The organism is Streptomyces parvus, from assembly GCF_032121415.1.
Classification (GTDB): Bacteria; Actinomycetota; Actinomycetes; order Streptomycetales; family Streptomycetaceae; genus Streptomyces; species Streptomyces globisporus_A.
On the sequence record NZ_CP135079.1, the window covers coordinates 4151140 to 4207908 of the forward strand.

Genomic DNA, 56769 nt, shown 5'->3' on the forward strand with positions numbered 1-56769 from the left:
AGAATGCCGGGTCACGGCCTGTTGGAGCTCGTATGGACCAGAAGCCCGCCCGCGTCCGGATCGTCGACGCGGCGTACGAGCTGATGCTGTCCATCGGCCTCGCCCGGACCACCACCAAGGAGATCGCCAAGGCGGCCGGCTGCTCGGAGGCGGCGCTCTACAAGTACTTCTCCGGGAAGGAAGAGCTGTTCGTCACCGTCCTCGCGGAGCGGCTGCCCCGGCTCGGGGGCCTGCTCACCGAACTCACCGCCGGTGAGGGCAGCGTCGAGGACAACCTCACCGACATCGCCCGGCAGGCCGCCCTGTTCTACGAGCAGACCTTCCCCATGGCCGCGTCCCTGTACGCCGAACCCCAGCTCAAGCGCCGCCACGAGCAGGGCGTGGGAGGGTTGGAGGCCGGGCCCCACCTGCCGATCCAGCAGCTCGACGCCTATCTGCGCGCCGAGCAGGGCGCGGGCCGCGTCCGGGCCGGCGCGGACACCTACGCCGCCGCCTCCCTGCTGCTGGGCGCCTGCGCCCAGCGGGCCTTCGCCTACTCCACGCTCCCCGGCGGCGAACCCCCGCCGCCCCTGGACGACTTCGCCGCCTCCCTCGCCCGTACGCTCCTGGCCGGGATCAGTTAGCCAGCCAGTCGTCGATACCGGACAGCAGCTTCGCCTGTACCCCCACGGGGGCCGCCGATCCGCGCACCGACTGGCGGGCCAGCTCGGCCAGCTCCTCGTCGGTGAAGCCGTGGTGGCGGCGCACCAGCTCGTACTGGGCGGCCAGCCGCGAACCGAACAGCAGGGGATCGTCCGCTCCCAGCGCCATCGGCACGCCCGCGTCGAACAGCGTGCGCAAGGGGACATCGGCGGGCTTCTCGTAGACACCGAGGGCCACATTGGACGACGGGCACACCTCGCAGGTGATCTGCCGCTCGGCGAGCCTGCGCAGCAGCCGGGGGTCCTCGGCGGCCCGCACACCGTGGCCGATCCGCGAGGCGTCCAGGTCGTCGAGGCAGTCGCGCACGCTGGAGGGCCCCGAAAGCTCCCCGCCGTGCGGAGCCGCCAGCAGCCCGCCGTCCCGGGCGATGGCGAAGGCCCGGTCGAAGTCACGGGCCATCCCGCGCCGCTCGTCGTTGGAGAGCCCGAAGCCGACGACGCCCCGGTCGGCGTACCGCACGGCGAGCCGGGCCAGCGTGCGGGCGTCCAGCGGGTGCTTCATCCGGTTGGCGGCGATCACCACGCGCATGTCCAGGCCGGTGTCCCGGGAGGCGCTGTCCACGGCGTCCAGGATGATCTCGATGGCCGGGATCAGCCCGCCGAGCAGCGGGGCGTACGAGGTGGGGTCGACCTGGATCTCCAGCCAGCCGGAGCCGTCCGCGACATCCTCCTGGGCGCTCTCGCGCACCAGGCGCTGGATGTCCTCGGGGGACCGCAGGCAGGACCGGGCGATGTCGTAGAGCCGCTGGAAACGGAACCAGCCGCGCTCGTCGGTCGCCCGCAGTTTCGGCGGCTCGCCGCCGGTCAGGGCGTCGGGGAGATGGACCCCGTACTTGTCGGCGAGTTCCAGCAGGGTGGTGGGCCGCATCGACCCGGTGAAGTGCAGGTGCAGGTGGGCCTTGGGCAACAGACGTACATCACGCTCCATCGGAAGATCCTGCCGCACGGGCGGGCCGGAGCGGTAGCCGCTTTCCCCTTCCGGGGGCTGCTCGAACAAAAAAGTGCCCCCGGCCGGAGGGAATTCCGGCGGCCGGGGGCACTGACGCGCGGGCTTCTCAGGCCTTGGCCTCGCCCAGCAGCTTCTGGATCCGCGAGACGCCCTCGACCAGGTCGTTGTCGCCCAGCGCGTAGGAAAGGCGCAGGTAGCCGGGGGTGCCGAAGGCCTCTCCGGGCACGACGGCGACCTCCGCCTCGTCCAGGATCAGGGCGGCCAGCTCGACCGTGGTGGCCGGGCGCTTGCCGCGGATCTCCTTGCCGAGGAGGTCCTTCACCGCCGGGTAGGCGTAGAACGCGCCCTCGGGCTCCGGGCAGAACACGCCGTCGATCTCGTTGAGCATCCGCACGATGAGGTTGCGGCGGCGGTCGAAGGCGGTACGCATCTCGGCGACCGCGTCCAGCGAGCCGGAGACGGCCGCGAGCGCGGCGACCTGGGCGACGTTGGAGACGTTGGAGGTGGCGTGCGACTGGAGGTTGGTCGCGGCCTTGACGACGTCCTTGGGGCCGATGATCCAGCCCACCCGCCAGCCGGTCATGGCGTACGTCTTGGCTACGCCGTTGACGACGATGCACTTGTCGCGCAGCTCCGGGACGATCGCCGGGAGCGAGGTGAAGGTCGCGTCGCCGTAGACGAGGTGCTCGTAGATCTCGTCGGTCAGGACCCACAGGCCGTGCTCGACGGCCCAGCGGCCGATCGCCTCGGCGTCGGCCTCGCTGTAGACCGCGCCGGTCGGGTTGGAGGGCGAGACGAACAGGACGACCTTGGTCTTCTCGGTGCGCGCGGCCTCCAACTGCTCGACGGAGACCCGGTAGCCGGTGGTCTCGTCGGCGACGACCTCGACCGGGACACCGCCGGCGAGCCGGATCGACTCGGGGTAGGTGGTCCAGTACGGGGCGGGGACGATGACCTCGTCGCCCGGGTCGAGGATCGCGGCGAAGGCCTCGTAGATGGCCTGCTTGCCGCCGTTGGTCACCAGGATCTGGCCGGGGTCGACCTCGTAGCCGGAGTCGCGCAGCGTCTTCTCGGCGATGGCGGCCTTGAGCTCGGGGAGCCCGCCTGCGGGGGTGTAGCGGTGGTACTTCGGGTTGCGGCAGGCCTCGACCGCGGCGTCGACGATGTAGTCGGGCGTCGGGAAGTCGGGTTCGCCGGCCCCGAAGCCGATCACCGGACGCCCGGCGGCCTTGAGGGCCTTGGCCTTGGCGTCGACGGCGAGGGTCGCGGACTCGGAGATCGCACCGATGCGGGCGGAAACCCGGCGCTCGGACGGTGAAGTTGCAGCGCTCATGGCCCCATGCTCGCAGACGGCGAAAGCCGTCGGCGCAGGGGTTTCAGGGACCGGACAGGACCTGGACAGCATCCGGACACGACCGGTCGGTAGTTGTCTGTTCGACGCGGCGGCCCTGAGCACGTACACTCACCTGTCGTTGGCCTTCACCAGCCGCACCGTTCCTGCACCCGGTCACCGGGGAAGATGCGGTAGGTTGGTGGAAACCACCAAGGGTCGTAGCTCAATTGGTAGAGCACTGGTCTCCAAAACCAGCGGTTGGGGGTTCAAGTCCCTCCGGCCCTGCTACACACTCCTTCGCCAGGATGTGTGCGCATGTACGTACTTCATTGCACAGCCGTGCGGCTCCACCGGGCGCGGCACGGCCACGACCCGGAATCAGGTGAGTAGCGTGACGGACGCCGTGGGCTCCATCGACATGCCTGATGCCGATGATGAAGCTCCCGAGTCGAAGAAGAAGACTCGGAAGGGCGGCAAGCGCGGCAAGAAGGGCCCTCTGGGTCGGCTCGCGCTGTTCTACCGCCAGATCGTCGCTGAACTCCGTAAGGTTGTCTGGCCGACGCGTAGCCAGCTCACGACGTACACCTCCGTGGTGATCGTGTTCGTCGTCGTCATGATCGGTCTTGTTACCGTTCTCGACATGGGCTTCGCCCGGGTCGTCAAGTACGTCTTCGGCTGATCACGCGGAAGGCGTCGGACCCGGCGTCCCTTTCGCACGTTCCACCCTTTGTATCCAGGAAGAAGCAGCCATCGTGTCTGACCCGAACCTGAACGACGCCGTCGAGCCCGAGGCTGGCGCCTTCGAGTCCGCCGAGGACGAGCTCGACATCGTTGAGGCTGCTGACTCCGTGGACCCGGACCAGGCCGAAGCCGCCGAGGGCGAGGACGACGCGGCAGCCGATGAGGTCGCCGAGGCCGCCGAGACCGTCGAGGAAGAGGCCGCCGAGGCCGCCGACGAGGAGGAGGCCGAGCCGGCCGCCCCCGTCGACCCCGTCGCCGCCCTGCGTGACGAGCTCCGCACCCTCCCCGGCGAGTGGTACGTCATCCACACGTACGCCGGTTACGAGAAGCGCGTGAAGGCCAACCTGGAGCAGCGCGCCGTCTCGCTGAACGTGGAGGAGTTCATCTATCAGGCCGAGGTGCCTGAAGAGGAAATCGTCCAGATCAAGAACGGCGAGCGCAAGAACGTCCGGCAGAACAAGCTCCCCGGCTACGTGCTGGTGCGCATGGACCTGACGAACGAGTCCTGGGGCGTCGTGCGGAACACGCCGGGCGTCACCGGCTTCGTGGGCAACGCCTACGACCCGTACCCGCTGACCCTGGACGAGATCGTCAAGATGCTGGCCCCGGAGGCCGAGGAGAAGGCCGCCCGTGAGGCCGCCGAGGCCGAGGGCAAGCCGGCTCCGGCCCGCAAGGTCGAGGTCCAGGTGCTGGACTTCGAGGTCGGCGACTCGGTCACCGTCACCGACGGCCCGTTCGCCACGCTGCAGGCCACGATCAACGAGATCAACGCCGACTCGAAGAAGGTCAAGGGCCTCGTCGAGATCTTCGGCCGCGAGACCCCGGTCGAGCTCAGCTTCGACCAGATCCAGAAGAACTAGGCGCTTCCCGCCGCTTTCTGGACACATGCCTACCCAGCAGGTCAGAGGGGCTTCACAGCCGCTCTGACCTGCTGGGTTTTTGGTCGCACAGCTATACCCGTTATCGTTGTGCGGTATGCCTCCATCCGGATGACCGGAATGGCGGCGAAACACTCTCACTAGGACCCGGAGAGAGCAATGCCTCCCAAGAAGAAGAAGGTCACGGGGCTTATCAAGCTCCAGATCAACGCCGGTGCGGCGAACCCGGCCCCGCCGGTCGGCCCCGCGCTCGGTCAGCACGGCGTCAACATCATGGAGTTCTGCAAGGCCTACAACGCCGCGACCGAGTCGCAGCGTGGCATGGTCGTGCCGGTGGAGATCACGGTCTACGAGGACCGCTCGTTCACCTTCATCACCAAGACTCCGCCGGCCGCCAAGCTGATCCTCAAGGCCGCGGGTGTGAGCAAGGGCTCCAGCGAGCCGCACAAGACCAAGGTCGGCAAGCTCACCGCCGCCCAGGTCCGCGAGATCGCCACGACGAAGCTTCCCGACCTGAACGCCGACGACCTCGACTCCGCGTCGAAGATCGTCGCCGGCACCGCCCGTTCCATGGGCATCACGGTCGAAGGCTGATTCAGCCCCGTAGCCCTCAGTGGTAGGACCAAGCGCTGGTCCGCACCACGACTCCACACTCTGAATCCACAGGAGTAGAAGTGAAGCGCAGCAAGAACCTCCGCGCTGCGGACGCCAAGATCGACCGGGAGCGCGTGTACGCCCCGCTCGAGGCCGTCCGTCTCGCCAAGGACACCGCCACCACGAAGTTCGACGGCACCGTCGAGGTCGCCTTCCGCCTGGGTGTCGACCCGCGCAAGGCCGACCAGATGGTCCGCGGCACCGTGAACCTCCCGCACGGCACCGGCAAGACCGCCCGGGTCCTGGTCTTCGCGACCGGTGACCGTGCTGCGGCCGCGGAAGCCGCCGGAGCCGACATCGTCGGCGCCGACGAGCTGATCGACGAGGTGGCGAAGGGCCGTCTGGACTTCGACGCCGTCGTCGCCACCCCGGACCTCATGGGCAAGGTCGGCCGCCTGGGCCGCGTGCTCGGTCCGCGTGGTCTGATGCCGAACCCGAAGACCGGCACCGTCACCCCCGATGTCGTCAAGGCTGTCAACGACATCAAGGGCGGAAAGATCGAGTTCCGCGTCGACAAGCACTCCAACCTGCACTTCATCATCGGCAAGGTCTCGTTCGACGAGACCAAGCTGGTGGAGAACTACGCAGCGGCGCTGGAGGAAGTCCTCCGTCTGAAGCCGTCCGCCGCCAAGGGCCGCTACATCAAGAAGGCCGCCCTGACGACCACGATGGGCCCCGGCATCCCGCTGGACTCCAACCGCACCCGCAACCTCCTCGTCGAGGAGGACCCGGCCGCCGTCTGAGCCCTCGTGCTCACCCGGTAGCCGCGTCGTACGCGTGCACTGTGTGAACGGGCCCCGCAACCTTTAGAGGTGCGGGGCCCGTCCTCGTTTCCGTAAGCCCCCACGCCTGTCGGTGCCCTGTGCCACTGTGGGCTGCTGGGGACGACGGACGACACGAGGGGTGGACCGACACCATGAGGACGAGCACGGCACGACGCATGGGTACGGCTCTCGCCGCCGCGGCGGCACTGACGTCGATGGCGGCCTGCAGTGGCTCCGACAGCGCCGGCGGCTCCGGGGAGGGCAAGGCGGACGCCGTCGCCAAGGCGAGGCCCGTGGCCGCGCTGAAGCAGGTGCAGCAGAAGACCGGCGGCTCCCGGTCCGCGAAGGTCGAGGGCTCCACCGAGATGGGCGGCACGATGTCCATGAAGCAGTCCGGGACCATCGGCTGGGCCGACGGACTCTCGGGCGCGCTCACCATCACGTACACCGGCGGCACCATGGGCGAAGCCCTGAAGAAGGCCGGTGGCGACGGATCGGTCGAGGCGCGCTACTTCAAGGACGAGTACTACGCCAACATGGGCGCCGGTATGGCGGCCAACGCCGGCGGCAAGAACTGGATCCGGTACTCCTACAAGGACCTCGCGGAGCTGGGCGGGGCCGCCGGCGACGTCATGAAGGACCAGATCCAGAACAGCACGCCCGAGCAGGGTGTGAAGGCGCTCCTGGCCTCCGGCGATGTGAAGAAGGTCGGCCAGGAGGACGTCCGCGGTGTCCCCGCGACGCACTACTCCGGCACGATCGACGTGGCCGGGCTGACCGCCGAGAACAGCGACCTGGACGCGAGGCAGCTGACCGCGTTCAAGGAGCAGCTGGCGCTGGCCGGGGTGACCACCCAGACCGTCGACATCTGGGTCGACGAGAACGACCTGCTGGTGAAGAAGACCGAGCGCGGCGAGATGAAGACCGGCACGTTCAACTCGACGCTCTTCTACAGCGACTACGGCACCGAGGTCCCCGCCAACAGGCCGGAGGCCTCGGACACCGTGGACTTCAAGGAGCTGCTGAAGCAGGGCGCTACCCCGAGCGGCGCCTCCTGACACCCTTTCCCCGGGACGAACAGGGACGGATTTGCCCGTCGCCCGTCCGGTCGCGTACTCTCACCAGGAAGCCAAAGACCGCTGGTCGTCGCTGTGCCTCGAAAGGGGGACGGCGACCGAAGGTTCCGCTAGATCGGACGACCCGCGCAGGTGACTGTGGAACGCTCCCGGACTCTGTTCGGTCGAGCTGCGCCCTGGCACTTGTGCTGGGGCGTTTCGTCTTTCCCGGCCCCTTGCGAGCGGTCCTCATCACCCGGAAGGAGGCCGACGCTCATGCCCAGGCCCGACAAAGCTGGCGCGGTAGCCGAGCTCACGGACCAGTTCCGTAACTCGAACGCCGCCATGCTGACCGAGTACCGGGGTCTCACCGTGGCTCAGCTCAAGCAGCTGCGCCGTTCGCTCGGTGAGAACGCCCAGTACGCCGTGGTGAAGAACACGCTGACCAAGATTGCGGCCAACGAGGCCGGGATCGACGCGCTGGACGACCTGTTCTCGGGTCCGACGGCGGTTGCCTTCATCACCGGTGACCCGGTGGAGTCGGCGAAGGGTCTTCGTGACTTCGCCAAGGACAACCCGAACCTCATCATCAAGGGCGGTGTCCTTGACGGTAAGGCGCTGTCCGCCGATGAGATCAAGAAGCTTGCGGACCTCGAGTCCCGCGAGGTTCTGCTCTCCAAGCTGGCCGGTGCTTTCAAGGGCAAGCAGACGCAGGCGGCGCAGGTCTTCCAGGCCCTGCCCTCCAAGTTCGTCCGCACCGCGGAAGCTCTTCGCGCCAAGAAGGAAGAGCAGGGCGGTGCCGGTACTCCGGCTCCCGCCGAGGCCGCCGAGTAATCACGCTCAGCGGTCCAGCGGGCTCCACGTACGCCCGCCGACATATTCATCCGGCACCTGCCGAATAGTGGAAGGACGCCTGTCATGGCGAAGCTGTCCCAGGACGACCTGCTCGCGCAGTTCGAAGAGATGACCCTCATCGAGCTCTCCGAGTTCGTGAAGGCCTTCGAGGAGAAGTTCGACGTCACCGCCGCCGCGGCCGTCGCCGTCGCCGGCCCCGCCGCGGGCGGCGCCCCGGCCGAGGCCGCTGTCGAGCAGGACGAGTTCGACGTCATCCTCACCGGCGCCGGCGAGAAGAAGATCCAGGTCATCAAGGTCGTGCGTGAGCTGACCTCGCTGGGTCTGAAGGAGGCCAAGGACCTCGTCGACGGCACCCCGAAGCCGGTCCTCGAGAAGGTCGCCAAGGAGGCCGCCGACAAGGCTGCCGAGTCCCTCAAGGCCGCCGGCGCTTCCGTCGAGGTCAAGTAACACCTCGGGAGTCCTCGGGACTCCCTGGGCACGTCAGGTGCCCGCGCCAAGGGCGATCACCCATCCGGGTGGTCGCCCTTCGGCGTGCCCGGGGCGGGTGCCTTGCTCTTCCGCCGACGACGAGTAGGGTGATCTTCGCCGTGCGCCTCCCGCAGGCCCCTCCAGGGCGTCCCGCGGGTTCCCGGGGGCGGCCGGTGAAGGCTCCTGGCCGGTCCGATCGGACCGGCGGGCCTTGACGAACCGGACGCGGCGCGCAATTCTCAGGACGCGTCCTCACTTCGATCCGTATCCGAGGCATGGATCGAGAGTGAAGAGGGAAGTAAAGAAGCGCGCACCCCGCGCGAGGGCTAGACATAGGTGTTGAGAACAGCTGTTGAGAGCAACGTGGGTCTCTGAGAACCCCGACTGGACATCAGTGTGCCGCTTGGCTACACTGACCCTTTGCGCTGCCTGTTAGCTGCCTCCTGCCCGTCACCAGGGGCATGCCCACGCTGAAGCACCGATGACCGACCCCCTCCGACCTGGTCGCTTGCGACCGATTCGGAACGGCCTGTCTTTGTGTCCAGGGTGGGACCGGTACGCGCGTAGTGAGTCCGAGCCCTCGGAAGGACCCCCTCTTGGCCGCCTCGCGCAACGCCTCGACCGCGAATACGAACAACGGTGCCAGCACCGCCCCGCTGCGCATCTCTTTTGCAAAGATCAAGGAGCCCCTCGAGGTTCCGAACCTCCTCGCGCTGCAGACCGAGAGCTTTGACTGGCTCCTCGGCAACGCCGCCTGGAAGGCTCGCGTCGAGGCTGCTCTGGACAGTGGACAAGACGTCCCCACCAAGTCCGGCCTCGAGGAGATCTTCGAGGAGATCTCTCCGATCGAGGACTTCTCCGGGTCGATGTCGCTTACGTTCCGCGACCACCGATTCGAGCCCCCGAAGAACTCGATCGACGAGTGCAAGGAGCGCGACTTCACGTTCGCCGCGCCGCTCTTCGTCACGGCCGAGTTCACCAACAACGAGACCGGCGAGATCAAGTCCCAGACGGTCTTCATGGGCGACTTCCCGCTCATGACCAACAAGGGCACCTTCGTCATCAACGGCACCGAGCGTGTCGTCGTGTCGCAGCTGGTCCGCTCGCCGGGTGTCTACTTCGACTCCTCCATCGACAAGACGTCCGACAAGGACATCTTCTCCGCCAAGATCATCCCCTCCCGGGGTGCCTGGCTGGAGATGGAGATCGACAAGCGCGACATGGTCGGTGTCCGCATCGACCGCAAGCGCAAGCAGTCCGTCACCGTCCTCCTGAAGGCTCTCGGCTGGACCACCGAGCAGATCCTCGAGGAGTTCGGCGAGTACGAGTCCATGCGCGCCACCCTGGAGAAGGACCACACCCAGGGCCAGGACGACGCACTGCTCGACATCTACCGCAAGCTGCGTCCGGGCGAGCCGCCGACCCGCGAGGCCGCTCAGACGCTGCTCGAGAACCTCTACTTCAACCCGAAGCGCTACGACCTCGCGAAGGTCGGCCGCTACAAGGTGAACAAGAAGCTCGGCGCCGATGAGCCGCTGGACGCCGGGGTGCTCACCACCGACGACGTCATCGCGACCATCAAGTACCTGGTCAAGCTGCACGCCGGTGAGACCGAGACGATCGGCGAGTCCGGCCGGGAGATCGTCGTCGAGACCGACGACATCGACCACTTCGGCAACCGTCGTCTGCGCAACGTCGGCGAGCTCATCCAGAACCAGGTCCGTACGGGCCTGGCGCGGATGGAACGCGTCGTGCGCGAGCGCATGACCACCCAGGACGTCGAGGCGATCACGCCGCAGACCCTGATCAACATCCGGCCGGTCGTCGCCTCCATCAAGGAGTTCTTCGGCACCAGCCAGCTGTCGCAGTTCATGGACCAGAACAACCCGCTGTCGGGTCTCACCCACAAGCGCCGTCTGTCGGCTCTTGGCCCGGGTGGCCTCTCCCGTGAGCGGGCCGGCTTCGAGGTCCGAGACGTGCACCCGTCCCACTACGGACGCATGTGCCCGATCGAGACCCCCGAAGGCCCGAACATCGGTCTGATCGGTTCGCTCGCCTCGTACGGCCGGGTCAACGCGTTCGGCTTCATCGAGACGCCGTACCGCAAGGTCGTCGACGGCCAGGTCACCGACGACGTCGACTACATCACCGCTGACGAAGAGGACCGCTTCGTCATCGCCCAGGCGAACGCGACCCTCAACGACGAGCTGCGCTTCACCGAGCCGCGCGTCCTGGTCCGCCGTCGTGGCGGAGAGGTCGACTACGTGCCCGGCACGGACGTCGACTACATGGACGTCTCGCCGCGCCAGATGGTGTCCGTCGCCACCGCGATGATCCCCTTCCTGGAGCACGACGACGCCAACCGTGCCCTCATGGGCGCGAACATGATGCGTCAGGCGGTGCCGCTGATTAAGTCGGAGGCCCCGCTGGTCGGCACCGGCATGGAGTACCGCTGCGCCACCGACGCCGGCGACGTCCTCAAGGCCGAGAAGGACGGTGTGGTCCAGGAGGTCTCCGCGGACTACATCACCGTCACGAATGACGACGGCACGTACACCACGTACCGCATCGCCAAGTTCATGCGCTCCAACCAGGGCACCTCGGTCAACCAGAAGGTCGTCGTCTCCGAAGGCGACCGGATCGTGGCCGACCAGGTGCTCGCCGACGGACCGGCCACCGAGAACGGTGAGATGGCCCTCGGCAAGAACCTGCTCGTGGCGTTCATGCCGTGGGAGGGTCACAACTACGAGGACGCGATCATCCTGTCGCAGCGCCTCGTGCAGGACGACGTCCTCTCCTCGATCCACATCGAGGAGCACGAGGTCGACGCCCGTGACACCAAGCTCGGCCCGGAGGAGATCACCCGGGACATCCCGAACGTCTCCGAAGAGGTCCTCGCCGACCTCGACGAGCGCGGCATCATCCGGATCGGTGCCGAGGTCGTCGCCGGCGACATCCTCGTCGGCAAGGTCACGCCCAAGGGTGAGACCGAGCTGACCCCCGAGGAGCGCCTGCTCCGCGCGATCTTCGGTGAGAAGGCGCGCGAGGTGCGCGACACCTCGCTGAAGGTGCCGCACGGTGAGATCGGCAAGGTCATCGGCGTCCGCGTCTTCGACCGCGAAGAGGGCGACGAGCTGCCGCCGGGCGTGAACCAGCTGGTCCGCGTCTACGTCGCGCAGAAGCGCAAGATCACCGATGGTGACAAGCTCGCCGGCCGTCACGGCAACAAGGGCGTCATCTCCAAGATCCTGCCGATCGAGGACATGCCGTTCCTGGAGGACGGCACCCCGGTCGACATCATCCTCAACCCGCTGGGTGTCCCGTCCCGAATGAACCCGGGACAGGTCCTGGAGATCCACCTCGGCTGGCTCGCCAGCCGCGGCTGGGACGTCTCCGGCCTCGGTGACGAGTGGGCCAAGCGCCTGCAGGCCATCGGCGCCGACCAGGTCGCCCCCGGCACCAACGTCGCCACGCCCGTCTTCGACGGTGCGCGCGAGGACGAGATCTCCGGTCTCTTCGAGGCCACGATCCCCAACCGCGACGGCGACCGCCTGGTCCAGCCCTCCGGCAAGGCCCAGCTGTTCGACGGCCGCTCCGGCGAGCCGTTCCCGGACCCGGTCTCGGTCGGGTTCATGTACATCCTCAAGCTGCACCACCTGGTCGACGACAAGCTCCACGCGCGTTCGACCGGTCCGTACTCCATGATCACGCAGCAGCCGCTGGGTGGTAAGGCACAGTTCGGTGGTCAGCGCTTCGGTGAGATGGAGGTGTGGGCCCTTGAGGCTTACGGCGCCGCGTACGCCCTCCAGGAGCTCCTGACGATCAAGTCCGACGACGTGACCGGCCGCGTGAAGGTCTACGAGGCCATCGTCAAGGGCGAGAACATCCCCGAGCCCGGCATTCCCGAGTCCTTCAAGGTGCTCATCAAGGAAATGCAGTCGCTCTGCCTCAACGTGGAGGTGCTGTCCTCGGACGGCATGTCCATCGAGATGCGCGATACGGACGAGGACGTCTTCCGCGCGGCCGAGGAACTCGGTATCGACCTGTCCCGGCGCGAGCCGAGCAGCGTCGAAGAGGTCTGACGGGCCGGCCGGCCGCCTCGTCCCGAGGCGGCCGGCCCTCCCCGGACCCGTTCAGACCATTGATTGAGACGAGACCCCGAAAGAGGGATTGACGACAAGTGCTCGACGTCAACTTCTTCGACGAGCTGCGGATCGGCCTTGCCACCGCGGACGACATCCGGACCTGGTCGCACGGCGAAGTCAAGAAGCCGGAGACCATCAACTACCGCACGCTCAAGCCCGAAAAGGACGGACTCTTCTGCGAGAAGATCTTCGGTCCGACCCGGGACTGGGAGTGCTACTGCGGCAAGTACAAGCGTGTCCGCTTCAAGGGCATCATCTGCGAGCGCTGCGGCGTCGAGGTCACTCGCGCCAAGGTGCGTCGTGAGCGGATGGGCCACATCGAGCTTGCCGCTCCCGTCACCCACATCTGGTACTTCAAGGGCGTTCCCTCGCGCCTCGGGTACCTGCTGGACCTCGCGCCGAAGGACCTGGAAAAGGTCATCTACTTCGCCGCGTACATGATCACGTTCGTGGACGAGGAGCGTCGTACCCGCGACCTGCCGTCGCTGGAGGCCCACGTCTCCGTCGAGCGTCAGCAGACCGAGAACCGCCGCGACGCCGACCTCGAGGCCCGGGCCAAGAAGCTCGAGACCGACCTGGCCGAGCTGGAGGCCGAGGGCGCCAAGGCCGACGTGCGCCGGAAGGTGCGCGAGGGCGCCGAGCGTGAGATGAAGCAGCTGCGCGACCGTGCGCAGCGCGAGATCGACCGCCTCGACGAGGTGTGGAGCCGCTTCAAGAACCTCAAGGTCCAGGACCTGGAGGGCGACGAGCTGCTCTACCGCGAGCTGCGTGACCGCTTCGGCACGTACTTCGACGGCTGCATGGGCGCCGCCGCGCTGCAGAAGCGTCTGGAGTCCTTCGACCTGGAGGAGGAGGCCGAGCGCCTCCGCGAGATCATCCGTACCGGCAAGGGCCAGAAGAAGACCCGTGCGCTCAAGCGCCTCAAGGTCGTCTCCGCGTTCCTGCAGACCAGCAACAAGCCCAAGGGCATGGTGCTCGACTGCGTGCCGGTCATCCCGCCGGACCTGCGTCCGATGGTGCAGCTGGACGGTGGCCGCTTCGCGACCTCCGACCTGAACGACCTGTACCGCCGTGTGATCAACCGCAACAACCGCCTCAAGCGTCTCCTCGACCTCGGCGCCCCCGAGATCATCGTGAACAACGAGAAGCGGATGCTGCAGGAGGCCGTCGACGCGCTGTTCGACAACGGCCGCCGCGGTCGCCCGGTCACCGGTCCCGGCAACCGCCCGCTGAAGTCCCTGAGCGACATGCTCAAGGGCAAGCAGGGCCGTTTCCGTCAGAACCTCCTCGGCAAGCGTGTGGACTACTCCGCGCGTTCCGTGATCGTCGTCGGTCCGCAGCTCAAACTGCACCAGTGCGGTCTGCCGAAGGCGATGGCGCTGGAGCTCTTCAAGCCGTTCGTGATGAAGCGCCTGGTGGACCTGAACCACGCGCAGAACATCAAGTCGGCCAAGCGCATGGTCGAGCGTGGCCGCACCGTCGTGTACGACGTCCTCGAAGAGGTCATCGCCGAGCACCCGGTGCTGCTGAACCGTGCGCCCACCCTGCACCGCCTCGGCATCCAGGCCTTCGAGCCCCAGCTGGTCGAGGGCAAGGCCATCCAGATCCACCCGCTCGTCTGCACCGCGTTCAACGCGGACTTCGACGGTGACCAGATGGCCGTGCACCTGCCGCTCTCCGCGGAGGCGCAGGCCGAGGCCCGCATCCTGATGCTGTCCTCGAACAACATCCTGAAGCCGGCCGACGGCCGTCCCGTCACCATGCCGACCCAGGACATGGTGCTGGGCCTCTTCTTCCTCACCACGGACGACGAGGGCCGCGACGTCAAGGGCACGGACCGCGCGTTCGGCTCCACGGCCGAGGCCACCATGGCCTTCGACGCCCGCGAGCTGTCGCTCCAGGCGAAGGTCGACATCCGCTTCCCGGTCGGCACCATGCCGCCGCGTGGCTGGGTGCCGCCGGTCGCCGAGGAGGGTGAGCCGGAGTACCAGCCCGGCGACACCTTCCGGCTGCGGACCACCCTGGGCCGTGCGCTCTTCAACGAGCTGCTGCCCGAGGACTACCCGTTCGTCGACTACTCGGTGGGCAAGAAGCAGCTCTCCGAGATCGTCAACGACCTGGCCGAGCGCTACCCCAAGGTCATCGTGGCGGCGACGCTCGACAACCTGAAGGCGGCGGGCTTCCACTGGGCGACCCGTTCGGGCGTCACCGTGGCCATCTCCGACGTCGTCGTGCCCGAGGCCAAGAAGGCCATCGTCAAGGGCTACGAGGAGCAGGACGAGAAGGTCCAGAAGCAGTACGAGCGCGGTCTGATCACCAAGGACGAGCGCACGCAGGAGCTCATCGCGATCTGGACCAAGGCGACCAACGAGGTTGCCGAGGCGATGAACGCGAACTTCCCGAAGACGAACCCCATCTTCATGATGGTCGACTCGGGTGCCCGAGGAAACATGATGCAGATGCGTCAGATCGCGGGTATGCGTGGTCTGGTGTCGAACGCCAAGAACGAGACGATTCCCCGTCCCATCAAGGCGTCCTTCCGCGAGGGCCTCACCGTTCTGGAGTACTTCATCTCCACGCACGGTGCCCGTAAGGGTCTGGCGGACACCGCCCTGCGTACCGCCGACTCGGGTTACCTGACCCGTCGTCTGGTGGACGTCTCGCAGGACGTGATCATTCGCGAGGAGGACTGCGGCACCGACCGCGGCCTCAAGCTGAAGATCGCGGTCAAGGGCGCCGACGGCGTGCTCCGCAAGACGGACGACGTCGAGACCTCGGTCTACGCCCGCATGCTCGCCGAGGACGTCGTGGTGGACGGCAAGGTCATCGCGCCTGCCAACGTCGACCTCGGTGACGTCCTGATCGACGCCCTGGTGGGCGCCGGCGTCGAGGAGGTCAAGACCCGCTCGGTCCTGACCTGTGAGTCCGCGGTCGGCACCTGTGCCTTCTGCTACGGACGCTCGCTCGCCACCGGCAAGCTGGTCGACATCGGTGAGGCGGTCGGCATCATCGCCGCCCAGTCCATCGGTGAGCCCGGTACCCAGCTGACGATGCGTACCTTCCACACCGGTGGTGTGGCCGGTGACGACATCACCCAGGGTCTGCCCCGTGTCGTCGAGCTCTTCGAGGCCCGTACGCCGAAGGGCGTCGCCCCGATCTCCGAGGCCAAGGGCCGCGTGCGGATCGAGGAGACCGAGAAGACCAAGAAGCTCGTCGTCACCCCGGACGACGGCAGCGACGAGACGGCGTTCCCGATCTCGAAGCGTGCCCGTCTCCTGGTGGGCGAGGGCGACGCGGTCGAGGTGGGCCAGAAGCTCACCGTCGGTGCGACCAACCCGCACGACGTGCTGCGCATCCTCGGCCAGCGTGCGGTCCAGGTCCACCTGGTCGGCGAAGTCCAGAAGGTCTACAACTCGCAGGGCGTGTCGATCCACGACAAGCACATCGAGATCATCATCCGGCAGATGCTCCGCCGCGTGACGATCATCGAGTCCGGCGACGCGGAGCTGCTTCCGGGCGAGCTGGTCGAGCGGTCGAAGTTCGAGACCGAGAACCGTCGTGTGGTCACCGAGGGCGGTCACCCCGCCTCCGGCCGTCCGCAGCTGATGGGTATCACCAAGGCCTCGCTCGCCACCGAGTCGTGGCTGTCGGCGGCGTCCTTCCAGGAGACGACCAGGGTCCTCACCGACGCGGCGATCAACGCCAAGTCGGACTCCCTGATCGGCCTCAAGGAGAACGTCATCATCGGTAAGCTCATCCCGGCCGGTACGGGCCTGTCCCGCTACCGCAACATCCGGGTCGAGCCGACCGAGGAGGCCAAGGCCGCGATGTACTCGGCCGTCGGCTACGACGACATCGACTACTCGCCGTTCGGCACGGGCTCCGGCCAGGCCGTTCCGCTGGAGGACTACGACTACGGTCCGTACAACCAGTAAGCGAGTCGCTTGAACGCCTGAGGGCGGTCACCCCTGTACGCCAGGGGGTGGCCGCCCTCCGGCGTGTGCTGGGAGGGGTCTTCCGGGGGCCTGGGAGCCCGGCTGACGGCCGGGCGGGGGGCGGTGCGCCTCCCAGGGCGCTGAGCTGCACGGAAAGGGCCTACGGCGGTGTCGTCGTCATCGGGGGCAGGGGGCGCGGCACCCGCTCCGCGGGCGTGGACAGCATTTGTTTTGACCCAGCTCCGTGAGGTAGGTACGCTCAAGCCTTGTGCCTGGGGTGTGCCTGGGCTCGTGTGCGTGTCCTCAACCGCAGCGCGAGTCCGTCAGTGGCCACCGCAATCTGCGCCCCTCCTGCCCCCAGGGCGGGAGTCCGCAGTATTCGACACACCCGACCGCGTGGGTCGGCGATGTTCCAGGTTAGTTTCACGAACGGCACACAGAAACCGGAGAAGTAGTGCCTACGATCCAGCAGCTGGTCCGGAAGGGCCGGCAGGACAAGGTCGAGAAGAACAAGACGCCCGCGCTCGAGGGTTCGCCCCAGCGTCGCGGTGTCTGCACGCGTGTGTTCACGACCACCCCGAAGAAGCCGAACTCGGCCCTCCGTAAGGTCGCGCGTGTGCGTCTGACCTCCGGCATCGAGGTCACGGCCTACATCCCGGGTGAGGGACACAACCTGCAGGAGCACTCCATCGTGCTCGTGCGTGGTGGCCGTGTGAAGGACCTGCCGGGTGTTCGTTACAAGATCATCCGCGGCTCGCTTGACACCCAGGGTGTCAAGAACCGCAAGCAGGCCCGCAGCCGCTACGGCGCCAAGAAGGAGAAGTAAGAATGCCTCGTAAGGGCCCCGCCCCGAAGCGCCCGGTCATCATCGACCCGGTCTACAGCTCTCCTCTTGTCACCTCGCTGATCAACAAGATCCTGCTCGACGGCAAGCGTTCCACCGCCGAGCGGATCGTGTACGGCGCCATGGAAGGCCTCCGCGAGAAGACCGGCAACGACCCGGTCATCACGCTGAAGCGCGCGCTTGAGAACGTCAAGCCCTCGCTCGAGGTCAAGTCCCGCCGTGTCGGTGGCGCCACCTACCAGGTGCCGATCGAGGTCAAGCCCGGTCGCGCCTCCACCCTCGCTCTGCGCTGGCTCGTCGGCTACTCCCGCGCCCGCCGCGAGAAGACCATGACCGAGCGCCTCATGAACGAACTGCTCGACGCCTCCAACGGCCTCGGCGCTTCGGTCAAGAAGCGTGAGGACACCCACAAGATGGCCGAGTCCAACAAGGCCTTCGCGCACTACCGCTGGTAGTCGCTACCCCCATCGAGACCGAGAGAAGACTGAGCCTTATGGCCACCACTTCGCTTGACCTGGCCAAGGTCCGCAACATTGGGATCATGGCCCACATCGACGCGGGCAAGACGACCACCACTGAGCGGATCCTCTTCTACACCGGTGTGAGCTACAAGATCGGTGAAGTCCACGACGGCGCTGCCACGATGGACTGGATGGAGCAGGAGCAGGAGCGCGGCATCACGATCACGTCCGCCGCGACGACCTGCCACTGGCCGCTCAACAATGTTGACCACACCATCAACATCATCGACACCCCGGGTCACGTCGACTTCACCGTCGAGGTGGAGCGTTCGCTCCGCGTCCTCGACGGCGCCGTCACCGTGTTCGACGGTGTCGCGGGCGTCGAGCCGCAGTCCGAGACCGTTTGGCGTCAGGCGGACCGCTACGGCGTGCCGCGTATCTGCTTCGTCAACAAGCTCGACCGCACCGGTGCGGACTTCTTCCGCTGCGTCGACATGATCGTGGACCGCCTCGGCGCGACCCCGATCGTCATGCAGCTTCCCATCGGCGCCGAAGCGGACTTCACGGGCGTTGTCGACCTCGTGTCGATGAAGGCCTTCGTGTACCCCGAAGAGGCCGCCAAGGGCGAGATGTACAACATCGTCGAGATCCCGGACAACCTCAAGGAGTCGGCCGCCGAGTGGCGCGGCAAGCTCATCGAGGCCGTGGCCGAGAACGACGACGCCATGATGGAGCTGTACCTGGAGGGCAACGAGCCCAGCCAGGAGCAGCTGCACGAGGCGATCCGCCGCATCACCCTGGCGTCGAAGGGCAGTGCCGACTCCGTCACCGTCACCCCGGTGTTCTGTGGTACCGCGTTCAAGAACAAGGGCGTCCAGCCCCTGCTCGACGCGGTCGTGCGCTACCTGCCTTCCCCCCTGGACGTCGAGGCCATCGAGGGCCACGACGTGAAGGACCCGGAGAAGGTCATCGCGCGCAAGCCCTCGGACGACGAGCCGTTCTCCGGCCTGGCGTTCAAGATCGCGAGCGACCCGCACCTCGGCAAGCTCACCTTCGTCCGGATCTACTCCGGTCGCCTGGAGGCCGGCACCGCGGTGCTGAACTCCGTCAAGGGCAAGAAGGAGCGCATCGGCAAGATCTACCGCATGCACGCGAACAAGCGTGAGGAGATCGCGTCGGTGGGCGCCGGCGACATCATCGCCGTCATGGGTCTCAAGCAGACCACCACCGGTGAGACGCTGTGTGACGACAAGAACCCGGTCATCCTGGAGTCCATGGACTTCCCGGCGCCGGTCATCCAGGTCGCCATCGAGCCCAAGTCCAAGGGTGACCAGGAGAAGCTGGGTGTCGCCATCCAGCGCCTCTCGGAGGAGGACCCCTCCTTCCAGGTGCACTCCGACGAGGAGACCGGCCAGACCATCATCGGTGGTATGGGCGAGCTCCACCTCGAGGTGCTCGTCGACCGCATGAAGCGCGAGTTCCGCGTCGAGGCGAACGTCGGCAAGCCCCAGGTGGCGTACCGCGAGACGATCCGCAAGACCGTCGAGCGCATCGACTACACGCACAAGAAGCAGACTGGTGGTACCGGCCAGTTCGCGAAGGTGCAGATCGCCATCGAGCCCATCGAGGGCGGCGACGCCTCGTATGAGTTCGTCAACAAGGTCACCGGTGGCCGCATCCCCCGGGAGTACATCCCCTCGGTGGACGCGGGTGCCCAGGAAGCCATGCAGTTCGGCATCCTGGCCGGTTACGAGATGGTCGGCGTCCGCGTCACCCTGATCGACGGTGGTTACCACGAGGTCGACTCCTCGGAGCTCGCCTTCAAGATCGCCGGTTCGCAGGCGTTCAAGGAGGGTGCCCGCAAGGCCTCTCCCGTGCTCCTCGAGCCGATGATGGCCGTCGAGGTCACCACGCCCGAGGACTACATGGGCGAAGTGGTCGGCGACCTCAACTCCCGCCGTGGCCAGATCCAGGCCATGGAGGAGCGCAGCGGCGCTCGCGTCGTGAAGGGCCTCGTGCCCCTCTCGGAGATGTTCGGCTATGTCGGAGACCTCCGCAGCAAGACCTCGGGTCGCGCAAGCTACTCGATGCAGTTCGACTCCTACGCCGAGGTTCCGCGGAACGTCGCCGAGGAGATCATCGCGAAGGCCAAGGGCGAGTAACTCTCCCGAGCTCACGCTTTAGGCTTGTCACCGGAGCCCGGTGGGCATGCGGCACAGCGCATCAGCACTGTGCCGTATGCCCCTGGCCCCGGCACCCCAGCAAAGATCACCTGGCGCCGATGAAGCAAGGCGTACAGAACCACTCAGGAGGACCCCAGTGGCGAAGGCAAAGTTCGAGCGGACTAAGCCCCACGTCAACATCGGCACCATCGGTCACATCGACCACGGTAAGACGACCCTCACGGCCGCCATTACCAAGGTGCTGCACGACGCGTACCCGGACCTGAACGAGGCCTCGGCCTTCGACCAGATCGACAAGGCTCCCGAAGAGCGCCAGCGCGGTATCACCATCTCCATCGCGCACGTCGAGTACCAGACGGAGTCGCGTCACTACGCGCACGTCGACTGCCCGGGTCACGCGGACTACATCAAGAACATGATCACGGGTGCCGCGCAGATGGACGGCGCCATCCTCGTGGTCGCCGCCACCGACGGCCCGATGCCGCAGACCAAGGAGCACGTGCTCCTGGCCCGCCAGGTCGGCGTTCCCTACATCGTCGTCGCCCTGAACAAGGCCGACATGGTGGACGACGAGGAGATCCTGGAGCTCGTCGAGCTCGAGGTCCGTGAGCTCCTCTCCGAGTACGAGTTCCCGGGCGACGACGTTCCGGTCGTCAAGGTCTCGGCGCTCAAGGCGCTCGAGGGCGACAAGGAGTGGGGCGAGTCCGTCCTCAACCTGATGAAGGCTGTCGACGAGGCCATCCCGCAGCCCGAGCGTGACGTCGAGAAGCCGTTCCTCATGCCGATCGAGGACGTCTTCACGATCACCGGTCGCGGTACGGTCGTCACCGGCCGCATCGAGCGTGGTGTCCTGAAGGTCAACGAGACCGTCGACATCGTCGGTATCAAGACCGAGAAGACCACCACCACGGTCACCGGCATCGAGATGTTCCGCAAGCTGCTCGACGAGGGCCAGGCCGGTGAGAACGTCGGTCTGCTCCTCCGTGGCATCAAGCGCGAGGACGTCGAGCGCGGCCAGGTCATCATCAAGCCCGGCTCGGTCACCCCGCACACGGAGTTCGAGGCGCAGTCCTACATCCTGTCGAAGGACGAGGGTGGCCGTCACACCCCGTTCTTCAACAACTACCGCCCGCAGTTCTACTTCCGTACCACGGACGTGACCGGCGTTGTGACCCTCCCCGAGGGCACCGAGATGGTCATGCCGGGCGACAACACCCTCATGAGCGTCCAGCTGATCCAGCCGGTCGCCATGGAAGAGGGCCTGAAGTTCGCCATCCGTGAGGGTGGCCGGACCGTGGGCGCCGGCCAGGTCACCAAGATCATCAAGTAGTTCCGGCTGCTTGAGGATCGGGTTGCCCCGGTCGCGCTGAACTGAGCGCACAGCACCAAGCAGGGCCCGTACGGCATCGTGCCGTACGGGCCCTGTGCTGTGGTGCGTGAGTCGTTACGGCGCCTCTTCGAAGGCGCGGCCGACGCCGGCGAACGAGTCGATCACGCTGACGCCCTCCGCGATGGCCTCGACCGCGAAGACGCTGGTGGACGTCGGCGGGTAGCCGATGATGTCGATGGCCCGGCTGACCGACAGCGGGTTCTGCATGTCGACGCCGTCCCAGAGGTACACCGCCCCCCAGTAGCCCTTCTCGGCGTCCGCGAACCAGGTCTTCATCCGCATCCCCCTGAGCGTGGAGAACGCGTCCACCGCGTAGTCACGCAGGTACTCGCGGAGCTCTTCCACCGTGGCCTTGGAGTCCTTCAGGTTCCACAGGACGATACTGACGTACAACGCTCACACCTCCCAGGAGGGCGAGGCCCAGCGCCGCAGACGGTAGGGCGCCCACCAGACGCCGTCGCCGATCCGGACGACCAGGTGGTGCTTCTCGAAGACCTTCATCGCCGTGGCCGGCACCAAGTCGCCTCCCCGGTCGGCCGCCAGTGCCTCGACCGCGGAGACATAGGCTTCGTCGGAGACGGTGAGCCTGCGCAGACCGGCGTTGCGGCGGTCGCGGATCTGCAGGTATCCGGGGCCGCGACGGTAGAAGCACCGGCCGATGTGGTAGCGCGCCCGCCAGATGCGCAGCGCCTCGGAGCCGCGCGGGCCCTCCACGGCCGACGGGGGGAAGAGGTGGCTGTACACCCACCACTCGGGGCCGTCCGGCGTGGTGAGCTGCGCCCTCCAGTCCACTTCCACGCCGTAGCTGGTGAGGTCGCGGATGAAGGAGAGCATGGGGATGACATGCTCGGTCCCCACGCGTCCCCCGAGGTCGACGGTGGGCTCGATCGACACGAACCGTACGCCCGACTGGTAGATCCGGCGGGCCTCGTCCGCGATGTCCGGGCCGAGCACGCCGTCGCCGAGGTGCATCCCCGGCAGGACGCGTACCGAACGGGCCCCGTGGCGCCACATGCTGAACCGCACGTCGGACGCGTTCCCCGGGGGCGCTGTCTCGTTCATCGTCGTCATGACAGCTTCACCTCTCACACTGCTGCGGACTGGGCGGACGCGGCGGGCTGCAGGGCGGGCGCTTCGGCCTCCGGCCGCGCCGCCAGGGACTGGCCCACGCGGATCTGCATGAACCTCTGGTTGCGGTCCCGGGTGACGACGTGGATCAGGCGGCCGTCGTCCGTGAAGAGCAGGCCCAGCTCCATCCACCGGTCGATCACGGAGCTGATGTCGGTGGTCCCGAACCGCTTCGCGCACTCGCGCTGGAGGTAGTCGAGCTTCCTCGGCTGGTCGAGCATCTGGAAGAGCGCGATCTCGACCTCGGTGGTGAGCTGGACCACGTCCCAGTCGAAGCCCGGCCGGGTGTTGGTGAGCGTGATGCCCTCATCGGTCTCGAAGTACGACAGCTGGCTGTACCAGTGCGCGTCGCGCCACTCGTTCATGCGGCTGCGCAGCGTCCACGCCAGGTCGTTCCCGATGCCCTTGTGCGTCGCCTTGAAGATGTAGGCGAGGTCGAACAGTTCCTTCTCGGGAAGGTCGTACGTGAGTCCGTACTGCGGAGCCGCCCACCGCTCGTGGAAGCCGAGCGAGGGGTTCTCGAAGTACGGGGCGAAGCGCTGGACGGCGAGCCGGTCGTCGCCGCCGGCGGGCTCCAGGTGGTGCAGTACGGGGAACTGCTCGATGATCTTCGTGTAGTCCTCGTCGGTCTCGCCGGGGAAGCCGTAGAGGTACGCCCAGGCGACGGTCAGGCCCAGCGACTCGGCGTCCCGGAGCACGCGTACGTTCAGGCAGCCGGAGACGCCCTTGTCCATGAGCTTCAGCACCTTGCTGCTGAGGCTCTCGATGCCGGGCTGGACGCAGACCACCCCGCCGTTCGCGATGATCTCCAGCTGCTCGTACTTCATGTTCGCCTTCATCTCGTACATCAGGCGAAGGTCGAGGTCCGCCTCGGCGAGCCGGGGGAGGAGCGAGTCCAGGTAGGACATGTCCAGGATGTTGTCGACGATCATCACGTCGAGGATCTTGTGGCGTTCGGTGAGCGTCACCAGGTCGTTGAAGAACTGCTCGGGCCGCTTGCTGCGGAACATCATGCTGGCGCCGTTGAGACCGCAGAAGGTGCAGTGGTGCTTCTCGCCCCACCAACAGCCGCGGGAGCTCTCCAGGACCAGGCGCGGCTCCAGCCAGAACCGGGCGTGCGACTTCGCGAACTGCGCGACGTACTCGTCGTAGTGGGGCATGACCATCGCGGCCGGCGGCAGCGGCTTCTTGCTCACGGGGTTGTACTGCGAGGTGGCGCTCTCGTCCCGCCAGCACAGCCCGGGTACGGTCGTGAAGGACGCCTCGTCCTCGTAGAGCGCGCGCAGCAGGCCGGGCCAGGCCAGCTCGCCCTCGCCGCGGACCACGTAGTCGACGAAGTCGAAGTTGCGGTGCAGCGCCTCGCCCATCGACCCTTCGCAGTTGGCGCCGCCGAACACGGTCAGCGTCTGCGGTGCGAGCTCCTTGACGCGCCGGGCCACCGCCATCGACGCGGTCAGCGTCTGGAAGGTGGTCGTGAAGCCGACGACCTCGGGGTTGCCCGCGACGATCCGGCGGGCCAATTCGTCGGTGAATTCCTCGACGTGCTCGTGCAGCCAGAGCGTCGTCTGCATCCGGCGTTCCTCGTTCGTGCCGTGCGCCAGATTCTGCCCGTCGGCATCCGACTGGGGGCCGAACTCCTTCAGGAACTCCGGGACCTTCCACTGCGGGTCGTGATAAAGGGCCGAGGAGAACACCCAGTCCCCGGTTCCGATGTAGCAGCTTTCGAGGTCGTAGTAGCGGTAGTCCTCGTAATTGAATTCAGGGACGCGTTTGGTGATCCAGTCCACGAAGTCGAGGTTTCCGTAGACAACATCGACATCGGCTTCGGGAAACTCTTTGAGAGTGAGGCTCTTGAGGAGTCCGAGAGCGACTGAAGGAAACCCGATCGGGCTCCACGGAACGTTGACGAGCGTGATGCGCATGATTCGCCCCCGCAATTTCTGTCTCTGCTTGACGGTTGCTTCAACGGATTTATGGTGCCTGCATGAGGCGATGGGTGGTGGCACCCTGCTGGGCTGCCATTTCCTGGGCGACGGCGTCGAGTCCCTGCGCCAGCTCTTCGGTAGTTCTTCCTGCTACCTCCTCGTTGGCGCGCGCGAGGATGTAGCAGAAGAGGTATCGTTCGGCCAGCCCGAATCCCATCGTGTGGAGGCAGCTGTACAGAAGACTCGCCTGGATTCGGTACGCCAGGAAGTCCGGGCTCCGGTGCAGCAGGTCCGACATCTCCGCGGACAGTTTCTGCGCGTGGAAGCTGCTGGGCGACATGCCGTCGTCGTGGTTCTCGTTGAAGTCGTCGAGAGTGGGGCCCGAGTGGGTGATGCGGCCCGCCCGGCTCTCCTCGCGCAACGCGGCGAAATGTTTGTGCACGACAGCCGACCAGGACTGTGCCGGCTCCCCGCCGGTCGCGGCGTCCGGGGACGCGGCGCAGCCGCTGATGAGGTCCCGGGCGTGCGGTCCGAGCTTGTCGTAGTAGGCGGCGCAGCGGCGTTCGAAGGCGTCGGGGTCCTTGGCCATCGCGTTCTTCGCACCCTCGTAGTGCGAGCGATAGCTGAGCATCCGCAGGCTGAGCAGTTCGCCGAAGCCGAGGGAGGACACCTGCCGCTGTTCGGACTCCCGCACGGTGGCCGCCGCGTTCGCCACCATCAGCTCCAGTGCCAGCGTGTACGCCCTGGCGGTGTCGTCGCCGATCGCCGACACGCTCCGGACGAGAACGGGCGTCACCGAGCGGTACAGGGCCTTGGCGGCGGCGTCGAACCCGTCCCCGCCGATACCGGAGTTCCACAGCGGTGAAGGGATCGCCTCGAAGGGGACCTCCGTCACGGTGGACGGCAGGCCGCGGGCGTCCGTGACGCGCCGGACACGGTCCCGTGCCGCGTCGGCGCCGGCCGTGTCGGACTGCAGGCTGACCTGGAGGCAGTCGGCGCCGCCGGCGCGGTCCCAGGTGCGCACGGCGTAGTGGTCGCCGGGCCAGGGCGGTCGCCGCGGTCCGAAGAGGTCGGTGAGGAGGCCGCGGATGTTCCGTGACAGCGCCGCGTCACCTCTGTCGAGGGGGATCGTCACGAAGACATGCATGCGTACCTCCATGGATCACGACGCACCTGTCCGGGGGCAGGGACCACTGGGTGTGTCGCTGCCGGCGGGGGCGTACTGCGCGGCCCCCGCCGGCAGCGGTCTCGTCTCCGGGTCAGGAGGACGAGGACGTCGAGCTGCACGCGCAGGCGGTGCCCACGCACGATGCCGCCATGACCTGCGACAGCGTTTCGTTGTCGCGGCCCAGCTCGTCGATCAGATCCGAGATTTCCAGAGCGTTCAGGTCGAGCTCTTCTGAAGAATTCATAGGAGACACTTCCTTCGGTTTTCCAGCTCTCGGATTTTCACGGCCGACGGGTGCATTCAATGAATGAAACCCGTCGGCCGCGATGCAGCCGTTGTCCGGTCAGGACGACGAGGACGAGCACGAGCTGGTCGTACAACCCGTGGTCGTGGTCGACGCCGCCATGGCCTGAGACAGCGTTTCGTCGCTGTAGTTCGAGTCCTCGATGAGGTCCGAGATCTCCAGCGCGTTCAGGTCGAGCGATTCCACTGCGTCCACTTGAAACACCTCCTTTGTGGTTTCTGTTTCAGGTACCCGAGTATCGTACCGAGGAAAATCGAGCTGGGTAGGGGGAAAAAGCAAACGGATCGAAAATTTACGAGTGGAGCCCTACGCTCCGTTCGTGTTCGACGGGTCGCCGGACTGGAGTTCGGAGAGCGCGCGACGGATGACATACGCCAGGAACGCCTCCGCGACCGGCAGAATCCCCAGGCGGTTGTTGGTGGTGTGTATGTAGTTGGCCAGGCAGTGGGCGTACGGAGTTCCTTCCAGCACAAGCTCCGCGACATCGCCGTCCGCGGCTCCGGATTGTGCCTTCCTGGCGGATCTCCACGCCTGTGTATAGATGTCGTAAAAAACGTCGGTGGAGCCGTCGATCCACACGGCCCGGCACAACTCCACCACTTTCATGCGCGTCCTGCCGTAAATCTTCGGCCAGTTCTCGTCGTACCCGGGCGGTACCCATCTGCGCCAGTCCTCTTCGTAATGACCGAGGAAGTCCTGGCTCTGCACCACGTCCAGCCCGGACCCCTTGAGGGACATGGCCATGACGCGCAGGGCCTGCCCCGTCGGCGAGGACGCGAGCTGGCGGTCCGACAGGCCGGCGAGGAGGTCGAGGACCGCGTTCGACGTCGAGCGGAAGAGCTCCTCGGCGATGCGCAGTCCCGTCTCCCCGCCGTACTTCGCCGACTCGGGTGTGTAGACGGCCGGTTCGACGGTGCCCGCCGCCCGGACCTCCTCGGGTTCTGCCCCTTCGAGTTCGGCCAGACCGGGCTGGTGCGAGGACTGCTGCGCGTACTCGGCGCGCTGCTCGGCGTCGAAGGCCGGCATCGCCGCCGCCAGCCTGTCGCGTACCGACTCCACCATCTGCTCCGACGCGTCATGGAGCCGGAACCTGATGTGCGGGCCGCCCTGCCAGTACCGCAGGTACCAGAAGTGGTCCTGCACCCCGGCCTCGTGGACGACCGGACGGATCACGTCCCGCAGGAAGCCGGGCTGCAGCGACATCGGCAGGTAGATGTGGAGCGGCGACCACTCACCGGCTCGGGTGCGTTCAGTCCCTGTAGAGCTCAACGAAAAACTCCTCTGCTGCCGCCGGTCCGGGACCGCCGTACTCGTCGGGTGCCGGGATGCACTCCCGGATGGACACGTAGACGTCGTCCCGGGTCAGCGCGGACTTGGCGAAGCTGCGCACCAGGTACGGGTTGCGGAAGTCGACGTACATGGGCTTGTGGACACTCGCCCGGTGCAGGTGGCTGAAGTCGGCCCAGTCGCGCGGGATCTCCTCGACCAGTCCGGACAGCAGGTTGTACTCGTCCAGGCGCTGTGTCAGCACGAAAACGTGCCGGGGCAGGCCCTGCGCGCGGCGCCACCGGTCGAAGCGGAGCAGTGCCGGGTAGGAGTCCTTGCTCAGCTCGGACAGCTCCGGTATGTCGCGGGCGGGCACCGTCCAGGTGCGCCGGCTCGCGACCACGTCGCCGACCATCAGCCGCGGCGACGAGCCCGGATAGCCCTGGTGTCCCATCGCCCGGCCGATGTCGTCCATCGGCGCGTAGTTGTACCGGATCGTCGGGCTCAGCACCTCGACCAGGTTGTAGAGGACCGGAACCACCACGGGGAGCAGGAAGTTCATCGGCGCCAGGTGGACGCGCTCGTCCCGCTCGGGGTCCCACAGGAGCAGATTGCGGTTCGCGTGGTCGATCCGGATCGCGAGCGTGTCGAGGCTGTAGGCCTTCTGCTCCGGCGCCGTGGGCCAGGTGCCGGGGTAGTTCAGCACCCGGTCGGTGAGGGGCGGGTGCAGATTGAAGTTGAGCCCGGCGACCATGTTGAGGTCCACCTGGCCGGGGAAGGCCTTGCGCAGGTGATCCCGTACGGCGTTCCGCAGCGTCCAGTCCTCGGCGGGGGAGCCCTCGACGAACGACGCGAAGCGGGAGAAGTACACGCCGAATCCGGTCAGGACGCCGTTCACCACGACCTCGGGTGACGGGCCGCCCCCGGCGAACTGCACGCGGAAGGTGATCGAGTCCGGGTCGAGGCAGTCCTCCACACCCGCACACGCCGCCGCTACCGCCTCCGGAGACAGCCGGACCACGCCGTCCTCGGCGACGCACTGCCGGCCCAGCTCGGTCAGGGCGCGGGTGCGCTGTGCCACGAAGTTCGTCGCCTCGGGGGAGCCGTGCCCCCAGAACACCGCGTCCTGCTCGGGTTCCGACAGCTTCACCAGCTGTTCGCAGAAGGCGACGAAGGGAACCGTCTCGCGCTCACCGAACACGGTGGACGCGAAGTGGTACACCCCCAGGCGCTTGGTGTGGCCGTAGTCGAGCAGCGACGACAGCTTCCACAGGCTCTCCAGCGCCGGGACGGCGTCCGTCACGGCCGGCCGGCTCCAGGTGGCGGGCCGGTCCGGGGTCCACAGGTCCTCGTACACCGGCGCCCGGGAGATGTCCGCGGGCGGCGGGTCCATCTCGCAGACCTCCGAGATGTCGGTGAGGGCCTCCCCCGCGGCGCTCAGCAGCAGTCCGCGCTGCTGCACGGGGGCGTCGGACAGCTGCGTCTCCAGCTTCCTGAGGGTGTCGAGATGACCGCTCAGGACGGACACGGGCTCGGTCGTCCCGGCCCGCAGGACCTCGGCGAACCGCTCGGAGTAGTCCGGCGCCTGCTCGTCGAAGCCCGGGCTGACGTACAGCAGCTCGATCCGCATCATGGCCCGCAGGGCCTTCCGGCTGGTCGCGTCGCTGCCGGTCAGCCGGGTCAGCGCGGCCAGCACCTCCGGCACCGTCGCCGTGCCCGAGGACAGCACGTTCAGCAGGCAGTCGACGACCTTGTCGCGCTTGAGCCGCACGATCGACTCCGAGAGGCCGTGCTCGGAGGAATCGGGGATGAGGCCGATGAACTCGATCCTGTTCTCGTCCACGCGCAGCGACGAGTTCAGCAGCACCTTGCACAGGTCGATGCCGCCCTCGACCCGCCGCACCCCGGCGGCCAGCCAGTTCACCAGCACCCGGTTCAGCGTTGCGGTCGAGTGCGTACGGGACTCGGCCACGGCGCCCGCGGCCTGCGGCAGGTCGGGCGGGAAGGCCCCCACCTCGGTGAACCGGCCGAACGGAGACGGTTTCAGCGCGGCGCGGTAGGCGAAGTTGACCAGCGACGATTCGAGGACCCGGGCCCGGCTCGGCTTGACCTGGCCCATCTCGCCGGAGGTGTACCGGCGCAGGCTCTCGTACAGCTGGTCACCGGAGAGCTGGATGCTCCGGGCCATCGAGTCGTGGTCGAGGACCCGGGCGAAACCGTCGCGGGCGACGCGCATCCTGTCCTCGAACGCGGCCTGCGCCTCTTCCTCGCTCCGCCGCACCCGCCCTACGAGGTCGAGCCACTCCTGTACCGCGGCGAGCGTGTCCGCGTCGAGGTGCGGCTTGGCGAGGTCGAGCCGCCGGGCCGCCGGCTCCGCGCGCCGGTTGAAGACGTCACGGCGCAGCCGCACCAGCTCGGCCCGCGCGGACGCGTCCACCCGCGGGACGAGTGCGGCCAGCAGCTCGGATACCTCGCCCGCCCGCCGCGCGCACTCCTCCTCCAGCAGGCGGCTCTCCTCGATACGGGCCCAGGGCCCGTCGAATCGCAGGTCCTCCAGCTCGGCCACGGGCAACCGGCTTCGCCGGAACACCACATAGGGACTGACCCGCGCGGTGGGGTTCAGTGCAGACTCATCCGATCGCACGAAAGGTACTCCTCGTCTCACCAGCGGGCTAGGCAAAGGGGTGGGGCGGAACGCTCGCCGGAGTCATGTCGTCGGGCAGGAGAGAGGCACAGGGCAGCGACCCGTCGTGGAGCCGCGGCAGCCCTTCGAGCCGACGGGTGCCGTGCCCGAACGTCATGGGTACGCAGCCGGGCACGAAGCTCCGCGTGCAGACCAGACCGCGCCAGCGCAGCTCGGGCGTGGTGACGTCGGCCGCGTACGCATGCGCGCCGGTGGCCTCGATCCGCGCCCGCACATGGTCGAGGTCCTTGTCGAGGGTGCCGAACGCCGGTGCCGAGGCGGCCAGTTCCGTCAGGGAGAGCTCGGGCCTGTCGGGCGTGTCCAGGAACGCGTACCACTCCCGTGACGAGGGCAGCGCGCCCAGCAGGCTGTGGTCGTCCATCTCGACCAGCGTGTCGAAGTCCTCCGCGAGCCGCTCCCGGTGCGCCGGGTCCTTGTCGAACACATGCCGCAGGGACGCCACGCGGGCGGACACTTCGAAGATCGCCGACTCGGCCGCGGCCCGCGGGTACAGGCTGGTCGCGGTCGACACGAGGGTGCAGGGGCCCGTCTCCGCGTCGCGCTGGGCGAGCGCCAGCACCACGGGCACGTCGATGTCCTGGGTGGCCCAGAAGAGACGCACCCTGAACCCCGTCACCACCTCGACGCGGTCCATCAGGCTCTTCAGGTGGCTGTCGCCCGGCCCCAGGACCAGCTCGGGCAGCAGCAGCTTGCGGTACCAGGTGAGCAGGAACGCGTCCCGCTCCACGATCTCGAACAGCCCGTGCAGCGTGGCTTCCTCGTGGCTCTGGCCCAGCGCGAAACCGTTCGACGTGTCGTAGAAGAACGGCTGTCGGGCCCCGATGCGGCGCACCCACGACAGCGCGACCTCGGGGAGGTACCGGGCGGGCCCGTCGCCGAGCGGCGTGAGCGGGACCCACTCCACCCTCTCGTCCGGTTCCAGGGGGGCCCAGAGGAAGCCCTCGCGCGCGTACTGCTCGGGCGAGTGCTGTCCCAGGGTGCGCGGATCGAGGCCCTGTTCGCCCAGTTCCGCGAGCGTGGCCTCCACGGTGCCCTGGACCCGCTGGTGACAGAACCCGGCGTGCCGCTCCAGCCCTTCGAGCACCGCGGTCGTCCGGCTCTTGTTGAAGCTCAGGCTGCGTCCGATGCCGGGTTCCAGCATGCCGTTGCCCAGCGGGAGGCCCACCTGGGCCTGGGGCAGTGGGCCGTCCAGGTCGAAGAGCGGCTCCCGGAACATGGAGTGCGGTCCCAGGTAGTCGGCCGTGAGGGTCGTCGGCAGCGGACGCCGGGCCCGCAGCGACCCTTCGGACTTCTCCAGCAGCTCGGGCACGGCCCCGAAGTCGATCGTCGTCGTCGCCGTGGCGGTGCGCACCGGGCAGCCCGTCCGCGGGGGTACGTTTCCCCGCCGCACCGCGCCGCTCGCCCGGTCGATCGTGGCGAGCGCGCCACCGGGGGAGGGCGCCCGCAGGAGCAGTACGGCGAGCCGGGTGACGGCGGCGCGCAGCGCCGGGCCGAGCTGTTGCCAGAACGCGTCGCCGTGTGCGGCTCCGGGTCCCCCGCCGGCCGCGGACATCGCCTCGTACGGCAGCTGGGCGGAGTCCACGCTCCTGCTGAGGAACCACGCCAGGCACTGCGGGCAGCCGCCGTCGCCCGCGTGTGCCAGGTCGTGGACCAGGACGTGCACGCTTCCGCACCACTGCAGTACGGCCAGGCCGCGTCCCGAACCGTTCCCTGCCGTGTGCACCCGGACGGGGGCCGTCAGCGGGCCGAGGAGCACTTCCGCCGGCGGCGGGGTGCCGGGGGCGGCGGAGAGGGCGGAGACGAAGTCGGCCGCACGGGGGCCCATCAGCCCGGTGGCCGGCGGGGCGGTCTGCGGTCGGGCGCTCATCGGACCTCCACCAGTCGGGCCTTGCCTTGTGCGAACGGAACGGTGTGCGCCGTGACCTCGGTGTACGTGGGCCGGTCGAGGTGCTGCCACACCTGCGGCCAGGTGCGGAAGTGCGGGTTGAGCAAAACCGCGGCGTCCTCGTCGTTGACCAGCCCGAGCAGCGCCATGGAGACCGCTTCGGCGTAGCAGGCTCCCGCGCCCCGCACCTCCGGGCGGCCGCCGGTACGGCCGGTGACCCGGTGGACGCCGTCCTCCAGCCGGGCGCCGGTCCACTCCCACACCTCTGTGCCGAGGGTGACGGCCCGCCGGATGTACCGGCCGTATCCGGCGCACTCGTCGTGGCCGAGGTCGTCCTCGGTCAGGGGCGTCCACGTGATCGTGTCCGCGGGCCGGGCCAGCGAACGCTTCAGCAGGGCGCGGTAGAGCGCTTCGTTCAGCGACCAGCCGGCGGCTGCCCCGGGGGGCGCGTACCCCTCCAGCGTGTTCAGCGCCGCCTGGTAGATCGCCTCGCGGGACGACAGCGTGGCGGTGGTCAGTTCGTGGACCCGGCAGGCACCGGCGAGCCCGACGAGGGAGGTGCTCCGGGCCCGCCCGAAGGGGACCTGGGGGAGGTCGCCACCGTCCAGATACCGGAAGGGGCCGATGAACTCGTCGGTCCACCCGCGCAGCGTGTCGATGATCCGCTCATGCACGTCGTCCAGGCGGCTGTCGTCCTCGGGGCTGACGATGTTCCTGCGGACCAGTACCTCGCCCGGGTCGTCGCCGACGGCGTCGGTGTCCGGCGGCGGCACCGCGCGTCGGCAGCGGCATCCCGCGGCGGCCCATGCCGGATGCGTCTGTACCGTCGGTACGTCCGTGGTCAGCGGCATGGACACGGCGGCGGCCGCCTCCGGGCGTCCGCCGAGTCCGGCGCCGCGCAGGTGGACCGCGTGGATCAGCGCAGCGGCGGCGGCGTCGTCCACCGCGAGGGAGGCGGGGCCGGCGGGCGCGGCAGCGGCCGGGGACGACGGGCCGGGGGACGGCGCCTGCGTACGGCCGTACCCGCACAGGCACTCCCAGCAGCCCGTCGTGCTCGCGTCGGACCACAGGATCCAGCGGCGTCCGTGCACTTCGCCCACGATGCCGTGCGGAACCCCGCGTTCGAGCAGTGCGTCCTGCAGGCGCAGAGTGTGCTCGTACGGGAGCCCGTCCGCGTCGATGACCACCAGTCCGGCGTTCTCCCACCGGGGCGCCGCCCCTGTCCCCTCGGCCGAGACCGGGTGGAACTCGGTCTCCAGGCCGCAGAGCGGCACCTCCTCCAGCAGGCGGCGCAGCCGGTCGAGCCACGCGGGGCGGCCGTGGAGGTGCAGGGAGGTGGCACGGAGGCGGTCCAGCGCGCGCACCGGTTGGTCCGTCAACTGCGAGAGGTACGGGATCAGCCACTGCGACGCGGCTCCCCTGGCGTCGGTCTGCTGTGACAGCGGTGCGTCCAGCACGGTCACGCACCGGCGCGCCACGAGGGCGTCCAGGATGCGCGCGACCGCCGGCCGTGACCGGGCCGGGAACTCCTCCAGCAGTTCGTGGTCGGTACGGCTGCCGTCCGACCGGCTCAGCAGCGCCGAGACGACCTGGTGGGCGGACCCGCCCTTCACGGTGAACGAGGACGTGGCGACGCCGACCCACGCGCCGTGCTTGGTCCGCAGCGTCGAGACGTCGGGCCGGGTGAGAAGGATCCGCCCGGCCGGCGTGAGACCCCCAGAGGACATCGATTCACTCACTTTCGAAACCCGGCGCTCAGGAAGCGGGGTGGGCGTAGGTCGCGGACAGCAGGGGCTGTCTCGTCACACCGTCGCTCTGGATCAGGTTCCGGACGGCCGCGCCGATGAAGCCGCCGAAGACGGTGCCGGCGAGCCCGTCGGACTGGCAGCGCAGATGGAAGTCGTAGAGGGCCATCGAGGCACGCACCGCGCTGAGGCGGAAGCCGTGCGACCCCGCCCACGCGTCGGCGGAGTCGAGGTTGGCGCAGACGGTGACGATCCCGGCCCCGTCCGCGAACTCCCTTTGAATGCCCAGGAGTTGAGGGTCGCCGACGTCAGAGGCCGGGGCGATGAACGAGATGTCCCGCGCGGTGACGCGGTAGACCCCGGCCGGGCGGCCCTCGCTGCGCAGCGCGAAGACGAACGCCTCCAGCGGGCCGCAGGCGTCGTCGAGCCCCCAGTCACCGGCGTCGCGCTCCAGCGCCTCGCGCGTCCACCGCAGGATCAGGTCCGTGCGTACGGGCGCCTCTCCGTACTGAAGGGAGGACCGACGCGCCTGGAGGGTGTCGTGCAGGTCCAGGGTGCGGCCGGACTCCGTCGTCCCCGCCTCCGCATCGACGGGCACGGCGTCCGCGAACGGCAGCAGCGACCGCTCCGCCGCCAGGCCGTCGCCGCAGCGGGCCCGGTCGGCGAAGGTCTCCAGCAGGGGCTCCATCATGGAAGGGTCGGTGCGCACGGTTCAGCCCACCTCCATGACGGCGGTGATCGGTTCTTCGGTGGGGGAGAGGCCCAGGTACTCGCTCAGGGCCCGGTCGTCCCAGTCCGTGACGAGGGAGCGGGGCAGGTTCAGCCGGTCGGCGACCTTCCGGGCGGCCGCCAGGGCGACGCCGCCGTCACAGAAGGAGATGCGGAGCCCGAACGTGCCGTACTTGGAGCCCATCTTCGGCAGGTTGGCGGTGACGACCAGCAGCAGCGGCTCATCACCCGGCAGCGCCTCGTCGGTCAGCCGGGCGAGGTCGTGGTCCCCCTCGCGGTACGCGTACCCGCCCACGGGCAGTACGGACTCGTCGCGGCTCACCACATAGGCCGTGGCCGAACCGATGTTGCCGCCGGCCGCCGTCCACCGCTGCACCCAGCCGTCGGACCGCCGGCGGATACCGAAGGCGACCGCGAGCATCAGGGCGAGGTCGGCGCGCCCGCACTCGGCCGGATCCGCAGTCGGCGACGGTGTCCCCGCCAGCCGCGACACGTCGGCGGCGGGCAGCGGCACCCGCGGGCAGCTGGGCCAGTCGCGGAACTGCCACTGGAGGTTCATGTTCTTCGAGTGGAAGTGGGCCAGGTGCCCGTTGGTGTCGAGGAAGGTGCGCACCGGAAGGGCGATCGACGCCTCGTAGACCGCGGAGGCGGGCGGCGTGGTCGCCGTGGGGCCCTTGCTGAACGAGCAGGTGGGGCACCCGGGGCGGGTGGTGCTGGGGCGGTAGCGGGTCGCCAGGGTGGTCAGATCGACGATGCCGGCGTCGAGCGGCAGACAGGTCCGGATCGAACGGGAGGAGAGGGCGAGCACATGGTGGGCGGCCATGCCCGCGACCAGGTCGTGCGCCTGGTCGGGCGGGCCGTCCGGCGGCGCGTCCCCCTCGTCCGCGACGCCGCACTCCAGGCAGGGGGTGAACGCCGGGTCCACGTACGGGCCCAGGGTCATCGACGTGTCGTCGACGCGTATGCGCAGCAGGGGCCTTCGTTCCAGCCAACATCGGCGCCACAGAGCGGTGCGTTCGGGGAGGGAGTCGCGGGTCTCGAAGAAGAGGACGAGGCAGTTGCCGTCGACCGGCAGCTCGTCGAGGTCGCCGGCCACCTCGCAGACGCCGTCCAGGCAGTCCGCCGTGGCCTTCGCCAGGGTTTTGTCGCCCGCCAGGTGCACAGTCGTACGGCCCAGACGGGCCGCGGCGTCGGTCCAGGACGGGTTCACCCCGGTGGAGTTGCCGAGCCGGGACAGAAGGCAGGCCAGCTCGGGCGTGACCGCCGCGGCCGTCTCGTTCCCGCCGCCTTCCTCCAGGGCGCCCGACGCCCAGAGCAGGGCGAGCGACTTGAGGACGGTCCCCTCGGAGAGCCCCGTCCTGGCGGCGATACCGGGCAGGGTGGTGGCGCCGTCGCAGGCTTCGACCAGCCGGCCGAGGTCCTCGCGCGCGAACCTGCCGGTGAAGGCCTGCCGCTTGTCGGCCCCGTCGAGCATCAAGGACTCTCCGGCACTGCGCAGCCGGACACCTCTGCGCAGAACGGGCCGTTGTGGGACCGCGATCTGTTTGTCCCGGCCTGCGGCCCGTCCCAGGGCCTCTGCCTTCAGCTCCACACCCATCGATCGTGTCCCTTCCCCCATGGTGATGACGTGATGAAACGGCTCAGACGAGGCGTGCCAGTGCGTCGGCCCCCTCCCGTCGGCCGCCCCATCGGGCGCCGCACCGGGTACATCGGTCCACGGCCACGGTCACCGCGGTCGCCACCGTCCCCGCGACCAGGTCGAAGGTCCGGACCGTCGCCCCGAGTCCGGCGGGGCCCGTACGCAGCTCGGCCGTGGCGAGGTTCAGCAGGCCGTGCGCGATGGCGAGGTGCATCGGGCCGAAACCTTCGGGCAGGCCCCGGGTCGCCGCGCCCAGGTCACCGGTGCGCGCGGGGTCCTGGTGCTGTTCGGCGCGGCGCAGATGGCAGGAGTAGCAGGCCGTGGCCCCGGGGATCACGGCCGGACCGCAGACGATCCTGGTCGGGAGCAGTTCGACGCCGACGGTCGGGATGGACCGCTCGAACCCGAGCCGGTCGAGCTCGTCACGCAGCTTCTCGTCCTTGCCGGAGTGCACGGCGACGATCATCGAGGCGCTCGACAGCCGGGCGTCGTCCGGGAGCCGGCTGCCGGTCACCCGGCTCCAGGACGCGGGCCGGTAGGCCCGCGCGTACTGTTCGCCGAAGGTGTCCCTTACCAGGTACAGACAGTCCGCGAGAGTTTGGGACACCTGCTCCTCCTGTACGCCGGCTACGCGGCCGGCTGCGGTTCCGGATTCAGTGACTGTTCCGAGCTGCTCTCGTACCCCATCGCCGTCGGCGCGTCGTAGAGCCGGGGGGTGCCGAGGTAGCGCTCGCTGTGGATGAACGACAGCGGCATGGCTTCGGGCACCAGCACCTTGACGGCGTGCATCCCCACCTGGCGTGCCTCGTCCGTGGTGATGTCCACGACGAGTGTTTCCGCGCCGCGCGCGGCCAGTCGGGACACGGCGGTCGCCAGCGGGTCGGTCTCGGCCGACAGATCGGGCAGTTCGCCGAGGGACCGCCGCTCGCGCTCGCCCTCCAGCAGATGCGCGAAGACGTGCCGCCGCTCCGCCGACGCGTTGTACGCCGCCGAGCCGACGACGCTGACCTTCCCGTCCTCGGGCCGCTGCGCCGGACCGGTGGCCAGACCGGCGCGCAGCGCCACCCGTACCGAGGCCAGCTCGCGGTGGAGCTTGCCCACGGCGCGCTCCGGATCGATGTCGCACGTCGCGCCGACGATCTGCGCGAGCTGTTCCTCGTGGGGCGACAGCTGGACGGCGTACACCACGGGGATACCGAAGTCCGTCGTCGCGTCGAAGAGCCGGACTTCCAGGTGGCGTCGGGCGCCCGCCGTGTGGCAGGCGCGTGCGGAGGGCTCCAGCAGCTCCGGGTCGACCTCGATCTGCGGCAGCCGCAGGCGTTGGAGCCAGGCGAGGGTCAGCGCGTCCCTCTCCACGACCTCCAGCAGCCCGCCGAGCACCGCGCTGCGGAGGTCGGAGTGGACGGCCGCGCCGGTGGTGATGCCTCGGGTGAAGCGTTCCGACGGCGACTGCGGTGTCATGTGCAGGTAGACCGCGATGGCCGGTACGAGGACGGCGCGGCGCCGGGTCAGCGACCAGGCCCGTACCCATCTGATCGGGACGGCCGGGTCGTACGGTACGAGGCCGCAGTCGTCCTGGGCGAACTCGTTCGCCGAGCACACGGGCCACCTCGTGGGCGACACGCAGTCCTGGTCGAGGTCGTTCTCGGCGGCGGTGAGGAGGTCGGTGTCGTGCCAGGAGCAGATCGAGTACCGCTCCAGGGCCTCGGCGATCGAGATGAGCCGGGCCCGCTCCCCTGTCAGATCGCTGCCGGCGCCGTCGAGATTGCCGGTGTCGCCGCTGCCGCTCCAGCTCCGCATCCCCTGCAGAACTTTTGAGAGATCACCGATTCGGGAAACGCGGACGGCGAAGCGTGGATCGCCATCGGCCACAGGTAATGCGGTCGTACGGGATACGAGGCCGTATGGGGACACCAAGGACGCTATCCGCTGCAATTCGGTCTTCACGGTATCCACAGACTCTTCCCCCAAAGTTGTGGTAATCCCGGGCTCATCGCTGGCCGCCGACGTCGATCGTTGCTGAAGGAATCTAGCCTGTCAAGGGGTGATCGACTGCCGGGGCAATTCGGTGACCGGGGGTAATTACCGCAGCTCAGCGGGGGTTCTCTCGGCTGCTTGAGATGCCGTTCGACCGCCGGACGAAAGCTCTGGCCACTGATTTCGGCCACGGCCGACAGGCCCGTCGCAACGCCCGAACCCACCGTGGCGGATCCGCGAAGCGGGGTCGCGCGGACGTCTCGGAGAGGGGGCGGACGGTCCCTAGCCGATCACGGTTCTTTCTGGCACAGTCTCCTGGCACGAGCAGAATCCGACTTATCCGCGGGCACCTCGCGCCGCATGTCGATGCAGGGAAACCGGCCACGATGGAAATCGTTCGGCCAGGTCGGGCGCGAGGTGAATGGGGCAGGGGGAGTACGACGTGACCGACGTGGCCAGGGAGAACGAGCGGCTTCGCCGCCTGTGGAAGGAATACGCGCCCCGCTACGACAACGACATGGTGCGCCTGGAACGCATGCTGCTCGACGACGGGCGGGCGTGGGCATGCGGCCAGGCCAAGGGGGACGTCCTCGAAGTCGCCATCGGCAGCGGCCGGAACATGGAGTTCTACCCGGACGGCATCGCGGTGACCGGCATCGATCTGAGTCCCGAGATGCTCGATCTGGCCCGGAGCCGGGCCAGTGAACTGGGTCGCGAGGTCACCCTCCAGGAGGCCGACGCCCACGCGATGCCCTTCGAGGACGACACGTTCGACACGGTCGTCTGCACCCTCGGGCTCTGCAGCGTGCCCGATCACCGGAAGGTGATCGACGAGATGTACCGGGTGCTGCGCCCCGGCGGGAGGCTGGTGCTGCTCGACCATGTCGGCAGCCACATCCGGCTGATCCGCTGGTGGCAGCGCGCCCTGGAGAAGGCCATGCTCCGCCAGTGCGGGGACCACCAGACCCGTCGGCCGTACCCGTTGGTCAAGGAGGCCGGATTCCTCGTCGAGCACCGGGACCGCCGCAAGCTGGGGTGCGTCGAGCGGGTCGCCGCGCGCAAACCCGTGGCGTAACGCCCGCGGCGCTGCCTCCCTGTGCCGGGCGGCACCCTTTCCCGCTTCCCCGCGGAATGCGGCATACCGCCGCGTCGTGCACCGGCAAGAAGATCGTTTCCGCGTTTCCATGGTTCCGCGTTCCCGCGATTCCGCTTTCCGTGCGCGGACCTCAAACCTACGCTCTAGCGAAGGATGACACGACATGACATCCGTGGCGGATACCTGGGGAATTCACGAGGCGCAGTTCTGGCTGCGCGGCCAGGCGCCGGAAGCCCCGGTGCGCTTCGATCCGCAGGCCGGACTCTGGTGCATCTTCGGCTATCGGGAGGTACAGCAGGTTTTCTCCGATCCTGCGACGTTCTCCTCGAACACCCAGCGCCTTGTGCCTCCGGAAATGCGGGAGGGCGCCGACCGGTTCAGTGAGGGCAACCTCATTCAGATGGACGCGATGGAGCACAAGAAGCTCCGTGGACTGATCAGCCACGCCTTCACTCCGAAGGTGGTGGCCGATATGGAACCACGCATCGCCGCCCTCACCCACGAACTGCTCGACGCCGTGGCCGACGGCGGCCGTATGGAATTGGTCAACGACCTGGCCTACCCGCTTCCCGTCATCGTCATCGCCGAGCTGCTCGGAGTGCCGGCCTCGGACCGGGACAAGTTCCGGGACTGGGGAACCGCGCTCATGGAGAGCACTCAGGAGTTCTCCTTCGTCGACCGGACCGAAGAGCAGAGCCGACGCCTTCAGGAGGCCATGCAGCAGGTCGGGAAACTCTCCGACTACCTGCGCGAACACGTTCTCGACCGCCGGAAGAACCCCCGCGACGACCTCATCACCAAGCTGGTTCAGGCCGAGGTGGACGGTGAACGCCTCACCGACAACGAGGTCGTCAACTTCTCCAACGTGCTGCTGATCGCCGGGCACATCACGACCACGATGCTGTTGGGCAACTCGATCCTGTGTCTGGACAGCCACCCGGAGTGGCTCGCCCGGGTGCGCGCGGACCGCGCGCTGGTGCCGGCCGCGATCGAGGAGTCGCTGCGGTACTACAGCCCCTTCGCGGGAACGGCGCGTGCCACGACCGTCGACGTGGAACTCGGCGGTGAGCGCATTCCCGCCGATTCCCTGGTGGTGACCTTCCTCGGCGTGGCGAACCGCGACCCGAAGGTGTTCACCGACCCCGACACCTTCGACCCGCTGCGCGACCCGAACCCCCACATGGCGTTCGGCCGGGGGGCGCACTTCTGCATCGGCGCGCCGCTCGCCCGCCTGGAGGGCAGGGTGGCGCTGAACATCCTGCTGGACCGCTTCCCGAACCTGCGCAGCGACCCGGACCGGCCGCCCCGGTTCCTGCCGAGCCTCAGCATGACCGGCCCCGAGGAACTGCCGCTGGTGTTCTGACGCCCAGGCGTTCGGTGCGGGCCCCGTCCCGCACCGAAGAGCGGGTGCCGGACCGCGTGCTATGTTCGGCCGATGTCCAGCCTTGACCTCATCACGGAACGCTCCGATCCCGCTGTGCAGCGCATCATCGATGTCACGAAGCACTCGCGGGCCGTCGTCAAGACGGTACTGATCGAGGACATCGAGCCACTGCTGCAGAGCATCCGGGCCGGAGTCGGGTTCATCGAGATCTACGGGCTCGACACCGTGACCCTGCCGGACGAACTGCTCGACCTGTGCGCCCGGCGCGACATCCCGGTCCGGCTGCTCGCCGCCCCCGTCGCCAACCAGGTCTTCAAGACGGAGAAGAAGCCGAAGGTCTTCGGCCTGGCCCGGGTCCCCAAGCCGACCCGCCTCGCGGACCTGTCCGCCACGACCGGTGACCTCATTCTCCTCGACGGCGTGAAGATCGTCGGCAATATCGGCGCCATCGTGCGCACCTCGTTCGCCCTCGGCGCCTCGGGCATCGTCCTCGTGGACAGCGATCTCGGAACCATCGCCGACCGACGGCTGATCAGGGCGAGCCGGGGCTATGTGTTCTCCCTTCCCATCGTCCTCGCGTCCCGGGACGAGGCGCTCAAGTACGTCCAGGACAACGGCGTGCGCCCGGTGGTCTTCGAAGCCGGCGGGGAGCTCACGGTCGGCGATCTGGACGGCATGGACGAGCGCCTCGTCCTGATGTTCGGCAGTGAGAGGACCGGCCCGTCGGGCGAGTTCGCGCACACGGCCGCCACGTCGGTCTCCATCCCGATGAACCCCGCGGCGGAGTCGCTCAACGTCTCGGTCTCGGCCGGGATCGCCCTGAACGCCCGCGCCCGCCGCAATCTCGGCCGGTAGCCCCGGTCGGCCGGATCACGGCCGTCGCGGTGCCCGTCTTCCGCCTGCCCCACCCCGAAATGGAGGTAGGGCCCCGATACCTCGGGCGGTGAGGTACGGGGGCCCTACGGATCGGGGGACGGCGGACCGGTCAGGTGCCCGCCGTCCCGGGCGGGGCGTTCAGGCGTGTCCGGGGTCAGACGCCCGCGACCGACTGGATCCAGGACCGGTACGCGGTGACGTTCGTGTACGCGGTCGTGGTCTGGCGGTCGCTGGTGGACGCGACGCCGACCTGGATGCCGTTCGCCGTCATCGGACCGCCGGAGTCGCCGCCGGCGGTGATGCCGTTGCCGCGGCGGGCGCAGATCGCCGAGCCGCCGTACGCGTCACCGCAGCCGCCGGTGACCGTCACGTTGGCGACCTTCAGGTAGCGCGACTGGCAGTTCGCCTCCGAGCCGCACTGCGAGGTCGCGCCCCAGCCCCAGACCTGGACGCTCTGCCCGACGCTCACCGAGCCCGGCGAGCCGAGGCGGGAATAGGTCGCCTGCACGGAACGGTCCAGCCGCACGAGCGCCAGGTCCGAGCTGTGGGTGTAGGTCTGGGCGCCGTTCGCGACGACACCGCCGCTGTGCTGGTCCAGGCTGCCGATGCGGAACGACAGGCCGCCGCCGGTGACGCAGTGCTTGGCGGTGAGGATCCAGGTCGGCGCGATGATCGTCGCCGAACAGGTCTCTCTGCCGTTCGAGAAGAGCCGGGCGGCCCAGGGGGCGTTCTGGGCGTAACCGCCGCCGATGATCTGGGTGGTGGGCGGCGGGGCGTCCTGGAGCGGCGGCGCGGGTGCGGCCGTCGCGGACGGTGCGAAGAGCGAGAGGACGCAGGCCGCTGCTGCGGCGACAGCGGGCATGAGCCGGGATATGCGCATGATGCCTCGTTTCGCGCGACACGCTGGGTAGGCGTGTCCGTGGGGGATGGTGGGCAACAGGGTGCCGGAGCGCGACCAGGGCGGGGTACTAACGTTTGGCCATAACGCGGCGTTATGGGGCGGGAGTTGGGGAACGCGGTCGCTGCTACGGGCGCCAGGCCCAGGGGGCTGCGTCCGGACCGAGGCCCACGACGACGGGCCGCCCGTCCGCCGCGCCGAGGTGGAGGGCGGCGCCGTCCAGGGCGACGGGGCCCCGGGACCGCACGGCGGCTCCCTCGGCGGTGCGCACCTGGATCCGCCCGTCCGCGGACCGGCCGAGCAGGACCGGGCCGGCCGCCGACGCGACGGCGGTCACCGGACCGTACCCCCCGAACCGCGGCGCGGGGGCGGCGCCGGCGCGTACGGCGACGAGCCGCTCGCGCGCGGCGGGCCGGTAGTACAGCTCCACGGACCCGTCGGGCGCGGGGAGCGCGCCGGGCGCGTGCGCGGGGACGGGGGAGCCGGTGAGCTGGGTCCGGGCGGTGACGTCGGTGTCCGGGGCGTCCTGGGTCCAGTGGTGCACGGCATGGTGCCCGGCCGCGTACACATGGACGCGCCCCGCCGTGTCCACGACCGTCGTCACCCCGTCCTGGATCTCGCCGCCGCCCATGTCCCGCCAGCCGCTCCAGCGTCCGGTGGCCGCGTCCCGCACCCGGGTGCTGAGACCCTTCTCCGCGTTGCGCACGAAGAGGTGGACGCGGCCGTCCGGGGCGGCGACGGCGGTCGGTGTTCCGACGCGGCGGCCGTGGTCGGGGCGCGCCGCGGGGTTGCCGAGGCCTCGCCAGGCGAGGAAGGGGCCGCCGGGGGAGCGCTGCTCCAGGAGCACGATCTCGCGCTCGTTGTCCGCGCCGTGCCCGCCGAGCGCCGCGAACCGCAGCCCGAACAGCAGCTGCCGCCCGTCCGCCGTCGCCGCGGCGCCCAGCACCGGGGCGAGCGGGCCGCCGCCGAGGTCGTCCGGCGCGTCCCAGACGCCGCTGCCGGGCGCGCTCTCGCGCCACCGGACGGCGCGCAGCCCGAGCACCCCGTAGGCGGTGAGCCGGCCGTCCGCTCCGGCGGCGACCTGGGCCCGGGGTCCCGGGTAGCGGTGGTGGGTGGAGCGCACCCAGCCCTTCCGGTTGGTGAGCGGCCGGTCGCCGCCGACGTTGTAGTCCCCGCAGCCGGAGGGGTTGCCGCACTCCCAGCCGGGAGCGCCGCCGTACGGGACGAGGTGGGCGGCCTTCCGCTCCAGCACGGCGGGCGGCAGGTTCTTGGGCCAGTGCCGGTTGTAGTAGCCCCGGAACGAGGCGACGACGAATCCGGGCACCGGCTCCCCGCGTCCCGTCGCCCGCGCCACCCAGCGGATCAGGGCGGCCCAGGCGAAGCACCCGGCCGCGGTGTGGTCGGCGTGGTCGGAGTACCCGCGCTGCTCGCTGTCCAGGCGGCGTTCGTACTCGCTGCTGAACTGGAGGTCCGGGTCCGGGTCGAGGGTGTGCACGACGGTCGGCCGGTACTGCTCCAGCAGCCCGGTGAGGACGTCGGTCAGCGACTCGTACGTATACGAGCCGGCCCGCTCCAGCGGGGAGTCGTCGGCGACGACGGTACGCAGCACGAGCCGGCGGTCCCGCCAGAGGCTGGGCAGCCCGGGGCGGCCCCGCCCGGTGTGCATCGCGGTGTTGAGGAAGACCAGCTCGACCCGGCGGACGCCGTCGGACAGGACGTTCACCTCGGCCCGGTGGCCGCCGTGCAGGGCCGCGACCGACTTCCGCCAGGGCGTGAACCGGTCGAGCCCGAGCAGCTCGGCGTACGCCTGGCGCAGGCCCTGGTGGCGGGAGGAGGAGTACGCGGCACGGTCGGGGGCCGGGCGGGGCGCGCCGGGGGTCTTGTTGACGCCGTCCGCCTCGCCCGCGGTGAGGTACACGCAGACCAGCGGGGTCCCGGCGTCCAGGGCCTCACGGGTGTCCGGGTTCATGAAGTACAGGTCGTCGTCCGGGTGGGCCAGCAGCTGCAGGACCAGGGCCCGCCGGGTGCTCGCTATGGCCAGACCGGGCGCCGGGTCCGCCTCCGGCCCGCGCCGCCGGGGAGCCGGCACGGCGCATCCGGCGGCGGCGGCGGTCGCGCCGGCCGCGAGGAGAAGGGTGCGCCGGGGCATCCGCATCCGGGCCAGGACAGACCGATCCACCACGCCGCGCACTCCGTCCGCTCCCGCTTCCCCCGCAGCGGGCGAACGGCCGCCCTGTCCTGCGTCACTCCTGGCTCTCCGCGCAGGTCGGCGGCGGTCGAGCCGCGCCTGCGGGGGTGTAGACGGACGGAGGGGCGGGCGGGTTGCCCGCTGCGGGTGTGGGGTTGCGCACCAGGAAGCCGTCGACGGCGTCGTCCCGCTGCTCGTCGGCATGGCGGGAGCTTCTCCTGCAGGCCCCCGCGGGGGTCCGCGATGGTTCCGGTGCCGCCGGATGCGCGCCCGCGTTTGAGTCCGCGCCCGCGCGGGGTAGGATTCCCGACTCGATTGGCCAGGGCCGCGCCCCGTATGGCACACTGACCAGGTTGCTCGGTTGAGTGTCAATGCTGCGCGCCTCCCGCCGGGAGGACCGGAAGCGAGTCCCACAGTACTCGTCGGCCCCGTGGGGCCGGACGTACGGGAATCTTCCGGGAAGCAACGCAGGGCGCCGACCAGGCACCCGGTGGGTGTTCCGCCCCCGGTTCCGCGGTCCTCGGGCCCGCACCCCCTTGGTTGGGATTTCCTTCGGGAGATTTTCGTAGAGGGGATGCGACACGCCCGACCGCGTGGGTCGGAGGAGGAGTCCAGAGAACCCCCGGGTTCCAGAGCGTTAAACAGAGAGACAGGACTACTAGTAGCCATGGCGGGACAGAAGATCCGCATCCGGCTCAAGGCCTACGACCACGAGGTCATCGACTCCTCGGCGAAGAAGATCGTCGAGACGGTGACCCGCACTGGTGCGTCGGTCGCGGGCCCGGTGCCGCTGCCCACTGAGAAGAACGTGTACTGCGTCATCAAGTCGCCGCACAAGTACAAGGACTCTCGCGAGCACTTCGAGATGCGCACCCACAAGCGCCTCATCGACATCCTCGACCCCACGCCGAAGACGGTTGACTCGCTGATGCGTCTCGACCTGCCGGCCGGCGTCGACATCGAGATCAAGCTCTGAGGGGACGGGCCGAGATGAGCAAGAACATCAAGGGCGTCCTGGGCGAGAAGCTCGGCATGACCCAGGTCTGGGACGAGAACAACCGGGTTGTCCCGGTGACCGTCGTCAAGGCCGGTCCGTGCGTCGTGACGCAGGTTCGCACCAACGACAGCGACGGCTACGAAGCGGTCCAGATCGCCTTCGGCGAGATCGACCCGCGCAAGGTGAACAAGCCCCTCAAGGGTCACTTCGCCAAGGCCGACGTCACCCCGCGCCGCCACCTGGTCGAGCTCCGCACCCCTGACGCCAGCGAGTACACGCTGGGCCAGGAGGTCACCGCCGCCGTGTTCGAGTCCGGCGTCAAGGTTGACGTCACGGGCAAGAGCAAGGGCAAGGGCTTCGCCGGTGTCATGAAGCGTCACAACTTCAAGGGCCTCGGCGCCGGGCACGGCACCCAGCGCAAGCACCGTTCCCCCGGTTCCATCGGTGGCTGCGCCACCCCTGGGCGTGTCTTCAAGGGCATGCGCATGGCGGGCCGCATGGGTAACGAGCGCGTCACCACCCAGAACCTGACCATCCACGCGGTTGACGCGGAGAAGGGTCTGCTCCTCATCAAGGGCGCGGTCCCCGGTCCGAACGGCGGCCTCGTCCTGGTCCGTACCGCGGCCAAGGGGGCTTGAGGTAATGAGCACCATTGACATCCTTTCGCCGGCAGGCGACAAGGCCGGTACCGTCGAGCTCCCCGCGGAGATCTTCGACGCGAAGACCAGCGTTCCGCTGATCCACCAGGTCGTTGTCGCTCAGCTGGCGGCTGCCCGTCAGGGCACGCACAAGACCAAGCGCCGCGGTGAAGTCCGCGGTGGTGGTAAGAAGCCTTACCGCCAGAAGGGCACCGGCCGCGCCCGTCAGGGTTCGACCCGCGCCCCGCAGTTCGCCGGTGGTGGCGTCGTCCACGGCCCGCAGCCGCGTGACTACTCGCAGCGGACCCCGAAGAAGATGAAGGCCGCCGCCCTGCGCGGTGCCCTCTCGGACCGGGCCCGTCACTCCCGTATCCACGTCGTCACCGGCGTGGTCGAGGGTGCCGCCTCCACGAAGGCCGCCAAGACGCTGCTCGGCAAGATCTCGGAGCGCCAGAACCTGCTCCTGGTCGTCGACCGCGCCGACGAGGCCGCGTGGCTGTCCGCGCGCAACCTGCCCCAGGTGCACATCCTGGAGCCGGGCCAGCTCAACACGTACGACGTGATCGTCTCTGACGACGTGGTCTTCACCCAGGCCGCTTTCGAGTCCTTCGTGTCTGGCCCCCAGACCGCTGAGACCGAAGGGAGCGACGCCTGATGAGCGAGGCGACCGTTACCAGCAAGACGTACTCGGACCCGCGTGACGTTCTCGTCAAGCCCGTGGTCTCCGAGAAGAGCTACGCGCTGCTCGACGAGAACAAGTACACGTTCATCGTCGCGCCCGGCTCCAACAAGACCCAGATCAAGCAGGCCGTCGAGGCGGTCTTCTCGGTCAAGGTCACCGGGGTCAACACGATCAACCGGCAGGGCAAGCGCAAGCGCACCCGCACCGGTTTCGGCAAGCGCGCCGACACGAAGCGCGCCATCGTGACCCTCGCCGAGGGCGACCGTATCGACATCTTCGGCGGCCCGACCTCTTAAGTGAGGTCGAGTCGTCCGGAATCGGACGAGGACTGAGAAATGGGTATCCGCAAGTACAAGCCGACGACCCCGGGCCGTCGTGGCTCCAGCGTCGCCGACTTTGTCGAGATCACGCGGTCCACGCCGGAGAAGTCGCTGGTCCGCCCCCTGCACAGCAAGGGCGGCCGTAACAACGCCGGTCGTGTGACCGTTCGCCACCAGGGTGGTGGCCACAAGCGCGCCTACCGCGTGATCGACTTCCGTCGTCACGACAAGGACGGCGTGCCGGCCAAGGTCGCGCACATCGAGTACGACCCGAACCGCACCGCGCGCATCGCGCTGCTGCACTACGCGGACGGCGAGAAGCGTTACATCGTCGCTCCCCGTGGCCTGTCGCAGGGTGACCGTGTCGAGAACGGTCCGACCGCCGACATCAAGCCCGGCAACAACCTGGCGCTGCGCAACATCCCGGTCGGTACGACCATCCACGCCATCGAGCTGCGGCCCGGCGGCGGCGCGAAGTTCGCCCGTTCCGCGGGTGCCTCCGTGCAGCTGCTGGCGAAGGAGGGCACCATGGCCCACCTTCGTATGCCGTCGGGTGAGATCCGCCTGGTCGACGCGCGCTGCCGCGCGACGATCGGTGAGGTCGGCAACGCCGAGCAGTCGAACATCAACTGGGGCAAGGCCGGCCGCATGCGCTGGAAGGGCGTCCGCCCGACCGTCCGCGGTGTCGCGATGAACCCGGTTGACCACCCGCACGGTGGTGGTGAAGGCAAGACCTCAGGTGGTCGTCACCCGGTCTCGCCGTGGGGTCAGAAGGAGGGTCGTACTCGTTCTCCCAAGAAGGCGAGCAACAAGTACATCGTCCGCCGCCGCAAGACGAACAAGAAGCGCTAGGAGCGGGTTTAGATGCCGCGCAGTCTCAAGAAGGGGCCCTTCGTCGACGGACACCTCATCAAGAAGGTGGACGTACAGAACGAGGCAGGCACCAAGAACGTCATCAAGACCTGGTCCCGTCGCTCGATGATCGTCCCGGCCATGCTGGGTCACACCATCGCGGTGCACAACGGCAAGATCCACGTCCCGGTGTTCGTCACCGAGTCGATGGTCGGCCACAAGCTCGGCGAGTTCTCGCCGACTCGCACCTTCCGCGGCCACGTCAAGGACGACCGGAAGTCGAAGCGCCGCTAAGCGCGGGGTGGAAACGACTATGACTTACACCGAAGGGACAACCATGGAAGCCAGGGCCCAGGCGCGGTACATCCGCGTCACGCCCATGAAGGCCCGCCGAGTGGTGGACCTCATCCGTGGCATGGATGCCACGGAGGCTCAGGCGGTCCTGCGTTTCGCCCCGCAGGCCGCGAGCGTGCCGGTTGGCAAGGTGCTGGACAGCGCCATCGCCAACGCTGCACACAACTACGACCACACCGACGCCTCTTCGCTGGTCATCAGCGAGGCGTACGTGGACGAGGGCCCGACCCTGAAGCGGTTCCGTCCGCGTGCTCAGGGCCGTGCCTACCGGATCCGTAAGCGGACCAGCCACATCACCGTGGTCGTCAGCAGCAAGGAAGGAACCCGGTAATGGGCCAGAAGGTAAACCCGCACGGGTTCCGGCTCGGCATCACCACGGACTTCAAGTCCCGCTGGTACGCCGACAAGCTGTACAAGGACTACGTCAAGGAAGACGTCGCCATTCGTCGCATGATGACGAAGGGCATGGAGCGGGCCGGCATCTCGAAGGTCGAGATCGAGCGCACCCGCGACCGCGTCCGCGTTGACATCCACACCGCCCGTCCGGGCATCGTCATCGGTCGCCGTGGCGCCGAGGCCGATCGCATCCGCGGCGAGCTGGAGAAGCTGACCGGCAAGCAGGTCCAGCTGAACATCCTCGAGGTCAAGAACCCCGAGGTGGACGCTCAGCTGGTGGCCCAGGCCGTCGCCGAGCAGCTCTCCTCCCGCGTCTCCTTCCGTCGGGCCATGCGCAAGAGCATGCAGTCCTCGATGAAGGCCGGCGCCAAGGGCATCAAGATCCAGTGCGGCGGTCGCCTCGGCGGCGCCGAGATGTCCCGCTCGGAGTTCTACCGCGAGGGCCGTGTGCCCCTGCACACGCTCCGTGCGAACGTCGACTACGGCTTCTTCGAGGCCAAGACGACCTTCGGCCGCATCGGCGTGAAGGTCTGGATCTACAAGGGCGACGTCAAGAACATCGCCGAGGTTCGCGCCGAGAACGCCGCGGCCCGCGCCGGTAACCGTCCGGCTCGTGGCGGCGCTGACCGCCCGGCCGGCCGCGGTGGCCGTGGTGGCGAGCGTGGCGGTCGCGGCCGTAAGCCGCAGCAGTCGCCGGCAGCCGAGGCCCCCAAGGCCGAGGCCGCCGCTGCTCCGGCTGCTGAGAGCACCGGAACGGAGGCCTGACCGAAATGCTGATCCCCCGTAGGGTCAAGCACCGCAAGCAGCACCACCCGAAGCGCAGCGGTATGTCCAAGGGTGGCACGCAGGTTGCGTTCGGCGAGTACGGCATCCAGGCGCTGACCCCGGCGTACGTGACGAACCGTCAGATCGAGTCCGCTCGTATCGCGATGACCCGTCACATCAAGCGTGGCGGCAAGGTCTGGATCAACATCTACCCGGACCGTCCCCTGACGAAGAAGCCTGCCGAGACCCGCATGGGTTCCGGTAAGGGTTCTCCCGAGTGGTGGATCGCGAACGTCAAGCCCGGTCGGGTGATGTTCGAGCTGTCCTACCCGAACGAGAAGATTGCTCGTGAGGCGCTCACCCGCGCTGCTCACAAGCTTCCGATGAAGTGCCGGATCGTTCGGCGCGAGGCAGGTGAGTCGTGATGTCGGCCGGTACCAAGGCGTCCGAGCTGCGCGAGCTGGGCGACGAGGAGCTCCTCAACAAGCTCCGCGAAGCCAAGGAAGAGCTGTTCAACCTCCGCTTCCAGGCGGCGACGGGCCAGCTCGAGAACCACGGCCGGCTCAAGTCCGTCCGTAAGGACATCGCCCGGATCTACACCCTGATGCGTGAGCGCGAGCTGGGCATCGAGACGGTGGAGAGCGCCTGATGAGCGAGAAGACTGTGACTGAGACGAACACCGACCGCGGTTTCCGCAAGACCCGTGAGGGTCTGGTCGTCAGCGACAAGATGGACAAGACCGTCGTCGTCGCTGTCGAGGACCGCGTCAAGCACGCGCTGTACGGCAAGGTCATCCGCCGTACGAACAAGCTCAAGGCCCACGACGAGCAGAACTCCGCCGGCGTCGGCGACCGCGTCCTCATCATGGAGACGCGTCCGCTGTCCGCCTCGAAGCGCTGGCGCATCGTCGAGATCCTCGAGAAGGCCAAGTAATTCCTGAGGGGTTTCCCTCAGGTCAGTTCCGCCAGGCTCGGTGAGGGAGCCGCGTAAGTCGCTTACGTGGCTCCCCGCCGGGAACCGGCAGACGATCAGGAGATAGACGTGATCCAGCAGGAGTCGCGACTGCGCGTCGCCGACAACACGGGTGCGAAGGAAATTCTCACCATTCGTGTTCTCGGTGGCTCGGGTCGCCGCTACGCGGGTATCGGTGACGTCATCGTCGCCACCGTCAAGGACGCGATCCCCGGTGGCAACGTGAAGAAGGGTGACGTCGTCAAGGCCGTCATCGTTCGCACCGTCAAGGAGCGTCGTCGTCAGGATGGCTCGTACATCCGCTTCGACGAGAACGCCGCCGTCATTCTGAAGAACGACGGCGACCCCCGCGGCACCCGCATCTTCGGCCCCGTGGGCCGGGAGCTGCGCGAGAAGAAGTTCATGAAGATCATCTCGCTCGCGCCGGAGGTGCTGTAAGCATGAAGATCAAGAAGGGCGACCTGGTCCAGGTCATCACCGGTAAGGACAAGGGCAAGCAGGGCAAGGTCATCGTGGCCTACCCCGCTCAGGACCGCGTCCTCGTCGAGGGTGTCAACCGGGTCAAGAAGCACACCAAGGCCGGTCAGACGGCTCGCGGTTCGCAGACGGGTGGCATTGTGACCACCGAGGCTCCGATCCACGTCAGCAACGTACAGCTGGTCGTGGAGAAGGACGGCAACAAGGTTGTCACCCGCGTCGGCTACCGCTTTGACGACGAGGGCAACAAGATCCGCGTTGCCAAGCGGACCGGTGAGGACATCTGATGACTGCCACCACTGCGCCGCGTCTCAAGACGCGCTACCGCGAGGAAATCGCCGGCAAGCTGCGTGAGGAGTTCTCGTACGAGAACGTCATGCAGGTTCCCGGTCTGGTCAAGATCGTGGTCAACATGGGTGTGGGCGACGCCGCCCGCGACTCCAAGCTGATCGACGGGGCCGTTCGCGACCTCACCACGATCACCGGCCAGAAGCCGGCCGTCACGAAGGCCCGCAAGTCCATCGCGCAGTTCAAGCTGCGCGAGGGCCAGCCGATCGGCTGCCACGTCACCCTCCGTGGTGACCGGATGTGGGAGTTCCTGGACCGTACGCTGTCGCTCGCGCTTCCGCGTATCCGTGACTTCCGTGGCCTGTCGCCGAAGCAGTTCGACGGCCGTGGCAACTACACCTTCGGTCTCACGGAGCAGGTCATGTTCCACGAGATCGACCAGGACAAGATCGACCGGGTCCGGGGCATGGACATCACCGTGGTCACCACGGCGACCAACGACGACGAGGGTCGTGCCCTCCTTCGTCACCTCGGCTTCCCGTTCAAGGAGAACTGACCGTGGCGAAGAAGGCTCTGATCGCTAAGGCCGCCCGTAAGCCGAAGTTCGGCGTCCGCGGGTACACCCGCTGCCAGCGCTGCGGCCGGCCCCACTCCGTCTACCGCAAGTTCGGCCTGTGCCGCGTGTGCCTTCGTGAGATGGCTCACCGTGGCGAGCTGCCGGGCGTGACCAAGAGCTCCTGGTAACTCTCCTTCGCCCCCTGGGCGTTGGAAGTTCCCGGAGACTCTCGGTAAGCATCTGGTCGGCAGGAGCCCCACCTTTCATGCCGTAGGCTTGAAGGGTTGGGCGCCTGCCGCCCAAGACCGACTTACTACGCCGTAGGTCCCCGCACCGCACCCGTCCCGCCAGTGAGTGGGGAGAGGGATGGCGCATACAGGAAACCCCGGCGAGAGAGGCCGAAGGCCAATTCATGACCATGACTGATCCCATCGCAGACATGCTCACGCGTCTGCGTAACGCGAACTCGGCGTACCACGACTCCGTCGTGATGCCGCACAGCAAGATCAAGTCGCACATCGCGGAGATCCTCCAGCAGGAGGGCTTCATCACCGGCTGGAAGGTCGAGGACGCCGAGGTCGGCAAGAACCTCGTCCTGGAGCTGAAGTTCGGCCCGAACCGCGAGCGTTCGATCGCCGGCATCAAGCGCATCTCGAAGCCGGGTCTGCGTGTTTACGCAAAGTCCACCAACCTGCCGAAGGTCCTCGGTGGCCTGGGCGTGGCGATCATCTCCACGTCCCACGGTCTCCTGACCGGCCAGCAGGCAGGCAAGAAGGGCGTAGGTGGGGAAGTCCTCGCCTACGTCTGGTAGTCGGGAAAGGAAGGAAAGCTCATGTCGCGAATCGGCAAGCTCCCCATCCAGGTTCCCGCCGGTGTGGACGTCACCATCGATGGCCGTACGGTCGCGGTGAAGGGCCCCAAGGGCTCCCTCACGCACACCGTCGCCGCGCCGATCGAGGTCTCCAAGGGTGAGGACGGCGTTCTGAACGTCACCCGCCCGAACGACGAGCGTCAGAACAAGGCCCTCCACGGCCTGTCCCGCACGCTGGTGGCGAACATGATCACCGGCGTGACCGCGGGTTACTCCAAGGCGCTCGAGATCAGCGGTGTCGGTTACCGCGTCCAGGCGAAGGGCTCCAACCTGGAGTTCGCCCTGGGCTACAGCCACCCGATCCTCATCGAGGCACCGGAAGGCATCACCTTCAAGGTCGAGTCGCCCACGAAGCTCAGCGTCGAGGGCATCGACAAGCAGAAGGTCGGCGAAGTGGCCGCCAACATCCGCAAGCTGCGGAAGCCCGACCCGTACAAGGCCAAGGGCGTCAAGTACGCGGGCGAGGTCATCCGCCGCAAGGTCGGAAAGGCTGGTAAGTAGCCATGGCATACGGTGTGAAGATCGCCAAGGGCGACGCGTACAAGCGCGCTGCTCGCAAGCGGCGCCACATCCGCGTCCGCAAGCACCTGTCGGGTTCCGCGGAGCGGCCCCGTCTGGTAGTGACGCGTTCCAACCGCCACATCGTGGCCCAGGTCATCGACGACATCGCGGGCCACACGCTCGCGTCGGCGTCGACCCTGGACACCTCGATCCGTGGTGGCGAGGGCGACAAGAGCGCCCAGGCCAAGCAGGTCGGCGCCCTGGTCGCCGAGCGTGCCAAGGCTGCAGGCGTCGAGGCCGTCGTGTTTGACCGCGGTGGTAACCAGTACGCCGGGCGGATTGCCGCTCTGGCTGACGCCGCCCGTGAAGCCGGGCTGAAGTTCTAAGCCCCGGTTCCTACGCACAGCGGACGTAACAGAGAGAGGTAATTCCCATGGCTGGACCCCAGCGCCGCGGCAGCGGTGCCGGTGGCGGCGAGCGGCGGGACCGGAAGGGCCGTGACGGTGGCGCCAGCGCCGCCGAGAAGACCGCGTACGTCGAGCGCGTCGTCGCGATCAACCGCGTCGCCAAGGTTGTGAAGGGTGGTCGTCGCTTCAGCTTTACCGCGCTGGTCGTGGTGGGCGACGGTGACGGCACGGTCGGTGTCGGATACGGCAAGGCCAAGGAAGTTCCCGCGGCCATCGCCAAGGGTGTCGAAGAGGCCAAGAAGAACTTCTTCAAGGTCCCCCGCATCCAGGGCACCATCCCTCACCCGATCACGGGCGAGAAGGCAGCGGGCGTCGTCCTGCTCAAGCCGGCTTCCCCCGGTACCGGTGTTATCGCCGGTGGCCCGGTGCGTGCCGTGCTCGAGTGCGCCGGCGTTCACGACATCCTGTCGAAGTCGCTTGGCTCGTCCAACGCGATCAACATTGTGCACGCGACCGTGGAGGCCCTGAAGGGCCTGCAGCGTCCCGAGGAGATCGCGGCCCGCCGCGGTCTGCCCCTCGAGGACGTCGCCCCCGCGGCTCTGCTTCGTGCGCGTGCGGGAGCGGGTGCGTAATGGCTCGCCTCAAGATCACGCAGACGAAGTCGTACATCGGCAGCAAGCAGAACCACCGCGACACCCTGCGTTCGCTCGGGCTCAAGCGTCTGAACGACTCGGTTGTCAAGGAGGACCGCCCCGAGTTCCGCGGAATGGTGCAGACCGTCCGCCACCTCGTGACGGTTGAGGAGGTTGACTGACATGGCGGAGAACAGCCCGCTGAAGGCCCACAACCTCCGGCCTGCCCCGGGCGCCAAGACCGCCAAGACCCGTGTGGGTCGTGGTGAGGCGTCCAAGGGTAAGACCGCAGGCCGTGGTACCAAGGGTACGAAGGCCCGTTACCAGGTTCCGGAGCGCTTCGAGGGTGGCCAGATGCCCCTCCACATGCGTCTCCCGAAGCTCAAGGGCTTCAAGAACCCGTTCCGCACGGAGTACCAGGTCGTGAACCTGGACAAGCTCGCGACGCTCTACCCCGAGGGTGGAGAGGTCACGGTGGCCGACCTGGTCGCCAAGGGTGCCGTGCGCAACAACCACCTCGTCAAGGTCCTCGGACAGGGCGAGATCTCCGTGGCGCTGCAGGTTTCGGTTGACGCCGTCTCCGGCTCCGCCAAGGAGAAGATCACCGCCGCCGGCGGTACGGTCACCGAGCTCGTCTGAGCCGCGGGACAGAACTGAGCCCGGCCGGCTGCCTCCTCGGAGGTGGCCGGCCGGGCTTTTTTCGTGCCCGGAACCGTTTCGGTACGGTATACGGGAACCGTAAAGGCTCGGGAAAGGTTGAACGGGTGTCCACCGCACCGGCGGTGGTGGAGCGGAGGGGCGTTCACGTCCCAAATGGTGTGGCTTGGCCGGTCTTTCGCGGCGCGGGCCGGGGAGACGGGCCGCGCACCGGTGTGCGGTGCGTGTTTCCTGCTCAGTCCCGGGCCGGGTAGGGTAGCGCCGTTAATCTTTTGTGGCCTCCTTACGATGTAGGGCTGCCTTGTATCCGATCCCATCCAGTCCCATCCAGACCCGTCGCCTCTGACGCATAGCGCGGGGGTCGCAGGAGGCACCGTGTTCACCGCGTTCGCCCGAGCGTTCAAGACGCCCGACCTGCGCAAGAAGCTGCTCTTCACGCTCGGCATCATCGTGATCTACCGGCTCGGGGCGCACATCCCGGCCCCCGGCGTCGACTACACGAAGGTGCAGCAGTGCATCGACCAGGCCGACTCGGGTGGTCTCCTCGGTCTGATGCAGATGTTCAGCGGTGGCGCCCTGCTGCAGATCACCATCTTCGCGCTCGGCATCATGCCGTACATCACGGCCAGCATCATTCTGCAGCTGCTGACCGTCGTGATCCCGCGCCTGGAAGCCCTGAAGAAGGAGGGGCAGTCCGGCACGGCGAAGATCACGCAGTACACGCGTTATCTGACGGTCGCGCTGGCCGTCCTCCAGGGCACCGGCCTCGTCGCCACCGCCCGTAGCGGCGCGCTCTTCCAGAACTGCACCGTGGGCGACCAGATCGTCGCGGACAAGTCGGTCTTCACGACGGTCATCATGGTCATCACGATGACCGCCGGTACGGCCGCCGTCATGTGGCTCGGTGAGCTGATCACCGACCGCGGCATCGGCAACGGGATGTCGATCCTCATGTTCATCTCGATCGCCGCCACGTTCCCCGGCGCCCTGTGGGCCATCAAGGAGAGCGGCAAGCTGGCCGAGGGCTGGATCGAGTTCGGCACCGTCATCCTCATCGGCTTCGTGATGGTCGGCCTCGTCGTCTTCGTCGAGCAGGCCCAGCGCCGCATCCCGGTGCAGTACGCGAAGCGCATGATCGGACGGCGTTCCTACGGCGGTACGTCCACGTACATCCCGCTGAAGGTGAACCAGGCCGGTGTGATTCCCGTCATCTTCGCGTCGTCGCTGCTCTACATTCCGGCCTTGATCGTCCAGTTCTCCAACTCCAAGGCGGGCTGGGCGACCTGGATCACGGACAACTTCGTGGAGCAGAACGAGCCGTACTACATGGTGGCGTACTTCCTGCTGATCGTCTTCTTCGCGTTCTTCTACGTGGCCATCTCGTTCAACCCCGACGAGGTCGCCGACAACATGAAGAAGTATGGTGGCTTCATCCCGGGTATCCGCGCAGGTCGTCCGACCGCCGAATACCTGAGCTACGTGCTCAACAGGATCACTTGGCCAGGCTCGCTGTACCTGGCCCTGATCGCTCTTGTGCCAACGATGGCGTTGGCGGGCTTCGGCGGTGCGAACGCGAACTTCCCGTTCGGCGGGACGAGCATCCTCATCATCGTGGGTGTGGGTCTGGAAACCGTGAAGCAGATCGAGAGTCAGCTCCAGCAGCGCAATTACGAAGGGTTCCTCCGCTGATGCGCATCGTCCTCGTCGGGCCTCCGGGTGCCGGCAAGGGAACGCAGGCTGCGTACCTTGCCCACAACCTCTCGATTCCGCACATCGCCACGGGCGACCTCTTCCGCGCCAACATCAGTCAGGGGACCGACCTCGGCAAGCAGGCCCGCGCCTACATGGAAGCAGGGCAGCTGGTGCCGGACGAGGTCACCATCGGGATGGCCAAGGACCGCATGTCCCAGCCGGACGCCGTGAACGGCTTCCTGCTGGACGGCTTCCCGCGGAACGTGGGCCAGGCCGAAGCCCTTGACGTGATGCTCAAGGACGAGGGCGTGAAGCTCGACGCGGTCCTCGACCTGGAGGTCCCCGAGGACGAGGTCGTGAAGCGGATCGCGGGCCGCCGTGTCTGCCGCAAGGACAGTGCGCACGTCTTCCACCTGACGTACAACCCGCCGAAGACCGAGGGCG

At 68.1% G+C, this 56769-nt stretch carries 58 protein-coding genes and 1 tRNA gene (1 of these 59 only partly in view); 41 read left to right on the forward strand and 18 right to left on the reverse strand.

Annotated elements, in window-relative coordinates:
* Positions 1-32 precede the first annotated feature (32 nt).
* The gene (locus RNL97_RS19840) at positions 33-623 is read left to right on the forward strand and encodes a TetR/AcrR family transcriptional regulator (protein WP_313751006.1); all 591 of its coding nucleotides are present in this window, start codon (positions 33-35) and stop codon (positions 621-623) included.
* Here the strand turns inward: RNL97_RS19840 and RNL97_RS19845 are convergent.
* Positions 616-1629 (reverse strand): adenosine deaminase, encoded by a 1014-nt coding sequence (locus tag RNL97_RS19845; RefSeq protein WP_030578139.1) that lies wholly within the window; start codon positions 1627-1629, stop codon positions 616-618. The two genes, RNL97_RS19840 and RNL97_RS19845, sit on opposite strands and share 8 nt — an antisense overlap.
* Before the next feature lie 127 nt (positions 1630-1756).
* Positions 1757-2983, reverse strand: a complete 1227-nt coding sequence (locus RNL97_RS19850) for a pyridoxal phosphate-dependent aminotransferase (RefSeq protein WP_030578136.1) — start codon at positions 2981-2983, stop codon at positions 1757-1759.
* Between the two features lie 212 nt (positions 2984-3195).
* Here RNL97_RS19850 and RNL97_RS19855 point away from each other — a divergent pair.
* From RNL97_RS19855 to tuf, 14 genes are all read left to right on the forward strand, one after another.
* A tRNA-Trp gene (locus RNL97_RS19855) sits at positions 3196-3268 on the forward strand.
* A gap of 106 nt (positions 3269-3374) precedes the next feature.
* Positions 3375-3662 (forward strand): preprotein translocase subunit SecE, encoded by a 288-nt coding sequence (gene secE / locus RNL97_RS19860; RefSeq protein ID WP_010071801.1) that lies wholly within the window; start codon positions 3375-3377, stop codon positions 3660-3662.
* 73 nt (positions 3663-3735) lie between these two features.
* Positions 3736-4584 carry a transcription termination/antitermination protein NusG gene (gene nusG / locus RNL97_RS19865; protein WP_030578132.1) on the forward strand — a complete coding sequence of 283 codons (849 nt, stop codon included), beginning with the start codon at positions 3736-3738 and terminating at the stop codon, positions 4582-4584.
* Between the two features lie 177 nt (positions 4585-4761).
* On the forward strand, positions 4762-5196 hold the full coding sequence (gene rplK, locus RNL97_RS19870; RefSeq protein WP_030578129.1) for a 50S ribosomal protein L11: 435 nt from the start codon (positions 4762-4764) through the stop codon (positions 5194-5196).
* Positions 5197-5276: 80 nt separating this feature from the next.
* Positions 5277-5999, forward strand: a complete 723-nt coding sequence (gene rplA / locus RNL97_RS19875; RefSeq protein WP_030578126.1) for a 50S ribosomal protein L1 — start codon at positions 5277-5279, stop codon at positions 5997-5999.
* A gap of 173 nt (positions 6000-6172) precedes the next feature.
* Positions 6173-7078: an SCO4651 family lipoprotein gene (locus tag RNL97_RS19880; protein WP_243314806.1), complete on the forward strand. Its 906-nt coding sequence runs from the start codon at positions 6173-6175 to the stop codon at positions 7076-7078.
* A gap of 273 nt (positions 7079-7351) precedes the next feature.
* Entirely contained in the window at positions 7352-7909 is a 558-nt protein-coding gene (rplJ, locus tag RNL97_RS19885; RefSeq protein WP_030578120.1) for a 50S ribosomal protein L10, read from the forward strand.
* A gap of 84 nt (positions 7910-7993) precedes the next feature.
* A complete protein-coding gene (rplL, locus tag RNL97_RS19890) occupies positions 7994-8377 on the forward strand; it encodes a 50S ribosomal protein L7/L12 (protein WP_030578117.1) in 384 nt (127 codons plus the stop codon).
* Between the two features lie 617 nt (positions 8378-8994).
* Complete coding sequence (rpoB, locus tag RNL97_RS19895; protein ID WP_030578113.1) at positions 8995-12480, forward strand: DNA-directed RNA polymerase subunit beta; 3486 nt, start codon at positions 8995-8997, stop codon at positions 12478-12480.
* A 98-nt stretch (positions 12481-12578) separates the two neighbouring features.
* A complete protein-coding gene (locus RNL97_RS19900) occupies positions 12579-16478 on the forward strand; it encodes a DNA-directed RNA polymerase subunit beta' (RefSeq protein WP_030578110.1) in 3900 nt (1299 codons plus the stop codon).
* A gap of 454 nt (positions 16479-16932) precedes the next feature.
* Positions 16933-17304: a 30S ribosomal protein S12 gene (gene rpsL, locus RNL97_RS19905; RefSeq protein ID WP_003948652.1), complete on the forward strand. Its 372-nt coding sequence runs from the start codon at positions 16933-16935 to the stop codon at positions 17302-17304.
* A gap of 2 nt (positions 17305-17306) precedes the next feature.
* On the forward strand, positions 17307-17777 hold the full coding sequence (gene rpsG / locus RNL97_RS19910) for a 30S ribosomal protein S7 (RefSeq protein WP_003966970.1): 471 nt from the start codon (positions 17307-17309) through the stop codon (positions 17775-17777).
* A 38-nt stretch (positions 17778-17815) separates the two neighbouring features.
* Complete coding sequence (fusA, locus tag RNL97_RS19915) at positions 17816-19945, forward strand: elongation factor G (protein WP_030578107.1); 2130 nt, start codon at positions 17816-17818, stop codon at positions 19943-19945.
* Positions 19946-20102: 157 nt separating this feature from the next.
* Positions 20103-21296 carry an elongation factor Tu gene (tuf, locus tag RNL97_RS19920; protein WP_030578104.1) on the forward strand — a complete coding sequence of 398 codons (1194 nt, stop codon included), beginning with the start codon at positions 20103-20105 and terminating at the stop codon, positions 21294-21296.
* Positions 21297-21410: 114 nt separating this feature from the next.
* Here the strand turns inward: tuf and RNL97_RS19925 are convergent, their stop codons facing one another.
* The 14 genes from RNL97_RS19925 to RNL97_RS19990 form a co-directional block, all read right to left on the reverse strand.
* Positions 21411-21749: a hypothetical protein gene (locus tag RNL97_RS19925; RefSeq protein WP_030578101.1), complete on the reverse strand. Its 339-nt coding sequence runs from the start codon at positions 21747-21749 to the stop codon at positions 21411-21413.
* A gap of 3 nt (positions 21750-21752) precedes the next feature.
* Positions 21753-22427 (reverse strand): DUF5825 family protein, encoded by a 675-nt coding sequence (locus RNL97_RS19930; protein ID WP_234313352.1) that lies wholly within the window; start codon positions 22425-22427, stop codon positions 21753-21755.
* Positions 22428-22441: 14 nt separating this feature from the next.
* Positions 22442-24406, reverse strand: a complete 1965-nt coding sequence (locus tag RNL97_RS19935) for a RiPP maturation radical SAM C-methyltransferase (RefSeq protein WP_030578095.1) — start codon at positions 24404-24406, stop codon at positions 22442-22444.
* Between the two features lie 49 nt (positions 24407-24455).
* Positions 24456-25556, reverse strand: coding sequence for a hypothetical protein (locus RNL97_RS19940; RefSeq protein WP_030578091.1), 1101 nt, complete (start codon positions 25554-25556; stop codon positions 24456-24458).
* 112 nt (positions 25557-25668) lie between these two features.
* Positions 25669-25821 (reverse strand): thiocillin/thiostrepton family thiazolyl peptide, encoded by a 153-nt coding sequence (locus RNL97_RS19945; RefSeq protein ID WP_078651956.1) that lies wholly within the window; start codon positions 25819-25821, stop codon positions 25669-25671.
* Between the two features lie 99 nt (positions 25822-25920).
* Positions 25921-26076 (reverse strand): thiocillin/thiostrepton family thiazolyl peptide, encoded by a 156-nt coding sequence (locus RNL97_RS19950; protein ID WP_078651955.1) that lies wholly within the window; start codon positions 26074-26076, stop codon positions 25921-25923.
* Positions 26077-26187: 111 nt separating this feature from the next.
* Positions 26188-27150 carry a lantibiotic dehydratase C-terminal domain-containing protein gene (locus tag RNL97_RS19955; RefSeq protein ID WP_279343923.1) on the reverse strand — a complete coding sequence of 321 codons (963 nt, stop codon included), beginning with the start codon at positions 27148-27150 and terminating at the stop codon, positions 26188-26190.
* On the reverse strand, positions 27131-29713 hold the full coding sequence (locus RNL97_RS19960) for a lantibiotic dehydratase (protein ID WP_313751007.1): 2583 nt from the start codon (positions 29711-29713) through the stop codon (positions 27131-27133). Before RNL97_RS19960 ends, RNL97_RS19955 begins: the two co-directional genes overlap by 20 nt.
* A gap of 106 nt (positions 29714-29819) precedes the next feature.
* A complete protein-coding gene (locus RNL97_RS19965) occupies positions 29820-31718 on the reverse strand; it encodes a YcaO-like family protein (RefSeq protein WP_313751008.1) in 1899 nt (632 codons plus the stop codon).
* Positions 31715-33463 carry a hypothetical protein gene (locus RNL97_RS19970; RefSeq protein WP_032764973.1) on the reverse strand — a complete coding sequence of 583 codons (1749 nt, stop codon included), beginning with the start codon at positions 33461-33463 and terminating at the stop codon, positions 31715-31717. The genes RNL97_RS19965 and RNL97_RS19970 overlap by 4 nt, the downstream gene beginning before the upstream one ends.
* A 28-nt stretch (positions 33464-33491) precedes the next feature.
* Positions 33492-34190 (reverse strand): tpaF, encoded by a 699-nt coding sequence (locus RNL97_RS19975; protein ID WP_030578078.1) that lies wholly within the window; start codon positions 34188-34190, stop codon positions 33492-33494.
* A gap of 3 nt (positions 34191-34193) precedes the next feature.
* Positions 34194-35807 (reverse strand): tpaE, encoded by a 1614-nt coding sequence (locus RNL97_RS19980; RefSeq protein ID WP_030578075.1) that lies wholly within the window; start codon positions 35805-35807, stop codon positions 34194-34196.
* A gap of 43 nt (positions 35808-35850) precedes the next feature.
* Entirely contained in the window at positions 35851-36456 is a 606-nt protein-coding gene (locus RNL97_RS19985) for a hypothetical protein (RefSeq protein ID WP_030578072.1), read from the reverse strand.
* A gap of 20 nt (positions 36457-36476) precedes the next feature.
* Positions 36477-37649, reverse strand: coding sequence for a YcaO-like family protein (locus RNL97_RS19990; RefSeq protein ID WP_243314811.1), 1173 nt, complete (start codon positions 37647-37649; stop codon positions 36477-36479).
* A gap of 619 nt (positions 37650-38268) precedes the next feature.
* Here RNL97_RS19990 and RNL97_RS19995 point away from each other — a divergent pair.
* From RNL97_RS19995 to nshR, 3 genes are all read left to right on the forward strand, one after another.
* The gene (locus RNL97_RS19995) at positions 38269-38901 is read left to right on the forward strand and encodes a class I SAM-dependent methyltransferase (protein ID WP_030578065.1); all 633 of its coding nucleotides are present in this window, start codon (positions 38269-38271) and stop codon (positions 38899-38901) included.
* 184 nt (positions 38902-39085) lie between these two features.
* Complete coding sequence (locus tag RNL97_RS20000; protein WP_030578062.1) at positions 39086-40285, forward strand: cytochrome P450; 1200 nt, start codon at positions 39086-39088, stop codon at positions 40283-40285.
* Between the two features lie 72 nt (positions 40286-40357).
* Positions 40358-41161 carry an NshR/TsnR family 23S rRNA methyltransferase gene (gene nshR, locus RNL97_RS20005; protein WP_313751009.1) on the forward strand — a complete coding sequence of 268 codons (804 nt, stop codon included), beginning with the start codon at positions 40358-40360 and terminating at the stop codon, positions 41159-41161.
* A 175-nt stretch (positions 41162-41336) separates the two neighbouring features.
* Here the strand turns inward: nshR and RNL97_RS20010 are convergent, their stop codons facing one another.
* Positions 41337-42062, reverse strand: a complete 726-nt coding sequence (locus tag RNL97_RS20010) for a S1 family peptidase (protein ID WP_030578055.1) — start codon at positions 42060-42062, stop codon at positions 41337-41339.
* A 145-nt stretch (positions 42063-42207) separates the two neighbouring features.
* A complete protein-coding gene (locus tag RNL97_RS20015; RefSeq protein ID WP_313751650.1) occupies positions 42208-44229 on the reverse strand; it encodes a PIG-L family deacetylase in 2022 nt (673 codons plus the stop codon).
* A gap of 706 nt (positions 44230-44935) precedes the next feature.
* On the opposite strand from RNL97_RS20015, the gene rpsJ reads away from it, so the two are divergent.
* The 23 genes from rpsJ to RNL97_RS20130 form a co-directional block, all read left to right on the forward strand.
* Positions 44936-45244 (forward strand): 30S ribosomal protein S10, encoded by a 309-nt coding sequence (rpsJ, locus tag RNL97_RS20020; protein ID WP_003948644.1) that lies wholly within the window; start codon positions 44936-44938, stop codon positions 45242-45244.
* A 14-nt stretch (positions 45245-45258) separates the two neighbouring features.
* Entirely contained in the window at positions 45259-45903 is a 645-nt protein-coding gene (rplC, locus tag RNL97_RS20025; protein WP_006126884.1) for a 50S ribosomal protein L3, read from the forward strand.
* A 4-nt stretch (positions 45904-45907) separates the two neighbouring features.
* The gene (gene rplD / locus RNL97_RS20030; protein ID WP_030578049.1) at positions 45908-46558 is read left to right on the forward strand and encodes a 50S ribosomal protein L4; all 651 of its coding nucleotides are present in this window, start codon (positions 45908-45910) and stop codon (positions 46556-46558) included.
* Positions 46558-46881, forward strand: coding sequence for a 50S ribosomal protein L23 (gene rplW, locus RNL97_RS20035; RefSeq protein ID WP_003966958.1), 324 nt, complete (start codon positions 46558-46560; stop codon positions 46879-46881). Before rplD ends, rplW begins: the two co-directional genes overlap by 1 nt.
* Positions 46882-46920: 39 nt before the next feature.
* Complete coding sequence (rplB, locus tag RNL97_RS20040) at positions 46921-47757, forward strand: 50S ribosomal protein L2 (protein WP_003966957.1); 837 nt, start codon at positions 46921-46923, stop codon at positions 47755-47757.
* A 12-nt stretch (positions 47758-47769) separates the two neighbouring features.
* Positions 47770-48051 carry a 30S ribosomal protein S19 gene (gene rpsS, locus RNL97_RS20045; protein ID WP_003966956.1) on the forward strand — a complete coding sequence of 94 codons (282 nt, stop codon included), beginning with the start codon at positions 47770-47772 and terminating at the stop codon, positions 48049-48051.
* A 43-nt stretch (positions 48052-48094) separates the two neighbouring features.
* Positions 48095-48442, forward strand: coding sequence for a 50S ribosomal protein L22 (rplV, locus tag RNL97_RS20050; RefSeq protein WP_004571827.1), 348 nt, complete (start codon positions 48095-48097; stop codon positions 48440-48442).
* The gene (rpsC, locus tag RNL97_RS20055; protein WP_030578038.1) at positions 48442-49272 is read left to right on the forward strand and encodes a 30S ribosomal protein S3; all 831 of its coding nucleotides are present in this window, start codon (positions 48442-48444) and stop codon (positions 49270-49272) included. The genes rplV and rpsC overlap by 1 nt, the downstream gene beginning before the upstream one ends.
* Positions 49273-49277: 5 nt before the next feature.
* Entirely contained in the window at positions 49278-49697 is a 420-nt protein-coding gene (rplP, locus tag RNL97_RS20060) for a 50S ribosomal protein L16 (protein WP_003966953.1), read from the forward strand.
* Positions 49697-49921: a 50S ribosomal protein L29 gene (gene rpmC, locus RNL97_RS20065; protein WP_003966952.1), complete on the forward strand. Its 225-nt coding sequence runs from the start codon at positions 49697-49699 to the stop codon at positions 49919-49921. The genes rplP and rpmC overlap by 1 nt, the downstream gene beginning before the upstream one ends.
* A complete protein-coding gene (rpsQ, locus tag RNL97_RS20070; protein ID WP_003966951.1) occupies positions 49921-50205 on the forward strand; it encodes a 30S ribosomal protein S17 in 285 nt (94 codons plus the stop codon). Before rpmC ends, rpsQ begins: the two co-directional genes overlap by 1 nt.
* Positions 50206-50313: 108 nt before the next feature.
* On the forward strand, positions 50314-50682 hold the full coding sequence (gene rplN, locus RNL97_RS20075; protein WP_003966950.1) for a 50S ribosomal protein L14: 369 nt from the start codon (positions 50314-50316) through the stop codon (positions 50680-50682).
* A 2-nt stretch (positions 50683-50684) separates the two neighbouring features.
* Positions 50685-51008 (forward strand): 50S ribosomal protein L24, encoded by a 324-nt coding sequence (gene rplX, locus RNL97_RS20080; RefSeq protein ID WP_003966949.1) that lies wholly within the window; start codon positions 50685-50687, stop codon positions 51006-51008.
* Positions 51008-51565: a 50S ribosomal protein L5 gene (rplE, locus tag RNL97_RS20085; RefSeq protein ID WP_006126888.1), complete on the forward strand. Its 558-nt coding sequence runs from the start codon at positions 51008-51010 to the stop codon at positions 51563-51565. Before rplX ends, rplE begins: the two co-directional genes overlap by 1 nt.
* 2 nt (positions 51566-51567) lie before the next feature.
* Positions 51568-51753 carry a type Z 30S ribosomal protein S14 gene (locus tag RNL97_RS20090; RefSeq protein ID WP_003948630.1) on the forward strand — a complete coding sequence of 62 codons (186 nt, stop codon included), beginning with the start codon at positions 51568-51570 and terminating at the stop codon, positions 51751-51753.
* Positions 51754-51977: 224 nt separating this feature from the next.
* The gene (gene rpsH, locus RNL97_RS20095; protein ID WP_003966947.1) at positions 51978-52376 is read left to right on the forward strand and encodes a 30S ribosomal protein S8; all 399 of its coding nucleotides are present in this window, start codon (positions 51978-51980) and stop codon (positions 52374-52376) included.
* A 21-nt stretch (positions 52377-52397) separates the two neighbouring features.
* Positions 52398-52937, forward strand: coding sequence for a 50S ribosomal protein L6 (rplF, locus tag RNL97_RS20100; protein WP_003966946.1), 540 nt, complete (start codon positions 52398-52400; stop codon positions 52935-52937).
* Between the two features lie 2 nt (positions 52938-52939).
* Complete coding sequence (rplR, locus tag RNL97_RS20105) at positions 52940-53323, forward strand: 50S ribosomal protein L18 (protein WP_030578036.1); 384 nt, start codon at positions 52940-52942, stop codon at positions 53321-53323.
* 47 nt (positions 53324-53370) lie between these two features.
* Positions 53371-53976 (forward strand): 30S ribosomal protein S5, encoded by a 606-nt coding sequence (gene rpsE / locus RNL97_RS20110; protein WP_010058791.1) that lies wholly within the window; start codon positions 53371-53373, stop codon positions 53974-53976.
* Positions 53976-54158 carry a 50S ribosomal protein L30 gene (gene rpmD, locus RNL97_RS20115; RefSeq protein WP_006126892.1) on the forward strand — a complete coding sequence of 61 codons (183 nt, stop codon included), beginning with the start codon at positions 53976-53978 and terminating at the stop codon, positions 54156-54158. Before rpsE ends, rpmD begins: the two co-directional genes overlap by 1 nt.
* Before the next feature lies 1 nt (position 54159).
* Entirely contained in the window at positions 54160-54615 is a 456-nt protein-coding gene (gene rplO / locus RNL97_RS20120; RefSeq protein ID WP_003966942.1) for a 50S ribosomal protein L15, read from the forward strand.
* Positions 54616-55008: 393 nt separating this feature from the next.
* Positions 55009-56322 (forward strand): preprotein translocase subunit SecY, encoded by a 1314-nt coding sequence (secY, locus tag RNL97_RS20125; RefSeq protein WP_030578033.1) that lies wholly within the window; start codon positions 55009-55011, stop codon positions 56320-56322.
* Positions 56322-56769: the 5' portion of an adenylate kinase gene (locus tag RNL97_RS20130; protein WP_313751011.1), read on the forward strand. 212 nt of this gene lie beyond the right edge of the window; 448 of the gene's 660 nt are visible here — the first part of the coding sequence; its start codon is at positions 56322-56324; its stop codon lies off the right edge, out of view. Before secY ends, RNL97_RS20130 begins: the two co-directional genes overlap by 1 nt.

Bases quoted from the DNA above. Each gene is read 5' to 3' on its own strand.
- rplO (WP_003966942.1), top strand. From the start codon at position 54,160: ATGGCGGAGAACAGCCCGCTGAAGGCCCACAACCTCCGGCCTGCCCCG.
- rpsJ (WP_003948644.1), top strand. From the start codon at position 44,936: ATGGCGGGACAGAAGATCCGCATCCGGCTCAAGGCCTACGACCACGAG.
- rpsH (WP_003966947.1), top strand. From the start codon at position 51,978: ATGACCATGACTGATCCCATCGCAGACATGCTCACGCGTCTGCGTAAC.
- RNL97_RS20000 (WP_030578062.1), top strand. From the start codon at position 39,086: ATGACATCCGTGGCGGATACCTGGGGAATTCACGAGGCGCAGTTCTGG.
- rplF (WP_003966946.1), top strand. From the start codon at position 52,398: ATGTCGCGAATCGGCAAGCTCCCCATCCAGGTTCCCGCCGGTGTGGAC.
- rpmD (WP_006126892.1), top strand. From the start codon at position 53,976: ATGGCTCGCCTCAAGATCACGCAGACGAAGTCGTACATCGGCAGCAAG.
- RNL97_RS20010 (WP_030578055.1), bottom strand. From the start codon at position 42,062: ATGCGCATATCCCGGCTCATGCCCGCTGTCGCCGCAGCAGCGGCCTGC.
- rpmC (WP_003966952.1), top strand. From the start codon at position 49,697: ATGTCGGCCGGTACCAAGGCGTCCGAGCTGCGCGAGCTGGGCGACGAG.
- RNL97_RS20015 (WP_313751650.1), bottom strand. From the start codon at position 44,229: ATGCCCCGGCGCACCCTTCTCCTCGCGGCCGGCGCGACCGCCGCCGCC.
- rpsQ (WP_003966951.1), top strand. From the start codon at position 49,921: ATGAGCGAGAAGACTGTGACTGAGACGAACACCGACCGCGGTTTCCGC.
- RNL97_RS19940 (WP_030578091.1), bottom strand. From the start codon at position 25,556: ATGCATGTCTTCGTGACGATCCCCCTCGACAGAGGTGACGCGGCGCTG.
- RNL97_RS19840 (WP_313751006.1), top strand. From the start codon at position 33: ATGGACCAGAAGCCCGCCCGCGTCCGGATCGTCGACGCGGCGTACGAG.
- RNL97_RS19880 (WP_243314806.1), top strand. From the start codon at position 6,173: ATGAGGACGAGCACGGCACGACGCATGGGTACGGCTCTCGCCGCCGCG.
- RNL97_RS19845 (WP_030578139.1), bottom strand. From the start codon at position 1,629: ATGGAGCGTGATGTACGTCTGTTGCCCAAGGCCCACCTGCACCTGCAC.
- RNL97_RS19935 (WP_030578095.1), bottom strand. From the start codon at position 24,406: ATGCGCATCACGCTCGTCAACGTTCCGTGGAGCCCGATCGGGTTTCCT.
- rplK (WP_030578129.1), top strand. From the start codon at position 4,762: ATGCCTCCCAAGAAGAAGAAGGTCACGGGGCTTATCAAGCTCCAGATC.
- rplB (WP_003966957.1), top strand. From the start codon at position 46,921: ATGGGTATCCGCAAGTACAAGCCGACGACCCCGGGCCGTCGTGGCTCC.
- rplW (WP_003966958.1), top strand. From the start codon at position 46,558: ATGAGCGAGGCGACCGTTACCAGCAAGACGTACTCGGACCCGCGTGAC.
- rplE (WP_006126888.1), top strand. From the start codon at position 51,008: ATGACTGCCACCACTGCGCCGCGTCTCAAGACGCGCTACCGCGAGGAA.
- RNL97_RS19970 (WP_032764973.1), bottom strand. From the start codon at position 33,463: ATGTCCTCTGGGGGTCTCACGCCGGCCGGGCGGATCCTTCTCACCCGG.
- rplL (WP_030578117.1), top strand. From the start codon at position 7,994: ATGGCGAAGCTGTCCCAGGACGACCTGCTCGCGCAGTTCGAAGAGATG.
- rpsS (WP_003966956.1), top strand. From the start codon at position 47,770: ATGCCGCGCAGTCTCAAGAAGGGGCCCTTCGTCGACGGACACCTCATC.
- rplP (WP_003966953.1), top strand. From the start codon at position 49,278: ATGCTGATCCCCCGTAGGGTCAAGCACCGCAAGCAGCACCACCCGAAG.
- rplR (WP_030578036.1), top strand. From the start codon at position 52,940: ATGGCATACGGTGTGAAGATCGCCAAGGGCGACGCGTACAAGCGCGCT.
- rplX (WP_003966949.1), top strand. From the start codon at position 50,685: ATGAAGATCAAGAAGGGCGACCTGGTCCAGGTCATCACCGGTAAGGAC.
- RNL97_RS19965 (WP_313751008.1), bottom strand. From the start codon at position 31,718: ATGAGCGCCCGACCGCAGACCGCCCCGCCGGCCACCGGGCTGATGGGC.
- RNL97_RS19945 (WP_078651956.1), bottom strand. From the start codon at position 25,821: ATGAATTCTTCAGAAGAGCTCGACCTGAACGCTCTGGAAATCTCGGAT.
- rplV (WP_004571827.1), top strand. From the start codon at position 48,095: ATGGAAGCCAGGGCCCAGGCGCGGTACATCCGCGTCACGCCCATGAAG.
- nshR (WP_313751009.1), top strand. From the start codon at position 40,358: ATGTCCAGCCTTGACCTCATCACGGAACGCTCCGATCCCGCTGTGCAG.
- RNL97_RS19850 (WP_030578136.1), bottom strand. From the start codon at position 2,983: ATGAGCGCTGCAACTTCACCGTCCGAGCGCCGGGTTTCCGCCCGCATC.
- RNL97_RS19980 (WP_030578075.1), bottom strand. From the start codon at position 35,807: ATGGGTGTGGAGCTGAAGGCAGAGGCCCTGGGACGGGCCGCAGGCCGG.
- rplJ (WP_030578120.1), top strand. From the start codon at position 7,352: ATGCCCAGGCCCGACAAAGCTGGCGCGGTAGCCGAGCTCACGGACCAG.
- fusA (WP_030578107.1), top strand. From the start codon at position 17,816: ATGGCCACCACTTCGCTTGACCTGGCCAAGGTCCGCAACATTGGGATC.
- RNL97_RS19930 (WP_234313352.1), bottom strand. From the start codon at position 22,427: ATGACGACGATGAACGAGACAGCGCCCCCGGGGAACGCGTCCGACGTG.
- rpsG (WP_003966970.1), top strand. From the start codon at position 17,307: ATGCCTCGTAAGGGCCCCGCCCCGAAGCGCCCGGTCATCATCGACCCG.
- rpsC (WP_030578038.1), top strand. From the start codon at position 48,442: ATGGGCCAGAAGGTAAACCCGCACGGGTTCCGGCTCGGCATCACCACG.
- rplD (WP_030578049.1), top strand. From the start codon at position 45,908: ATGAGCACCATTGACATCCTTTCGCCGGCAGGCGACAAGGCCGGTACC.
- rplC (WP_006126884.1), top strand. From the start codon at position 45,259: ATGAGCAAGAACATCAAGGGCGTCCTGGGCGAGAAGCTCGGCATGACC.
- RNL97_RS19990 (WP_243314811.1), bottom strand. From the start codon at position 37,649: ATGCGGAGCTGGAGCGGCAGCGGCGACACCGGCAATCTCGACGGCGCC.
- rpsE (WP_010058791.1), top strand. From the start codon at position 53,371: ATGGCTGGACCCCAGCGCCGCGGCAGCGGTGCCGGTGGCGGCGAGCGG.